This window comes from Polyangium sp. 15x6 (genome assembly GCF_029960785.1).
Taxonomy (GTDB): domain Bacteria; phylum Myxococcota_A; class Polyangia; order Polyangiales; family Polyangiaceae; genus Polyangium.
On record NZ_JASBQE010000001.1, the window covers coordinates 171,335 to 226,428 of the forward strand.

54 protein-coding genes (2 of these 54 running past the window's edge) are annotated in these 55,094 nt (G+C 68.3%); 29 read left to right on the plus strand and 25 right to left on the minus strand.

The genetic code is table 11. The features are described from left to right. Positions 1-593: the start of an adenylate/guanylate cyclase domain-containing protein gene (locus QHF83_RS00685; protein ID WP_282415767.1), read on the minus strand. The gene continues 613 nt to the left of window position 1, outside the view; the window shows 593 of its 1,206 coding nt (coding positions 1-593); its start codon is at positions 591-593; its stop codon lies off the left edge, out of view. Positions 594-727: 134 nt separating this feature from the next. Between QHF83_RS00685 and QHF83_RS00690 the strand changes: the two genes are divergently transcribed. Next, positions 728-1,228, plus strand: a complete 501-nt coding sequence (locus QHF83_RS00690) for a cupin domain-containing protein (RefSeq protein ID WP_282415768.1) — start codon at positions 728-730, stop codon at positions 1,226-1,228. A 9-nt stretch (positions 1,229-1,237) separates the two neighbouring features. Here the strand turns inward: QHF83_RS00690 and QHF83_RS00695 are convergent, their stop codons facing one another. From QHF83_RS00695 to QHF83_RS00710, 4 genes are all read right to left on the minus strand, one after another. Beyond that, a complete protein-coding gene (locus QHF83_RS00695; protein WP_282415769.1) occupies positions 1,238-1,789 on the minus strand; it encodes a GNAT family N-acetyltransferase in 552 nt (183 codons plus the stop codon). A gap of 147 nt (positions 1,790-1,936) precedes the next feature. Then, positions 1,937-2,605, minus strand: a complete 669-nt coding sequence (locus QHF83_RS00700; protein WP_282415770.1) for a hypothetical protein — start codon at positions 2,603-2,605, stop codon at positions 1,937-1,939. Positions 2,606-2,844: 239 nt separating this feature from the next. Continuing rightward, positions 2,845-4,032 (minus strand): sigma-70 family RNA polymerase sigma factor, encoded by a 1,188-nt coding sequence (locus QHF83_RS00705; protein ID WP_282415771.1) that lies wholly within the window; start codon positions 4,030-4,032, stop codon positions 2,845-2,847. Between the two features lie 1,179 nt (positions 4,033-5,211). Beyond that, positions 5,212-5,370, minus strand: coding sequence for a hypothetical protein (locus QHF83_RS00710; RefSeq protein ID WP_282415772.1), 159 nt, complete (start codon positions 5,368-5,370; stop codon positions 5,212-5,214). Between the two features lie 1,723 nt (positions 5,371-7,093). On the opposite strand from QHF83_RS00710, the gene QHF83_RS00715 reads away from it, so the two are divergent. Continuing rightward, on the plus strand, positions 7,094-7,309 hold the full coding sequence (locus QHF83_RS00715; RefSeq protein WP_282415773.1) for a hypothetical protein: 216 nt from the start codon (positions 7,094-7,096) through the stop codon (positions 7,307-7,309). Between the two features lie 29 nt (positions 7,310-7,338). Here QHF83_RS00715 and QHF83_RS00720 read toward each other — a convergent pair whose 3' ends face one another. Further along, positions 7,339-7,851, minus strand: a complete 513-nt coding sequence (locus QHF83_RS00720; protein ID WP_282415774.1) for a prolyl-tRNA synthetase associated domain-containing protein — start codon at positions 7,849-7,851, stop codon at positions 7,339-7,341. Positions 7,852-7,959: 108 nt separating this feature from the next. On the opposite strand from QHF83_RS00720, the gene QHF83_RS00725 reads away from it, so the two are divergent. Both QHF83_RS00725 and QHF83_RS00730 read left to right on the plus strand, forming a co-directional pair. Further along, entirely contained in the window at positions 7,960-8,808 is an 849-nt protein-coding gene (locus QHF83_RS00725) for an SDR family oxidoreductase (protein ID WP_282415775.1), read from the plus strand. A 19-nt stretch (positions 8,809-8,827) separates the two neighbouring features. Further along, a complete protein-coding gene (locus QHF83_RS00730; protein WP_282415776.1) occupies positions 8,828-9,373 on the plus strand; it encodes an HD domain-containing protein in 546 nt (181 codons plus the stop codon). 15 nt (positions 9,374-9,388) lie between these two features. On the opposite strand, the gene QHF83_RS00735 is transcribed toward QHF83_RS00730, so the two are convergent. Beyond that, positions 9,389-11,878: a serine/threonine-protein kinase gene (locus tag QHF83_RS00735; RefSeq protein WP_282415777.1), complete on the minus strand. Its 2,490-nt coding sequence runs from the start codon at positions 11,876-11,878 to the stop codon at positions 9,389-9,391. A gap of 102 nt (positions 11,879-11,980) precedes the next feature. Beyond that, positions 11,981-12,622, minus strand: coding sequence for an SMI1/KNR4 family protein (locus tag QHF83_RS00740; RefSeq protein ID WP_282415778.1), 642 nt, complete (start codon positions 12,620-12,622; stop codon positions 11,981-11,983). 438 nt (positions 12,623-13,060) lie between these two features. On the opposite strand from QHF83_RS00740, the gene QHF83_RS00745 reads away from it, so the two are divergent. Both QHF83_RS00745 and QHF83_RS00750 read left to right on the plus strand, forming a co-directional pair. After that, the gene (locus QHF83_RS00745; RefSeq protein WP_348980415.1) at positions 13,061-14,311 is read left to right on the plus strand and encodes a DEAD/DEAH box helicase; all 1,251 of its coding nucleotides are present in this window, start codon (positions 13,061-13,063) and stop codon (positions 14,309-14,311) included. 45 nt (positions 14,312-14,356) lie between these two features. Continuing rightward, positions 14,357-15,325, plus strand: coding sequence for a pirin family protein (locus tag QHF83_RS00750; protein WP_282415780.1), 969 nt, complete (start codon positions 14,357-14,359; stop codon positions 15,323-15,325). A gap of 15 nt (positions 15,326-15,340) precedes the next feature. Here the strand turns inward: QHF83_RS00750 and gspC are convergent, their stop codons facing one another. The 3 genes from gspC to QHF83_RS00765 all read right to left on the minus strand — a co-directional run bounded on the left by gspC (position 15,341) and on the right by QHF83_RS00765 (position 18,859). Then, on the minus strand, positions 15,341-16,264 hold the full coding sequence (gene gspC, locus QHF83_RS00755; RefSeq protein ID WP_282415781.1) for a type II secretion system protein GspC: 924 nt from the start codon (positions 16,262-16,264) through the stop codon (positions 15,341-15,343). A gap of 127 nt (positions 16,265-16,391) precedes the next feature. Continuing rightward, positions 16,392-17,552, minus strand: coding sequence for an alpha/beta fold hydrolase (locus QHF83_RS00760; protein ID WP_282415782.1), 1,161 nt, complete (start codon positions 17,550-17,552; stop codon positions 16,392-16,394). Positions 17,553-17,614: 62 nt separating this feature from the next. Continuing rightward, complete coding sequence (locus QHF83_RS00765) at positions 17,615-18,859, minus strand: S41 family peptidase (protein ID WP_282415783.1); 1,245 nt, start codon at positions 18,857-18,859, stop codon at positions 17,615-17,617. A gap of 77 nt (positions 18,860-18,936) precedes the next feature. On the opposite strand from QHF83_RS00765, the gene QHF83_RS00770 reads away from it, so the two are divergent. Further along, on the plus strand, positions 18,937-19,233 hold the full coding sequence (locus tag QHF83_RS00770) for a hypothetical protein (protein WP_282415784.1): 297 nt from the start codon (positions 18,937-18,939) through the stop codon (positions 19,231-19,233). Then, positions 19,230-19,619 (plus strand): 50S ribosomal protein L7/L12, encoded by a 390-nt coding sequence (locus QHF83_RS00775; protein WP_282415785.1) that lies wholly within the window; start codon positions 19,230-19,232, stop codon positions 19,617-19,619. Before QHF83_RS00770 ends, QHF83_RS00775 begins: the two co-directional genes overlap by 4 nt. Before the next feature lie 2 nt (positions 19,620-19,621). Here QHF83_RS00775 and QHF83_RS00780 read toward each other — a convergent pair whose 3' ends face one another. The 4 genes from QHF83_RS00780 to QHF83_RS00795 all read right to left on the minus strand — a co-directional run bounded on the left by QHF83_RS00780 (position 19,622) and on the right by QHF83_RS00795 (position 23,558). Next, complete coding sequence (locus tag QHF83_RS00780; protein ID WP_282415786.1) at positions 19,622-20,245, minus strand: TetR family transcriptional regulator; 624 nt, start codon at positions 20,243-20,245, stop codon at positions 19,622-19,624. 1 nt (position 20,246) lies between these two features. After that, entirely contained in the window at positions 20,247-21,251 is a 1,005-nt protein-coding gene (locus QHF83_RS00785; protein WP_282415787.1) for an aldo/keto reductase, read from the minus strand. A 121-nt stretch (positions 21,252-21,372) separates the two neighbouring features. Next, complete coding sequence (locus QHF83_RS00790; protein WP_282415788.1) at positions 21,373-22,287, minus strand: hypothetical protein; 915 nt, start codon at positions 22,285-22,287, stop codon at positions 21,373-21,375. A gap of 14 nt (positions 22,288-22,301) precedes the next feature. Further along, positions 22,302-23,558 carry a VCBS repeat-containing protein gene (locus tag QHF83_RS00795; RefSeq protein WP_282415789.1) on the minus strand — a complete coding sequence of 419 codons (1,257 nt, stop codon included), beginning with the start codon at positions 23,556-23,558 and terminating at the stop codon, positions 22,302-22,304. Positions 23,559-23,836: 278 nt separating this feature from the next. On the opposite strand from QHF83_RS00795, the gene QHF83_RS00800 reads away from it, so the two are divergent. Then, positions 23,837-26,014: a catalase gene (locus QHF83_RS00800; RefSeq protein WP_282415790.1), complete on the plus strand. Its 2,178-nt coding sequence runs from the start codon at positions 23,837-23,839 to the stop codon at positions 26,012-26,014. Positions 26,015-26,135: 121 nt separating this feature from the next. Beyond that, positions 26,136-26,468 (plus strand): hypothetical protein, encoded by a 333-nt coding sequence (locus QHF83_RS00805; protein ID WP_282415791.1) that lies wholly within the window; start codon positions 26,136-26,138, stop codon positions 26,466-26,468. A 54-nt stretch (positions 26,469-26,522) separates the two neighbouring features. Here the strand turns inward: QHF83_RS00805 and QHF83_RS00810 are convergent, their stop codons facing one another. Continuing rightward, positions 26,523-27,119 carry a TetR/AcrR family transcriptional regulator gene (locus QHF83_RS00810; RefSeq protein ID WP_282415792.1) on the minus strand — a complete coding sequence of 199 codons (597 nt, stop codon included), beginning with the start codon at positions 27,117-27,119 and terminating at the stop codon, positions 26,523-26,525. 105 nt (positions 27,120-27,224) lie between these two features. On the opposite strand from QHF83_RS00810, the gene QHF83_RS00815 reads away from it, so the two are divergent. After that, positions 27,225-28,634: an amidase gene (locus QHF83_RS00815; RefSeq protein WP_282415793.1), complete on the plus strand. Its 1,410-nt coding sequence runs from the start codon at positions 27,225-27,227 to the stop codon at positions 28,632-28,634. A gap of 12 nt (positions 28,635-28,646) precedes the next feature. Here the strand turns inward: QHF83_RS00815 and map are convergent, their stop codons facing one another. Continuing rightward, positions 28,647-29,429, minus strand: a complete 783-nt coding sequence (gene map / locus QHF83_RS00820; protein ID WP_282415794.1) for a type I methionyl aminopeptidase — start codon at positions 29,427-29,429, stop codon at positions 28,647-28,649. A gap of 106 nt (positions 29,430-29,535) precedes the next feature. Between map and QHF83_RS00825 the strand changes: the two genes are divergently transcribed. Beyond that, positions 29,536-29,835, plus strand: coding sequence for a LysR family transcriptional regulator (locus QHF83_RS00825; protein ID WP_282415795.1), 300 nt, complete (start codon positions 29,536-29,538; stop codon positions 29,833-29,835). 3 nt (positions 29,836-29,838) lie between these two features. Here the strand turns inward: QHF83_RS00825 and QHF83_RS00830 are convergent, their stop codons facing one another. Continuing rightward, a complete protein-coding gene (locus QHF83_RS00830) occupies positions 29,839-30,462 on the minus strand; it encodes a glutathione S-transferase family protein (protein WP_282415796.1) in 624 nt (207 codons plus the stop codon). Positions 30,463-30,703: 241 nt separating this feature from the next. Here QHF83_RS00830 and QHF83_RS00835 point away from each other — a divergent pair, with 241 nt between their 5' ends. Then, a complete protein-coding gene (locus tag QHF83_RS00835; protein WP_282415797.1) occupies positions 30,704-31,090 on the plus strand; it encodes a BlaI/MecI/CopY family transcriptional regulator in 387 nt (128 codons plus the stop codon). Next, positions 31,087-33,033 carry a M56 family metallopeptidase gene (locus QHF83_RS00840; protein WP_282415798.1) on the plus strand — a complete coding sequence of 649 codons (1,947 nt, stop codon included), beginning with the start codon at positions 31,087-31,089 and terminating at the stop codon, positions 33,031-33,033. The genes QHF83_RS00835 and QHF83_RS00840 overlap by 4 nt, the downstream gene beginning before the upstream one ends. On the opposite strand, the gene QHF83_RS00845 is transcribed toward QHF83_RS00840, so the two are convergent. Both QHF83_RS00845 and QHF83_RS00850 read right to left on the minus strand, forming a co-directional pair. Beyond that, positions 33,006-35,003, minus strand: a complete 1,998-nt coding sequence (locus QHF83_RS00845; RefSeq protein ID WP_282415799.1) for a WD40 repeat domain-containing protein — start codon at positions 35,001-35,003, stop codon at positions 33,006-33,008. The genes QHF83_RS00840 and QHF83_RS00845 overlap by 28 nt on opposite strands. 47 nt (positions 35,004-35,050) lie before the next feature. Further along, positions 35,051-36,136, minus strand: a complete 1,086-nt coding sequence (locus QHF83_RS00850) for a methyltransferase domain-containing protein (RefSeq protein WP_282415800.1) — start codon at positions 36,134-36,136, stop codon at positions 35,051-35,053. Positions 36,137-36,277: 141 nt separating this feature from the next. Here QHF83_RS00850 and QHF83_RS00855 point away from each other — a divergent pair, with 141 nt between their 5' ends. Further along, entirely contained in the window at positions 36,278-36,586 is a 309-nt protein-coding gene (locus tag QHF83_RS00855) for a c-type cytochrome (RefSeq protein WP_282415801.1), read from the plus strand. Between the two features lie 7 nt (positions 36,587-36,593). Here the strand turns inward: QHF83_RS00855 and QHF83_RS00860 are convergent, their stop codons facing one another. After that, positions 36,594-37,835, minus strand: coding sequence for a hypothetical protein (locus QHF83_RS00860; RefSeq protein WP_282415802.1), 1,242 nt, complete (start codon positions 37,833-37,835; stop codon positions 36,594-36,596). A gap of 71 nt (positions 37,836-37,906) precedes the next feature. On the opposite strand from QHF83_RS00860, the gene QHF83_RS00865 reads away from it, so the two are divergent. Then, the gene (locus tag QHF83_RS00865) at positions 37,907-39,103 is read left to right on the plus strand and encodes a sensor histidine kinase (RefSeq protein WP_282415803.1); all 1,197 of its coding nucleotides are present in this window, start codon (positions 37,907-37,909) and stop codon (positions 39,101-39,103) included. Continuing rightward, complete coding sequence (locus QHF83_RS00870) at positions 39,100-39,741, plus strand: response regulator transcription factor (protein ID WP_282415804.1); 642 nt, start codon at positions 39,100-39,102, stop codon at positions 39,739-39,741. Before QHF83_RS00865 ends, QHF83_RS00870 begins: the two co-directional genes overlap by 4 nt. Before the next feature lie 9 nt (positions 39,742-39,750). On the opposite strand, the gene QHF83_RS00875 is transcribed toward QHF83_RS00870, so the two are convergent. After that, positions 39,751-41,016, minus strand: a complete 1,266-nt coding sequence (locus tag QHF83_RS00875) for a hypothetical protein (RefSeq protein WP_282415805.1) — start codon at positions 41,014-41,016, stop codon at positions 39,751-39,753. 178 nt (positions 41,017-41,194) lie between these two features. Between QHF83_RS00875 and QHF83_RS00880 the strand changes: the two genes are divergently transcribed. The 6 genes from QHF83_RS00880 (at position 41,195) to QHF83_RS00905 (ending at position 47,368) form a co-directional block, all read left to right on the plus strand. After that, a complete protein-coding gene (locus QHF83_RS00880; RefSeq protein ID WP_282415806.1) occupies positions 41,195-41,860 on the plus strand; it encodes a TetR/AcrR family transcriptional regulator in 666 nt (221 codons plus the stop codon). Between the two features lie 72 nt (positions 41,861-41,932). After that, a complete protein-coding gene (locus tag QHF83_RS00885; protein ID WP_282415807.1) occupies positions 41,933-43,150 on the plus strand; it encodes a P1 family peptidase in 1,218 nt (405 codons plus the stop codon). 17 nt (positions 43,151-43,167) lie between these two features. Continuing rightward, positions 43,168-44,145 (plus strand): P1 family peptidase, encoded by a 978-nt coding sequence (locus QHF83_RS00890; protein WP_282415808.1) that lies wholly within the window; start codon positions 43,168-43,170, stop codon positions 44,143-44,145. Between the two features lie 26 nt (positions 44,146-44,171). Next, positions 44,172-44,621, plus strand: coding sequence for an MYXO-CTERM sorting domain-containing protein (locus QHF83_RS00895; RefSeq protein WP_282415809.1), 450 nt, complete (start codon positions 44,172-44,174; stop codon positions 44,619-44,621). Positions 44,622-44,730: 109 nt separating this feature from the next. Next, complete coding sequence (locus QHF83_RS00900) at positions 44,731-46,587, plus strand: IgGFc-binding protein (RefSeq protein ID WP_282415810.1); 1,857 nt, start codon at positions 44,731-44,733, stop codon at positions 46,585-46,587. 154 nt (positions 46,588-46,741) lie between these two features. Further along, on the plus strand, positions 46,742-47,368 hold the full coding sequence (locus QHF83_RS00905) for a hypothetical protein (RefSeq protein ID WP_282415811.1): 627 nt from the start codon (positions 46,742-46,744) through the stop codon (positions 47,366-47,368). 4 nt (positions 47,369-47,372) lie between these two features. Here the strand turns inward: QHF83_RS00905 and QHF83_RS00910 are convergent, their stop codons facing one another. Beyond that, positions 47,373-48,422 carry an AraC family transcriptional regulator gene (locus QHF83_RS00910; RefSeq protein ID WP_282415812.1) on the minus strand — a complete coding sequence of 350 codons (1,050 nt, stop codon included), beginning with the start codon at positions 48,420-48,422 and terminating at the stop codon, positions 47,373-47,375. Positions 48,423-48,512: 90 nt separating this feature from the next. Here QHF83_RS00910 and QHF83_RS00915 point away from each other — a divergent pair, with 90 nt between their 5' ends. From QHF83_RS00915 to QHF83_RS00925, 3 genes are all read left to right on the plus strand, one after another. Beyond that, positions 48,513-49,517: a Rieske 2Fe-2S domain-containing protein gene (locus QHF83_RS00915; RefSeq protein WP_282415813.1), complete on the plus strand. Its 1,005-nt coding sequence runs from the start codon at positions 48,513-48,515 to the stop codon at positions 49,515-49,517. A gap of 77 nt (positions 49,518-49,594) precedes the next feature. Beyond that, a complete protein-coding gene (locus QHF83_RS00920; RefSeq protein WP_282415814.1) occupies positions 49,595-50,059 on the plus strand; it encodes an SRPBCC family protein in 465 nt (154 codons plus the stop codon). 115 nt (positions 50,060-50,174) lie between these two features. After that, complete coding sequence (locus tag QHF83_RS00925; RefSeq protein ID WP_282415815.1) at positions 50,175-51,002, plus strand: hypothetical protein; 828 nt, start codon at positions 50,175-50,177, stop codon at positions 51,000-51,002. 19 nt (positions 51,003-51,021) lie between these two features. Here QHF83_RS00925 and QHF83_RS00930 read toward each other — a convergent pair whose 3' ends face one another. Both QHF83_RS00930 and QHF83_RS00935 read right to left on the minus strand, forming a co-directional pair. After that, positions 51,022-51,474: a YetF domain-containing protein gene (locus tag QHF83_RS00930; RefSeq protein ID WP_282415932.1), complete on the minus strand. Its 453-nt coding sequence runs from the start codon at positions 51,472-51,474 to the stop codon at positions 51,022-51,024. 10 nt (positions 51,475-51,484) lie between these two features. Further along, positions 51,485-51,985: a hypothetical protein gene (locus QHF83_RS00935; RefSeq protein WP_282415816.1), complete on the minus strand. Its 501-nt coding sequence runs from the start codon at positions 51,983-51,985 to the stop codon at positions 51,485-51,487. 126 nt (positions 51,986-52,111) lie between these two features. Here QHF83_RS00935 and bla point away from each other — a divergent pair, with 126 nt between their 5' ends. From bla to QHF83_RS00950, 3 genes are all read left to right on the plus strand, one after another. After that, positions 52,112-53,113: a class A beta-lactamase gene (gene bla, locus QHF83_RS00940; protein ID WP_282415817.1), complete on the plus strand. Its 1,002-nt coding sequence runs from the start codon at positions 52,112-52,114 to the stop codon at positions 53,111-53,113. A gap of 152 nt (positions 53,114-53,265) precedes the next feature. Next, positions 53,266-54,093: a calcium-binding protein gene (locus QHF83_RS00945; RefSeq protein WP_282415818.1), complete on the plus strand. Its 828-nt coding sequence runs from the start codon at positions 53,266-53,268 to the stop codon at positions 54,091-54,093. Between the two features lie 151 nt (positions 54,094-54,244). Beyond that, positions 54,245-55,094: the start of a chloride channel protein gene (locus tag QHF83_RS00950; protein WP_282415819.1), read on the plus strand. 1,064 nt of this gene lie beyond the right edge of the window; only the first 850 of its 1,914 coding nucleotides appear in the window; the start codon lies at positions 54,245-54,247; its stop codon lies beyond the right edge, outside the window.

Consider the following 55,094-nt stretch of genomic DNA (forward strand, 5'->3'; position numbering starts at 1 on the left):
AGGAGCAATTGCCCGCGCGTGGCCTCCATCGCGCGACGCACCTGATCGGCGAGCCAGACGTTGAGCATTCCGATCGCGACGATCGCCACGCCCGAGTAAAGCAGGTGCACGCGCGAGGCATGATCGCCGAGGAGGCGGACGAGCAGCACGACGGCGAGAAACGTGGTCCACGCGGCCGCGCGGCGATCGAAGCGGATGCCGCCCGTCGCGGCGAAGAGGCCGCAGGCGAGCGCGGTGACCGCGGCCATCGCGGTCGTGACGCCCTGGGCCGCGATACGCGTGTCGAGGATGCCGTCGATGAGGAAGAAGTCGACGACGGGTACGATGAACCAGTATACGCGGCCGTACGGGAGCCGCAGGGTCGCGAGGAGGAGCACGCCCGAGAGCAGCACCCAGAGCGCGCCGCCGCGGATGTTCGTCGCGGGCCTGAGGCCTCGGGCCCAAAGCGCGACGTCGAGCATGAGCACGAGCGAGTAGGCCGACATGCGGACGACCGCGACGCGCATCTCGTTCCGGCGCGCCTCGCGGTTCAACGCCTCCTTCATCGCGGCGGCGAGCTCGCTCCGGTTCGAGGCGTGGGCCACGGTTCCCATGTCGGCCCCACCAATGCAAATCGGATCCCGTGCGTCAAGCGTTATTCGCCCGGATCCCTCGCGTGCTTCGGCCTTGACCGGTGCGAGGCCCGGTGACAGACCCGCGAGGCAAACCATAACGAGAGGAGTCGCCCATGCCCCGCCCCATCTTGAACCTCGACGACCTGCAGTACTTCCCGATGGGCCACGGCGAGCGCTTCGCGTGTCGCGTGAGCCTCGTCGGACAGCAGATCGGCGCGCAGAAGCTCGGGTACAACGTGACGATCATCCCGCCCGGCAAGCGCGCGTTTCCGTTCCACGCCCACCGCGTGAACGAGGAGATGTTTTTCGTGCTCGAAGGCGAGGGCGAGATGCGTCTCGGCACGGAGCGACACCCGATCCGGCGCGGCGACATCATCGCGTGTCCGCCCTCCGGGCCGGAGTCGGCGCACCAGTTCATCAATACGTCCGAGACCAACGAGCTCAAAGTGCTGTCCGTGAGCACGCGGACGACGCCCGAGCTCGTGGAGTACCCCGACGCGGGCAACTTCGGCATCGTCGCCGAGCTCGAGCCGGGCGCGGACGGAAAACCGCGCATGTTCCGGTATGTCGGGCGTGACGGCGAGAGTCGCGATTACTGGGAGGGGAACGAGTAGGCGAGCAGGTCAGGACGAGGCCGAGGGTTCGTCCGGATCGGGGAGGAGGAGGCCCATGCCGATATCGTCGACGAAGTTGCCGTCGTCGCGACGAATGAGCCCGCGGCGGGAGCCTTCCTCCTGGAAGCCGAGAGATCGATAAAGGGCGACGGCGCGCGGGTTGTCCGCGCGGACGTGGAGCTCGACGCGGCGGATGCGGCCTCCGTCCGCGTCGCGGTGGTCGCGCACCCAGCCGAGGAGCGCTTCGAGCAGCGCGCGGCCGAGGCCGATTCCTTGGGCGTCGGGATGCACGCCGATGCCGAGGACGGCGACGTGGCGAACCATGCGGAGCGAGAGGCGAAGGATCGACGCCTCTGCCACGATTCCGCGTCCTTCCTCTTCGGCGACCATACAAAAGGCCGAGCCGTCCGTCGCCGCCATGCCCGCGCGAATTTGCAGATCGCCGTAGGCGATCGGGTCGTCGGGCAGCTCGTCGGGGTATTTGACGATTCCTTGCCGGGCTTTCACGATCGCGCGCTCGAGGTCGAGCAGGCCGGCGGAATCGGCGGGATAGGTGGCCATTCGGAGGAGGGCGCGGCGGCCTCCACGAAGCGGGACGTGCGAGGGCGTGAGAGGCGTGAAGGACATGGGCGTGCGGCCCGAGCAAGCGCCCGCGACCTTCGGATGTCAAGCATCCGTGCACGCAGACGCCCGGGTTTCACGCAAACGTCACGCGGCGTGACGGATGCCCCGGCCCTGGTGACGGTCGGGCACGAGGGCACAACGTTCGAGATTTCCTCGGGTTGGATGCTCGATCCCGGCGCCCGGTGATCCACCGGCTCCCGAGAGGCCCGCGCCCACCGGCGCGGACAGAAGCACGATTCTCCCGCTCGCCTCCAGGCGGAGGAGACCCTGATCCACGGATGAACGCGGGAGCCCGAGGAGTTTGTCCCGGAGCCGGGCGAGCGACACGATCTCGCCCGGCGTGGGCATGAGACGGGCGAGCACGTACAGGATTCGAGCGTCCACTGCGGCCTCCGCGCCCGCGTCGCGGGCTACGCGTACGTGCTCGGCGAGGCGCACGACCGCGTCGAGTTGCTCAGGAGAGAGCCGCCACAATTCCGAAAGAATTTCCTCGAATACAAACACGCCGGAGGACACGAGCGTGGGTGAGCTGCTCATGCGCTCGCGCACGGGCGGGAGAGGCGGCGGGGTGGGGGTGCGACGGAATCGGGCGCGGAGGCGATCGAGGAGATCACGAAGGCGAGACCGCCATCCATTCTGAGGTGCGCACGAAGGATCGACGATGGTCGGCCGCATGTCCTCGGGCCAGGTCGGCCGTTCGTGGATCCCGATCGGGACATCGTCGTCTTCCGATTCCGGCAAAGTCGTGGACATGGAATCCCTCCCGTTTTTTGATCACCGCTCGTAGGCGACCCGTCGAGACATGCTTCTCGGATTGGCCTTGGTTTCGTGCGCGCGAGCAGGGGTCCTCCGTTCCGTCTCTGCCACGGCGGGCCGCCTGCGAGCGGTGATCGTTTGTCGAAATCGTGGATCGTCGTCCCCAGGCGGCCGCGCCACCATGCTCGCCCAGAATGAGAGGCAACGCGGCCGGCTGCGAACGACGATCCTTCGTGTCAGGGGCTGGGTTTGTCCTCGGCTGAAGCCTGTTTCATTGCGGCTTCTTGCGCAACCATTCGAGCGAGATTTTTTTCAGCTATCCTTTTGAGCTCTGCGCACTCGTCCAGATGCGTGCTCTTGGGAAAAAGGCGCGCGTGCTCCTGGAGCACACCGAGGCACGCTTTCGGGTCGTTTTCTTTGAGAAAGCGCCGCGCCCTCGAGAGGAGCGGCACTTCGTGATCCACGGGGCGAGCAGGGACCGGTTCCTGCGATGGCGGTGTAGCCCGCGGCGCCCCGGAGTCGCCCTGCGGCGTATTCTTCACGAGAGCATCGGCGGCCACGGCGAGCGGCGTCGTCGCCGCGTGGAGCGACGGCGCCGCGGCGGTGTGCGCCGAAGCGATACCCGCGCCGAGATGCCCGAGGAGCATGCCCACGAGGGCGGACGGCAATGCCACGGCAAACGCGATCGTGACCTTGAAGGGGAGACCAAGCGCTCCGATCCCCGCTTCGACCGACGAAGGTGCGTCGCGCCTCGGCGCGCCCGCGGCGAGCTTCGCAGCATCGATCGCCCGCGACAAGCGTTCCCAGCCGTCGAGCTGGGCCTTGGCGAGGACCTCGGTCGACTCCCATACGTGCGGCAGGAGCCCGGCCAGAGAGAACGAGGCAAACAGGCTGGCGCGCGAGCTCTTCTCGGGATCCACCCCGAGGAGCGTCTTGACCCACCCTTCGAAGGCCGTCTCGGCGGTGGTGAGGCGGAGCTGCACGGTCGAACGCGCGATGCCGAGGCTCTTCGCGAGCGCGTGGAGCGGCTCTTCGCGAACGTGATACCGCAAGAGGAGCATGCGCTGGTCCACGGGCATCCGCTCGAGCGCTTCGAGGACGACCTCCGTCATCGTTTCATCGGAGGCGTGCTCGTCGACCGCGGCCTCGATCACCTGCGGGGCAAGCCGCTCGAGGCGCCGCGCGGCCTTGCGCCGGTAGTTCCGGACCATCTCGTAGCAGACGCGCGCGAGCCACCCGTGCGGATAGGCGGGGATCTCGTCGAAGTGGTTGTACGCGAAGACGAGGACGTCATGCGCGATGTCCGCCACGTCGGCCTCACGGACGCGTAGGCGACGCAACGTACGCCACACGGTGGGGAAGTTCTCCTGGTAGAACGTCCGGAACTCCTCCCGTGTGGGTGTGGTGTCGACCGCGGCAAGCATGATGGGCTGCGCCTCCGCTTGCTATATGTCGTCAGACCCCCCGGATGTACCGACGCCAGGAGAAAATTTTTGAGATTGTGGCGGGGGAGGGGGTTTGGCGGTGGGGTGGGTCACGTCGAAGGCGTAGACGAGACCAACCTGGAGGGCGGCCGAGGCGTAGGGGTAGGTCCAGGTTTCGCGGCCGTAGATCTGTACCTGGGGTGGTGCGGGTACGAGGAGAACATCGAGTCTGGGCTGGAGAGTCAAAGACTGTCCAAGTGGGAACGACAACCCGCCGCGGAAGCCGACGCCCCAGGTGAGAGTGGGCTTCTCCACCGGAACTTTCGTCACACTGCTATCGTAATCAATGCTGCGATCTAGCCATCCAATTGAGATGAGCGCGCACCTGTCCAATTGGAGCCAGGGCCGGAGGCGCATGTGGTGACAGGGTACGAGCATTCCAGAAAGCTGTGATCCGCGGATCCTGTACGACTCTTCCGATCGCACACCCCGCGAGTCCAATCGCGCTTCTAAACCTATCGATAGCTCGGCTTGTCGCAGTCCAACGCCTCCGGTCAGCGAGGGCGATAGTCCCGGCGTACTGCCAGCCGCAGCACCTCCTGCAACCGAAAATAGGAGGCGCGTGGGGAGGGGTGACATGGGCGAACGTACTACTTGTATGGTCGGTTTCGGGGTAGGCGGTGACGACGAGCTCAGCGGTGGAGGATGAGATTTCGGTGGAGGGAGTGGCGGGAGCGTTGGGGCAGCGATGGGATGCTCAGGCTCCAGCGGCTCAAGCGGATCAATGAGCATCCCTGCGCTGAAAGCCGCGTGATGCAACAGCCCAGCACATTCCCATGCGAGCTTTTCGTGCTCAGGCGCACTCTGTTCTAAGCCAGGGCCTTTCGCGACGATCTGGACTCGAATGGTCTTTTCGGAACGGCGGAAGAGGACCGTGAGGAGATTCGGCGCGTCAGGCCGGAACGGATCGCGTCCAACCTCCCGGGAGACAGCAGCACGGAAGGCGGCCTCACTCGGGCAAACCTCCGTGCCGGGCTCACGTACGTAGTCGAGGCGGTAGTTCTCCTGCGCGGCGGCAGGCGCTGCAAGGAGGCAGATCGTGGCTGCCAGTACCGTCCCCCCGCGGAGAGCCATGGTGCCCGACCCTACCAGCTAGGGGTGGGATCGAGCAAGGCGGCTTTACGTGAGGCAGCAGAACGTGATGGGTTTCTCCATCTCGACCGTCCCCGTGGGCTCACCACCCTGGGGCATGCAGGTGCCAGGCAACTCATCGATGACCTCTGCTCTCTTGCTGCCGAGAGAAATGCCTTCCATCAGATCGTAGCAGGGGGCAGGCATGTCCGAGGAGATATACGGAGACAGTTGCTCATTCGTGCAGCCGTTGTCCGTATACACGTGAATCTGCACGGTGCAAGAGCCTCCCGTGGGTGGAGAGCAAGTGCAAGGGCTGCAGTCGCGTTTGTCGGTGCCCTCCTCGAAGAACACGGAGCGTTTGGTCCAGTCTTGCGGACAATCAACGTTCTCTGCAACGTATATGCAGACGTCGAAGGGGAACGGCGGCTCCGGCGAACAGGGCGCGTGCTTGCACTGGGTTTTCCCATCGTTCGCACATGCGAGCGCTGCGACAGAGTCCATCGTCGGCCACTCGTTGATGCTCCCGCCGTAGATGATGGGGGCGTCCGTCGGTTCCTCTACTTCGGCCACGGCTGTGCAATCACCTTCCACGAAGACGGGCGGAGCCACGGAAAGGGAACGGACACAGGGCACACCACCGCAGAGCTTGCCCTCGGAGATGGCGCTGGCTGTCGTGCACGTACCATCCCAGTTCGCCGGGGCATCGAAGGATGCACTCGCTGGCGCAGGAGGCGTTTGGCACGCGGATGCGTGTGTATTCCAGGACGCTGGAAGCTCGCAGCTCCCCAGCGGTTCGCCGCACGTACAGGTGGGGCAGTCACGAGGCCCGAGTTGCGGCTCGGCCAAGGCCCAGACAACCTCTTCCGTACCTTTCGGACAAGCGGGCAAACCGATCGCCGGGCCGGTGGCTACGAGGACGGGACCTTCCCAACCTGCGGGCTTTTCCGGGACGCACACACCAGGACAGCCGAGCGTACCAGCGTCCGCGGGGCAGGTTTCAGGATCCGGAGGAAAACCTCGAGCTATACACTCGGCAAACTCTTCCGGTGTGCCTACGCCGCAGACACACACTGGTTTGAAATTGGCATCTTCACTCCAGCCTACATCACCGCAAGCCAGCGCGACGAAAGGCAGGATGACAGGCAGGGTGAGATATGGCCACAAACGCATGACGAACCCCCAGAATTAAATGGAAACGAGGTACAATAGGGGTTCCGGTGCACACGGCCCCAAGCATCCGACGGTATCGGCGTCGGTAGCCCCATCTGTGTCAGCGTCGATGTCGTCAGGGCAGGTCTCTGGATCGGGAGGCCAGCCTTCAGCGAGGCAGTCGGCGAATTTTTCCGGCGTGCCTACGCCGCATATACACACAGCTTCATAGTTGGCGTCCTCGCTCCACCCGATATCAGCACATGCCAGCGCGACGAATGGGAGAGCGATAGCCAGAAGCAGGAACGACCAAAGACGCATCACCGGATCCCGCGGTTGGAACAATCACCGTTCAAGGCAAATAAATACTTGCACCTTCCATTGGTGCGTCCCGGGATAGGTACCACGAGGTTTGTCGATGGGGAAAGAGACAAACACCGACCTCGTGCAAGTTTCTGAGCACGATCCCGACGGAGCCGACATGGTTTTTCCGCGACCGGACCCACACCTGGACACATGAACCGTCCGCGGACCAACCTTTCTCAGGTCACCCCCAAAAATCGACACGATCGTGTCGTTTCTGGTGGACGATCCGCCTTATCAATACACTTCCTCCACGGGAGGTTTTACATCCCCAACCCGTTCGTCCAGGGACCCCTCGCCGAACCTCCCCCCCCGGAAAAATCACCGACCCGTACGATCTTTTCGGACAAAACGCCCTCTCAACACATGTAACGGGACAGGAGGAAACCTACCCACCAGGGTAGGTGAATGTGTGATGAGCGTCTGGATTGAAGCTTCCGGTGAGCCGCTTTGCCTGCATTGGACCATCCTGCCCGGGCTCGAGCTCGTCGTGTCGCGCCTCTTCGGCACGATCACCGTCGGCTACATGCTCGGGACCGGCAGGGACCAAGTCCTGCTCCGCGCACGCCAGTACGACATGGAACGCAGCCGCGAGCTCTTTCACCTCGCATTCACCTGGGGCGAAGCGTGAAAAAGCCCTCCGAGCCGCAGGCCGCCTCCTTATAGAGAGGGCGCGGCCGCGTCGAGGTCGAGGACGACCGGCTCGTGACCCGTCGCCCGGAGAAACCGGACGAGGTCCGCTCCCCGGATCGCCGTCGTGTGGTCGTTCGTCAGCGGATGGCAGTGCACCGGATCCCGCGCGAGGACCTTCGCGTCGAGGACGACCTGCACGACGCCCTCCTTGTCCATCAACGCAGCGAGCGGCGTGACCGACCCAGGCTCGACGCCGAGGTGCTGCCGCAGGCGCTCGTGCGAGCAAAACGAGACGTGGCCCGCGCCGATGCGGCGGCCGAGGTCCTTGAGGTCCACCGCGCGATCCTCGTCGAGCACGACGAGCCACATCGCCCCCTTCTTGTTGCGCAAGAAGAGGTTTTTCACGTGGGTGCCGTCGTGCCGCACGCGATGCGCCTTCGCCTCCTCCACGGTGAAGACGGGCGGATGCGTGACGGTCTCGGTCTCGATGCCGAGGGCCACGAGCCGCTCGAAGAGCGCATCCCGGGGGGAGGTCGTCATGCGCGACTCGTTACCGCGCGCGGCGCCGTCGATCAACGTTTCGCGCCGGCATCTCCCCGGCAGCACGTGTGTGCGCTACAGATGCGGCTTCGATCAAGGAGCGACGCGATGGCGAAGGATCTCGAAGGCAAAGTCTTTCTGGTGACGGGAGCGACCGAAGGCATCGGCAAGGCCGCCGCCCGAGACTTCGCGCAGCGAGGCGCGACGCTCGTGCTCGTCGGTCGGAGCCGCGAGAAGAGCGAGCGCGTGGTGAAGGAGCTGAAGGAGGCGAGCGGCAGCGACAAGATCGAGCTCCTGCTCGGCGACCTCTCGAAGATCGCCGAGACCCGCGCCGTGGCCGACGCCTTCCGCGCGAAGTACGACCGGCTCGACGTGCTCGTGAACAACGCCGGCGCCATCTTCACCGACTACAAGCTCAGCGCCGACGGCATCGAGATGACGTTCGCGCTGAACCACATGGCCTACTTCGTCCTGACGACGAGCTTGCTCGATCTGATCAAGAAGACGCCGAAGGCCCGCGTGGTCAGCACGTCGAGCGACGCCCACAAGATGAGTAAGATGGATCTCGCGACGGTCGCCAAGCGGGGCGGCAAGGCCGGTTTTGGCGCCTACGGCGACTCGAAGCTCGCCAACATCCTCTTCACGCGCGAGCTCGCCCGGCGCCTCGCGGGGTCGAGCGCGACGGCGAACTGCATGCACCCCGGCTACGTACGCACGGGGTTCGCGCTGAACACCGGCCCGATCGCGGCGGTCTTCGTCAAGGCGGCCGCCGCGCTCTTCGCGCGTACGCCGGAGAAGGGCGCAGAGACGATCATCTGGCTCGCGACGAGCGACGAAGCCGCGTCGTACAACGGGGAGTACTTCTACGATCGCGCGCTCACGCGTACGACGAGCCACGCGCGGAACGACGAGCTGGCGAAGGGCCTGTGGGAGCTCTCGGAGAAGCTCTCGGCCTGAACGCGGGGTACGATCCCGCATGACGTTCTCTCCCGACACGTACGCGCGCGCGCTCGACTTCGCAGCCGAGGCCCACGGCGCGCAACGCGTGCCCGGCAAATCGCATCCGTACATCACCCACGTCGCGACCGTCGCCGCGGAGATCCTCGCGGTCGCGACGAAGGACTCGTTCGACGTGGAGCTCGCCGTCACGTGCGCGCTACTGCACGACACGCTGGAAGATACGAGCGCGTCCGAGGACGAGATCACGCGGCTCTTCGGCGTCGCCGTGGCGCGCGGGGTGCGCGCGCTGAGCAAGGACGCGCGCCTGCCGAAGGAAGACCGGATGGCCGACTCGCTCGCTCGCATCCAGCGCGAGCCGCGCGAGGTGTGGATGGTGAAGCTCGCCGACCGCATCACGAACCTCGCCGAGCCGCCCCCGTACTGGTCGCGCGAAAAGCGGATCGCGTATCGCGAGGAAGCACGGCGGATCCTCTCGGCGCTGGGCCCGGCGAGCGCGCCGCTCGCTTCGAGGCTGGAAGCGAAGATCGAGGCGTACGGCGACTACATCGCAGGCGCGCCCTGATCTTCGCAGCGCACCTCACCGCTCGCCGAGCCAGATCGCCGCGAACTCCATCACCCGCGCGTTGTCGGGCACCTGCTCGAGGAAGCTCTGCCGCCAGCGCGGATCGCTGATCCGATCCGCCCGCTTGAGCAGCCTTCGCCGCGCCTCCGTGATGCGGCAGAGCGCCTCCTCCTCGGCGCCGTTCACCCGGAGCGCGAGCGCGTACGTCCACTGGATCAGGCTCTCGCCCTCCTCGATCCCTTCGAGGCGGCTCAAGGTCTGCATCGCCTCCGACGCCTTCATGTACGCCTCCCGCACGTTGTTCCGCGCGATCGCGATCCCCGCGATGAGCGCGAGCGCGCAGGCCCGGGCCGCGGGCACGCCCTCGGAGACCTCCATCGCCTGCCGCGCCATCGTGAGCGCCTCGTCCGTGCGCCCCGCGAGCCGCAGGATGATCGAGAGGTACACCCGCACGAATCCCTCGCCGCGCCGGTTGCCCTGACGCACGAGGAGCTCGAGCGCCGCTGTCTCCACGGTGATCGCCTCCGTCAGGTTCTCCATGTGCGCGAGCGCGTAGCCGAGGTTCGCGAGGAGCGAGGAGACGAAGTCGAGCTGCATCGGCTCGGCGATCGCCTGCGCCTCGCGGAACGCCGCGACCGCGAGGGCATACGCGCCGAGCTGCAGGTACGCGTTGCCGATGTTGCAGCGCTGCAGGCAAGCGTTCCGCATGTCGCCCGCCGACGTGAAATTCTCCACGGCCGACTCGACCCGCCGCACGTAACCGATGAGATCCCCCTCGTGCAGCGCGATCTCGACGCGTGCCACGTCGAGCCACGCGAGCACGAACGGGCTCACCACGCTGTGCCGCTGCGCGAGCCGCTGCGCGCCCGCGAAGACCTCGTGCGCTCGATCCGGCAGGCCCGCGCGTACGAGCGCGATGACCAGGCGCGCCGCCGTCACGATGTGCGCTTCCGTGGTCACACCCTCGCGCGCGAGCGCTGCGAGCTCGTCGACGAACGCCTCGATCCGCGCGACGTCGCCCATGCTGCCCGACGCGATGACGAGGTGCCCGAGCGCGGCGTGATAGGCCGTGCTCCCCCTCGGCAAGCGCGTGATCGCCTCCTCCGCCGCGCGTCGCGCTTCGGCCATGTGCCCGAGCCAGCGATGCGCGATCGCCTGCACGAGCCGCATGCGCGCGATCGTCTCCGGCGTGCCCGACGCCTCGATCGCGCGCGCTGCGTGCGTCTCCGCGTCGCGCAGCGCGTTCACGCTGAGGGCGTCGAACGCGGCCGTCTCGTCGGTGGTCAGGGGTGAACCGGGGAACAGCGCGACCGCGTCGCGCCACTCGATCTCCGAGCGTGGGACCGTGGCGATCCTCGTGGTCGCGAGGCTCGCGATCGCCTCGTCGAGCTCGCTCACCGTGTCCTCGTCGAGCACGAGATCCGCCGGATCGAGCTCGAGCACCTCCGCGCCGCCAGCCTCGTGCGTCTCCGCCTCGCCCTGCGGCTCGGGCGCGACCTCGCCTTCGTCCTTCGGGCCTCGCGTCGGCGCGAGGACCACGCGGTGCGAGATGTTCTCGTATGCGAAGACGAGTTTGTCGCGAAATGCCTGCATCGACGGATAACGCCCCTCGCGCTGCTGCACGAGCGCGCCCTGGACGACGTCGAGGAAGGCCGAGGGGATGTCGTGGACGAGCATCGACAGGAGCGGCGGCGCCTCCGTGACGATCTTGATCAACACGGCCTGATGCGTGGGGCCGTCGAAGGGGCGCCGGCCCGCGAGCAGCTCGAAGAGGACCGCGCCGACGGACCAGATATCGGCGCGCGCGTCGATCCCGGGATCACCTTTCGCCTGCTCGGGCGCCATGTACTCGGGCGTGCCCATGACCACGCCGCTCAGCGTGAGCTTGCGGTTCGGGTCGAGCGTGTTGACGCGGGCGAGGCCGAAATCGATGAGCTTCGGGACGATCTCGCCGGACGCGGAGTCCGTGAGGACGATGTTCTCCGGCTTGATGTCGCGGTGCACGATGCCCCGGCGGTGCGCGGCGACGAGCGCGCCCATGATCGGGACCATGATCGTCATCGCCTCGTGCTCGGTGAGCCTTCCGCGCGGCGTCAGGTATTCGCGCAGGCTCTCGCCTTCGAGCAGCTCCTGCACCATGTAGAACGTGCCGTCGCGGCGCTGCCCGACCTCGTGCACGGTGACGACGTTCGGGTGCTGGATCGCGGCGGTCGTCTGCGCTTCGCGGCGGAAGCGGGCGATCATGCTGGGGTCGCGGTCGTAGTTCGGGTGCATCAGCTTGATGGCGACCCGCCGCTCCACGAACATGTCCCAGGCCTCGAAGACGGTGCCCATCGAGCCCGCGGCGATGAGGCGCTGCAGCGTGAACTTGCCGGCGATCTGCATCCCCGGCTTGAACGTCGCTTTTTCGAGCTCCGCCGCGCGCGCCACACCGTCGTCGGCACCCTCCAGGGACGGAGGGCCCGCGCGCGGGTCGTCTTTGCGGCGTTGCCAGAAGCGAAGCATGGGCGCGCTCCTCCTCAGCGAGCTGTCGTGAGGACAACGCGAGCCACGGTAGGTGTCAAGGTGCGCGGCCTTCGAGCATCACACCGCCGCATCCGCCGCGACCTATTCTTCATCCTCGCGCACCTGGGCCACGATTGCGTCGAGCGTCGGGCGCTCGCGAGGAGTCGCGAGGCGCGCGGGTCTATTCTCCGCGCGAACGGCGGCGAAGCGGTTCGAACCGAACACGGCGAGCGTGACGTCGAGGTACGTCTCGAAGGACATGAAATCGGAGCTGTCGAGATCGGCGCCGTGATCGGTGGACACGAGGACCACGGGGTCGGGGCCGATGATCATGTCGGCATGGTTGAACTTGCTGAAGTTGTCGATCGTGATGGCTTTCAGCGGGCGCTCGGGATCGAGCTCGCGGCCGAAGAAGAGCTCTTCTTGTCTGTACGAGAGCTCGTTCACGTGGAAATTCATCTGCCAGTCGGGCGCGAATGCGACGTTGATGGGGACCAGGTTGATGCACCCCGGAGGCGCGCCGTAATCGGGGGAATCGTACGGATCGGTCCGGGTATACGTGCCACCGCGGAGGCCCCATTCCAGAAAAACGCCGTCGTGCGCCGCGTAAAACTCCAGAATGGAGTCCGGCAGCTTCATGCCGGCGGCTCGCTCCGCGCGCGAGAGTGCGGCGCCTGCGGCCGGGGAGCCGAGACGGAAGTCGAGGACCTCGACGTCCGGATGCGCGCGCAGCGCTTCGACCATGGCTTCCAGTCGTTCACGAAATGAGGCGGCCATGGGGGCGGATCAAACGTCGCTGCGCGCCGCGCTGTCAAGCGCCGCGCGATGGACCTTGCGCGTGTGGCTGCCGTGCGCTACCACGCTCGGGCTCACGATCCTATCCGGCGAGCATGCGCGGGCAGAGCCCCGCGTGCTTGCGTCCGAACGAAGGCGACCGGGAAGGCGTGGCGGAGCGCACCGTGACGAGTGTCGCCCCGCGGTGGAGCGGCCAGACGGGTCGTTTCACGCTCTTCCCGAACCCTGGCGGCTCGGCGGGAAGGGGCCAGCGACAAGCACACCCTTCACGGGTTCGGGCCGCGAGAGAGCATTTTCATCGTGTCTTTTTCCGTTCCCGGGCGGCCCACGGCGGCCCCCGTCGAGGCGCCGCGTGCCGAGGGCAGCGCGCCGATCGCTTCCGTTTCCATGGTATCCGAGGCTCCCGGCGCCGCATTCGCCGCGCTCGGCCTCGCGGCGCCGCTCGTGCGCGCCCTCGTGAAAGAGGGCTACGAGCGCCCGACGCCCATTCAATCGCAATCCATCCCCGAGGCGCTCTCCGGCCGTGATTTGCTCGGCTGCGCGCAGACCGGCACCGGCAAGACGGCGGCGTTCGTCCTGCCAATCCTCCAGCGCCTCTCGAAGACCCCGCGCCACGGCGGCATTCGCGCGCTCGTCCTCACGCCGACGCGCGAGCTCGCCGCGCAGATCGGCGAGCGCGTCACGGCGTACGGGCGGCACCTCGGTCTCCGCCACACCGTCATTTACGGCGGCGTCGGGCAGCGGCCGCAGGAGGAGAACCTCGCGAAGGGCCCCGATTTGCTCGTCGCCACGCCGGGCCGGCTGCTCGACCTGATGCAGCAGGGGTTCGCGCGTCTCGATCGCGTGGAGGTGTTCGTCCTCGACGAGGCCGATCGGATGCTCGACATGGGCTTCATCCACGACGTGCGGCGCGTCGTCGCCGCGCTGCCCAAGCAAAGGCAGACGCTCTTCTTCTCGGCGACGATGCCGCGCGAGATCGCCGCGCTCGCCGATAACATCCTGGTCGATCCGGCGCGCGTCTCGGTCACGCCCGCGCGCGCGGCGGCCGACACGGTCGCGCAGTCGATCTTCTTCGTCGAGAAGGCCGATAAGCGCGCGCTGCTCGAGCGGCTCCTGCGTACGTCGAGCGTCGAGCGCGCGCTCGTCTTCACCCGCACGAAGCACGGGGCCAACCGTATCTCCGAGCAGCTCGTGCGCGCCGGCATCGACGCGCTCGCCATTCACGGCAACAAGTCGCAGGGCGCCCGCGAGCGCGCCCTCGATCGGTTCCGCCGCGGCGTAACGCCCGTGCTCGTCGCGACGGACATCGCCGCGCGCGGCATCGACGTCGAGGGCGTCTCGCACGTCATCAATTACGACCTGCCGAACGTGCCCGAGAGCTACGTGCACCGGATTGGCCGCACGGGGCGCGCGGGCGCGACGGGCAGCGCCATTTCGTTCTGCGACCGCGAAGAGCGCGCGCTGCTCTCGGACATCGAAAAGCTGCTCCGCCGCCGCATTCCCGTGGCCGAGGGACAGACGCCTCCCGCCGAGGAGACGCCCGCCCCGCGTCCCGAGCCGCGCCGCGCCTTCGCGCCCGAGCAGCAGCGCCCCCGGGGCCCGCGCCCGCCCCGTCCTCCGCGCGGCCGTCGGAGCTGAGTTCCGACGATTGAGCACGGGCCGCTCGCACGCTATGTTGCGGGCATGGCCCGTGCTCCGACCAGGCGCCACTTCCTCCTTGCCGCGGGGGCTGCCATCCCCGCGGCGACGTTTGCCTTGCTCTCGCGTGAATCCGACGCGCCTTCGCCGCTCGCCGCGGGGGGCGGGCTCGATCCCGACGCGCGCCCCGTGCGGCGAATCGTACAGGCGCAGCCCACGCGCGACGGCGCTGGCGTGCGCCTCTCGCGCGCGCTCGGGGGCCAGGCCCTCCCCGATCTCGACCCGTTCCTCCTCCTCGACGAGTTCCACACCGACCGCGCCGACGATTACATCGCGGGATTCCCCGATCATCCGCACCGTGGGTTCGAGACCGTCACGTACATGATCCACGGCGCCATGGAGCACCGGGACAGCGTGGGGAATCGGGGGCGGCTCAGCCCGGGCAGCGCGCAATGGATGACCGCGGGGCGCGGGATCGTGCATTCCGAGATGCCCAAGCAGGAGCAGGGGCTCATGTGGGGCTTCCAGCTCTGGGTGAACCTCCCGGCCGCGCGGAAGATGGTGAAGCCGCGGTATCAGGACATCGAGCCTTCGGCGATTCCGGAGATCGATATCGCGGACGCTCGGGTGCGGGTGGTCGCGGGGGAGGTGGGAGGGCGGCGCGGGCCCGTGGACGGCGTCGTCGTCGCGCCGAGCTTGCTCGACGTCACGCTGGCGGCGGGCGCGAGCTTTCGGCATGCGCTCGCTCCGGAGCACAATGCATTCATCTACGTCATCGACGGCGCTGCGCGGATCGGGCCCGAAGGCACGCCCGTCGCGCGGGGAGAGCTCGCCGTGCTCGGCGCGGGTCGATCGGCCGTCTCGACAAGCGCCACGGGGGCGCGCCTCCTGCTTCTCGCGGGGCAGCCCATCGGGGAGCCCATTGCGCGCCGCGGGCCTTTCGTGATGAATACGGCCGAGGAAATCCGACAGGCGTTCGAGGATTATCGCTCGGGGCGCCTCGTGGGCGGCTGACGCATCGCGCGCGTTTTACCGCATCTCGACCTCGATCGACATGGGTTTGCCCCCGCGTACGATCCGCACGTCGAGCCGATCGGCGGCGCGCAGGCGCGTGAACGCCTCCATCATCTTCGTGAGATCACCCGTCTCGAATCCATTGATGCTATCGAGCCGATCCCCATTTTGAAGCCCGAGCATGCTGGGCAACGAACCGGGCCGGACTCCGCTGACTCGCATGCCCACGACCCGGTCGCCCTCGCGCGCCGGCACCAGGCGCGCCGCGCCGAGGAGGTCCGGACGTTCGAGGATCGTGTCGATGACCGAGCGCTCGACGACGTAATGGTTGTCCGCGTCCTTGCGAATCCGATCGGCGATCTCGGGCGGTACACGCGAGGCGGGCTTCGCGGGCGCGTCGCCGCGCTCCTTCTGCGCCGCGGGGCTCTCGCGCCGCTCGTGCAAGGGGAGCTGACAGCGCGCCGCACCTTGCCGGAGCCATACCCGATCCCAGGTCATCGCGTGCACCGTCCGCCCGCCGATGTCGTCGCCGAGCCGCCGCAGCGCCGGCTTGCCGTCCGGCCCTGCAATGGCCGCGAACGACCAAAGCGCGTCGTCCGCCTCCGTGATGAGCAGGACCTTCGCGGCGTCGCAGATCGGATCGGTATAAGGATCGCCGAGCGGTCCGGCGGGCTCCGGGTCCCCATCGTCCGGCGGGCCATGGCGCGCGAGGGGGCCGGTGATCGAATCGAAGGGATTGCGCCCGAGAATGGCCTCGCCATCTTTCTCGTCCTGCACCGCGGCGAGCGCGTTCCGCATCTTCCTGGGCGGCTGCGGCGAGACCGGCTCGAATGGCGGACCCGAGAGGCTCGACGAGACGAGCCGTCCGAGCCCGGCCGCCTGGAAATAGGCGGCGAGACCCACGAGCAGAACCAGGACCGCGGGGAACCATCGTTTCAAGCGCGCGTCGAATCCCATGAAAACGGGAACAAGCGAGCGTCGTGCCAGCTTGAAGGCGCGGAAGATCCCCGCGAAAACTGCGCGGTACCCATCCGGACGGGCGACAAAATGGCCGGCGCGCTGCGGTTCAGCGCTGTACTTCTGTCAGCTTGGCACGGGCGGCGTGGGTATCGAGGAAACGCGAGACCTCGGCGAGCACCTCGGGCGAGATGTCGCGCCCGATGTCATCCGGCTTGATTCGCGTGGCGTCCGGCTGGGTGATGCAGTTCAGGGCGTGCGTGACACAATCGAGCACGCGCACCCGATGCGGGGCGCGCGACGAGCCGTCGAGCCACTTCGCCCAGCTCTCGATCTCCGAGGGCGCGACGTTGTAATCGTAGCTCCCGCCGAGCACGAGCAGCGGCCTGTCGAGCTTTCGGGCGAGGTCGGGCGCCCGCCGCGCGAGCTCGATCCACGATTCCCACAGGCCCGGCGGCTGCCCGAGGATCGGCGCGCCGAGGTGCGTGCCCCGCTCGATCTGCCGGAGCGCCTGCGCGGCGGCGAGCAATTCGCGACTTTCCGCGTCGGCGCGCTCCGGCTGCCCGGCCATGGTGAAAGACCAGCGCACGCGCTCGCTTTGCTGCTCCAGCACGACGGTCATCGTGTGAAAGGGCGGCGCGAGCATGACCCCTCCGCGCACGCGCGGCCTGTCCGAGAGCAGCACGGGCACGAGCTCTCCGCCCTCGCTGTGCCCCGCGAAAAAGAGGCGATCGGGATCGATCTCGGGGCGCTCCGCCACCGCGTCGAGCGCGGCCTCGGCGTCGAGCACGTATTCGGTCGTGGCGAACTCCACTTCGAGGAGGGTATACGGCACGGAAGAAAAGCCACCGTCGGCGCAGTCGTTGAACGCGCCGCACGTTCGTTTGTCGTACCGATACACAGCGTAACCACGGTCGGCGAGCGCGTCGGCGAGGCGCTGGTAGACGGGGATCTGGAAGCCGAAGCCGAGCCCGATCTGTCCACGCATCACGCCGTCGCGCGACATGGGCCCGCTTCCGTGCACGATGACCACGGCCGGCACGCGCTCGCCCTCCTCGCGCGCGGGCAGCGTGAGCGTCCCTTCGAGGCGCCAGAGGCCACGATCGAAGGAGACGGCGACTTCTTCTTTCGGCAGCCGCGGCCGGGCGGGCGCTGCGACGTCTTGCGCGGGCGCGGCCTTGGGGACGACGTTCGCGCGCGGGGCCGCGGGCGGCGCCGAGCCGCAGGCGCCGAGGAGGAACACGGCGAGCGGCAGCGAGGCGAGACGCATGGGTACCCGAAAGACAGCCGAGCCGCGCACGCCTTGGATGGTGACACCCTCGGGCGCGGGGTTCAATCCCGCATCGTGGCGAGCGCGGCCGTGAGGGCCTGGATCTTCTCCTCGTCGGACTTGTCGAGCGGCAGGGCGATATCCGGGGCGATGCCCTCGACCTCGTTCGTTCCGTCGGCGAGGAAGCGCGCGCAGTTCGGCATTCGCACCTCGAAGCCGATTTCGCGCAGCTCGAATCGTCCACCGTCATTCACGTATCCGCATCCCGCGCCTGCCGTGCGGGCGCCGAGGATCGTGGCGGCCTGGTTGTCCTTGAGCCAGGCGACGAAATCCTCGGAGGCCGAGGCCGTGCCGCGATCCGCGAGGACGAGCAGCGGCCCTTTCCACACACCCTTGCCTTCGAGCGTCGCCGTCCCGGGCGGGTCGCCGAAGATCGAGCAGACCTTTTCGCCCTTCCAGATCGGCGTGCGATCGCAGGTCGGCGCGATGATGCGGGCCTCGCTTCGCCGCAGGGTCTTTCCCGTGAACAGGGGGACGGCCTCCGAGACCCACTCGGTTCCGCCGCCATTGCCAGTGAGATCGACGAGGAGCCGTTGAGCGCCGCGATCCCGCAGCGCTCCGATCGCCGCCTGCAAGGCATCCTGGAGTTTTGCCCGGACCGCGAGGCGTAATGCCGTGTCATCCATTCCAGCGGCGAAGACTTGCTCACACATGGTGAGATACTTGTTTTCCCCGAACTGGGCGATACGAATCACACCGAGCTCGCCCGCCACGCCGGCGGGGAACGGCGCTTCGCGCACCGCCGTGAAGCCGGGCATTTTCTTGAATGGAAATCGGTAATCGACGGCGCGCGCCTCGTATCCCGCCGCCGCGCAGGTCGCGACGGGCGCGGAGGGCGCCTCGGGCGGCGGGGCGTTCGGCGAAGGGGGAGCGCTCGGGCGGGTGGCGCCTTTTGTCAGCTTGAAATGGGGATCCTGAAACGTGCGAACGAAGCGGCGGAGCGCGAGGAAGGCCTGCACCCGCGAGAACGCGCTGCCGAGCGAGGCGCGCGTATCGCGGTCGAGCATCGCGAGATCGACCCCGCGATGCTCGACCATCCAGTCGAGGTTCGCGTACTCCTTTGCCATCGCGGCCTCGAGCGCCTCGAAATCGCGTACCCACGCGCCGCGGTCGAAGGTGACCACATCCCAGCCGAGGAGCCCGAGCACGATCGACAGCAATCCGATCCCGATCCAGCGGAAGACCCTCCGCACCGTCTTTCGGCTCGCCTTCGGCGGCGAGGCGCTCCCGCTTTGCGTATCGCTCATGTGCGGGCGATGTTTACCGCATCCCGGCCGGGGATGCACCTTCCGAACACGCGCCGACGCGTGATATACCTCTTTCCATGAAGCTCAGCACGCTGCGTATCGCCGAGCCATGCCACGAGGACTGGCAAGCGATGACGGGCGACGAACGCGCGCGCCGGTGCGAGCGCTGCGATTTGCAGGTCACGAATCTCTCCGAGCTCACACGCGCCGACGCCGAGCGCCTCTTGTCCACGCGTACGCGCGAGGGCCGGCTTTGCGTGCGTTATACGCACGATGGGCAGGGAAACGTGGTCACGCGGACCGCCCAGCAGGAGAGAATGGTCTCGGTGCTCTGGATGCTCGCCCAGCGAAGGCAGGCGGCGGGGGAAACATGAGCCTCACGCGTGAAGAGGTCATCACGTACCTCGAAAGCCTCACGGCCGAGGAGCTCGGAGAGCTGGCGGACGAGCTCGTACGGCGCCTCGGGCTCCAGCCGTTCGCCGCGCCTCCGCGGTACGAGTTCACCATGGGCGCGCCGCCGCCGGATCCTTACGAGGAGATCACGGAGTTTTCCGTCGTCTTGAAGGACATCGGAAAGGACAAGGTCGCCGTCGTGAAGGCCGTGCGGGCGCTCTGGGAAATGCCCTTGAAAGAAGCGAAAGAGCTCGTGGAATCGGCACCGGTCGTGGTTCGCCGGTGGCTCACGCGCGACGAGGCGAGAGGTATCGTCGATGCCCTCACCGCCGCGGGCGCAAACGCCGAAGTGCGAAACAGATCCTGAGGTTATTTTTTCGCGGGTTTCTTGCGCGTCTTCGCGGGGGCTTCTCGCGCGCCGAGGCCGCCGAGGAGGAGGGACCAGACGCCCTCGAACGCAGCATCGATGCCCGGGTCGGACCATTCCGACGCATGGCTCGGTTTGTGGAACTTCGTCGTCGCGTGGAACACGGCCCAGCCCGCGGCGACCGGATCCTCGATCGTGAACGCGCCCTGCTCCACGCCGTCGGCGAGGATCTGTGCGATTTGTGAGGCGAGCGTCTCGACATGCACGCGGACCACGTCCCGCGCGTCGGCGACGAGCTCCCTGTACGTGGCGAAGAGCTCGGGATCGTCGCGCGCCTTTTTTCGCTTGAGCTCGATGAGCAGGTCGAGCCAGCGCCGCAGGCGCTCGGGAGCGGGGCCCTTCTCGGCCGCGACCTCCGCGAGCGGCTTCGACACGCGGGCGAGCCAGCGCTCCGCCACGGCGTCTCGTAATGCCGTCTTGCTCGGGAAATGCCGATACACGCTGCCATGACTGACGCCGAGCGCGCGGGCCACGTCGACGACCGTGGCCTTGGCGGGCCCGAAGCGGCGGAGGACCTCCTCGGCCGCTTCGAGGATACGTTCGGCGGTGAGCGCTTCTTCGACCACGTCAATGCGCCTTGCGTTCGCTGTCGAGGTGCGCCATCTGGGCCGCGGCATAACGCTCGCCCGCGGCCGCGCCCGCCGGTACGGCGCGCTCGATCCGCGCGAGGTCCTCGGGCCCGAGGTCGATCGAGAGCGCGCTGAGCGCCTCGGCGAGCCGGTCGCGTCGCCGCGCGCCGACGAGCGGGATGATGTCGCTGCCGCGCGAGAGCACCCACGCAATGGCGATCGGCGCGACGGTCGTGCCCTTTTCCTCGGCGATCGCGCGGAGCGCGTCGACGAGCGCGAGGTTCTTGTCGAGGTTCTCCGGCGCGAACCGCGGGCTGTATTGGCGGAAATCGGTGGGCGCCATCGCGCGCTCCTTCGACCAGTGCCCGCTGATGAGGCCGCGGGAGAGCACGCCGTACGCGGTGATCGCAATGCCGAGCTCGCGCGCCGTGGGGAGGATCGCGGCCTCGATGCTGCGCGTGATCAACGAATACTCGATCTGCAGGTCGCAGATGGGGTGCGTCGCGTGGGCGCGGCGCATCGTGTCCGCGCCCGCCTCGGAAAGCCCGATGTGGCGGACGTAGCCGGCCTTGACCATGTCGGCGATGGCGCCGACCGTGTCCTCGATCGGCACGTTCGGATCGACGCGGGCGAGGCGGTAGACGTCGACGTGATCGGTGCCGAGGCGGCGCAGCGTGTAGGCGAGGAAGGTCTTCACCGCGGCGGGGCGGCCGTCGACGCCGACCCAGTTGCCGCCCGGATCGCGCATCGCGCCGAATTTGACGCTGATCCGCACCTTGTCACGGGCCCGCCCCTCGAGCGCCTCGCGGATGAGCAGCTCGTTGTGGCCCATGCCGTAGAAATCGCCCGTATCGAGCAGGTCGATCCCTGCGTCGAGCGCGGCGTGAATGGTGGCAATGCTCTCGGCCCTGTCGGACGGGCCGTAGAGATCGGACATACCCATGCACCCGAGACCCAAGGCCGACACCTGGGGCCCCTTCGAGCCGAGCGAACGCGTGATCATGATGGACTCCTGTCGCGAGCCTGAACGAGCAGGAGTATCAGCGATGCGATGACAAAAGTCAACATCTGTCAGTCCACATTTATCTCAGTCTCGGGATAAAAGTATGCCAGGATACATGGTGCTACTTCGGAGATTCGAGCGGCGCGCAGGTGGAGACGCCCGCGCCGACGACCCGGAAGCCGATGTTCGACTTCTGGTTCACGGTGGTCCCGTCCTTGGGGCGATATCGGTCGACGCGCGAGGCCACCCCCGGACACGTGAACAAGTAGAAATCACCTCCCCAGAACGCGAAGGCCCAGGCCGTGCCGATGTCGAGCGTCGGCTGCGGCGACTGGGAAATGACGTGGGAGGTCTTCGGGTCGAGCTCCGCGACGATCGGCGGGGATGTCGTGAAAAACCCCCAGAGGCGCCCGTCGCCCGTGCCCGAGAGTTCGGCCGAGTCGAAAATCGCGTCGTAAAACCCGAGCGTCTCGAGCTCCATCGTGTCGAGATCGATTCGCCCGAGCCCGCTGCCGCCGAGATCCGCCACGTAGAGCGCCTCCTTCGTGACGTCCGGCCCGTCGGTCGAAAAACCCATTCCGAATCGCCCGAACGCCCCGGTCTTCGGCGCGAACGAAGTGCTCTCGCACGAAGCGTCCTCCGTGCTCACGCGAAACAGGTGACCGTCGTCGTAAAGCACGTACGCCGTCGCGTCGCGATCGATGGCCATCGAGAACGGCGACGCGCCTTGCGTGGCCGGGCACGAGAGCAAGCCGATCTTGTTGAACGTGAGCGTCGGCGGCGAGAAGCTGTAGAGCACGTTGTCCTGCCCGAGGAGATAGACGAGCTTCGCCCGCTCGTTACAATCCTTGCCTCCATCGATCCCCATTCCGCCGTCGAAGAGCGGGCCGCCGCCCGCGCCGCCGGCTCCCCCCGCGCCGCCCGCGCCGCCGCCGGCTCCATTCGGTGTGGTCCCGGAGGCCGAGCACCCCAGTGCGCAAGCGAGGAGCGCGGCTCCGGTCGTCGAGACGAACTTCTTTCCCAAGATCCTTTGCATGATTTGCTCCTCCCTCAAGGCGCCTGGTTGATGAGCACCTTCACGTCCCGATCCACCGCGCTCGTCGTGGCCAGGTCGGGCTTGCCATCCTGATTGAAATCACCCACCACGAGCCCGTGCGGCGCCATGCCCGGCTGGAGCTTCACGGGCGCTTCGAGCGACCCGTCGCCCTTGCCGAGGAAAAGCGCGATCTCGGAGAAATCCGTATTCGTCACGGCCACGTCGAGCTTGCCGTCGCCGTCGAAATCAGCGAGCCCGAGGCCCGTGGGATTCTTGCCCGAAACATGATGCGTGGGCGCGGCGAACGTCCCGTCGCCCTTGCCGAGGAGGACACTCACATCGAGGCTCTGGCGATTCGAGACCACGAGGTCCGGCTGACCATTGCCGTCGAGGTCCCCCACGGCCACGTCGACCGGCACTTCGCCGGCCGTCACCGCGGCCATGGCCCCGAACGTCCCGTCGCCCTTGCCGAGCATCACGCCGATCTCCACCTGATTCGCAATCGCGAGGTCGAGCGCGCCATCCCCATTGAAATCCGCCGCGGCCGCGGCGAGCGTCGTGCCCGTCCCGTATTCGACCGCATCTGCGAACGTCCCATCGCCCTTGTTCAGGAGGACGCGTATCCCGGTGCCCGCCTGGTTCGGCACGGCGAGGTCCATGTCCCCATCCGCATCGAAGTCCCGCGCGAGCGGGCGTTGCGGGCCGCCGGGCACCGAATGAAGCGGCGCTTGCTCCCAGGGCTCGAAGGTCCCGTCGCCGAGGCTCCGCATCACCATCACGTGCCCCATGCCATCGAGCCGCGCCGCCGCCACGTCGGCCTTCTCGTCGCCATCGAAATCCGCGAGCGTGAATGCATTGAGCTGAAACATCCCCGCGCCGCTCACCACGCGTGGCGTGAACGTCCCATCCCCCGCGCCGCGCAGCGCGCTCACCGTGAAACCGAGCGACATGAGGCCCATGCCGTCCAGCGTGACCAGATCCAGGTGGCCGTCGTCATCCACGTCGCCCCCGGCAATGGCCGAGGGCATATGATCCCCCTCGGTCGTCAAATACGACGCGGGAGGGGCAAACAAGCCTGGCGCGCCCCCTGCGCCCCCTGTGCCGCCCCCACCGCCGCTGCCCCCTGCGCCGCCCGCGCCGCCGTTGCCCCCTGCGCCGCCGCTGCCGTCCGTACCGCCGGTCCCGGTGGGCGTGTTCGAACCGCCGTCCGCGCAGCCCATCACCAGGGCCGCCGCCATGAATACAATCGGGGTCCAAGCCAATCGAAGCACGTGTCCTCCTCCGCCCGGCGACGACGAAGAAGGAAGGTCGCCCGCGTGTCGCCGCGCAGGCCGCCGCCGAGCGAGCACGGATTCTACAACATTCCCGCCGCATGGACATCCGTTGGGCACGAACTCGGTTGTGTGAACGTCCATACGAACGTGTCCGCGGCGCGCCCAGGTCGAACGTCATTCCTTTCATAATTTCGATGTGCTCACGATTTCGACGAAGCGAACATGCCCGGCGGCTGATTCCGTGTCATGTCGAGCCCGTAATCAGGGAGGACACGATGGCGCAGAGCAAGACCGCTCCGATCGACGAGCAAGCCAAAATTCGCGACCTGGAACCGGAACGGAAGGATTCGACCGGTACGTACCTGACGACCGACCAGGGGATCCGCGTCGACGACACCGACAATTCGCTCAAGGTCTCCGCCCGCGGGCCCACGCTCCTCGAGGACTTCCATTTCCGCGAGAAGATCACGCGATTCGATCACGAGCGAATCCCCGAGCGCGTGGTCCACGCCCGCGGCTCGGGCGCGCACGGATATTTTCAGGTCTACGCGTCCCTGAAAGACCTCACCCGCGCGCGCTTCCTCCAGGACCCTGCCGTGAAGACGCCGGTCTTCGTGCGTTTCTCCACGGTCGTCGGCTCGCGCGGCTCCGCGGATACGGTCCGCGACGTGCGCGGATTCGCGGTCAAGTTCTACACCGAAGAGGGTAATTTCGACCTGGTCGGCAACAACATCCCGGTCTTCTTCATCCAGGATGGAATCAAGTTCCCGGACGTGGTCCATGCCGTCAAACCCGAGCCGGATCGCGAGATCCCTCAGGCCGCGTCCGCGCACGACACGTTCTGGGATTTCGCTTCGCTCGTCCCCGAGACCACGCACATGCTGATGTGGATCCTCTCGGACCGCGCCATTCCGCGCAGCTTCCGCATGATGGAGGGCTTCGGCGTCCACACGTTCCGGCTCGTCAACGAGGAAGGCAAGTCGCGCTTCGTCAAATTCCACTGGAAGCCGCTCCTCGGCGTGCATTCGCTCGTCTGGGACGAGGCCCAGAAGATCGCCGGCAAAGAACCGGACTTCCACCGGCGTGACCTCTGGGAGGCCATCGAGAAGGGCGCCTATGCCGAGTACGAGCTCTGCCTGCAGGTCATCGAGGAGGACGAGGCAGACAGCTTCGATTTCGATCTGCTCGATCCGACGAAGATCGTCCCCGAGGAGCTCGTGCCCGTGCGGCGCGTGGGCAAGCTCGTCTTGAACAGGAACCCCGACAACTTCTTCGCCGAGACGGAGCAGGTCGCGTTTTGCGTGCAGAACGTCGTGCCCGGCATCGATTTCACGGACGATCCGCTCATGCACGCGCGTCTCTTCTCCTACCTCGACACGCAGCTCACGCGGCTCGGCGGACCGAATTTCGCGCAGATCCCGATCAACCGGCCCGTCGCGCGCGTCGACAACCACCAGACGGACGGCTTCCATCAGCACCGCATCCCGACGGGGCGCGCGCATTACACGCCGAACTCGCTCGGCGGCGGCTGCCCGATGGTCGCGGGCCCCGGTGCGCGCGCGTTCACGCATTACCCGGAAAAACTCACCGGCGTGAAGCTGCGCGCGCGGAGCGAGAGCTTCGGGGACCATTTCACCCAGGCGACGTTGTTCTGGAACAGCATGTCGACGCCCGAGAAGGAGCACCTCGTGAAGGCGGCGGTCTTCGAGCTCGGAAAATGCGAGAGCAAGGACATCCGAAAGCGGATGGTCGAGCGATTCACGCGCGTCGACGCCGGCTTCGGACAGGCCGTCGCCGCGGGGCTCGGGCTCGCGGCGCATGCGGGCGTGGGCGCGACCGTGAAGAAGGCCGCGCAGGCGGTGGCGCAGAAGCTCACGACGAAGCGCACGGTGGACGCGTCGCCCGCGCTCAGCATGGAGAACACCGTGAAGAATTCGATTCGCACGCGCCGGATCGCCATCCTCGCGGAGAAGGGGGTGAGCCTCGCGGAGCTCTCGGCGGTGCGCAATGCGCTCGTCGCCGAGGGCGCCGAGGTGCACGTCATCTCGTCGCGGCTCGGCACGATCGAGGCCGCGGAGGGCGGCGACGTCGAGGTGGATCAGGCGAGCATCCACGTCGGATCCATTCTGTACGACGCGGTCTTCGTGCCCGGGGGAGCGGCGAGCGTCGAGGCCATGAAGAAGCTCGGGGACCCGATCCATTTCGTCAACGAGGCGTTCCGGCACAACAAACCCATCGGCGCGACGAGCGAGGGCGTCGAGCTGCTCCTCGCCTCGAACATCAAGGGCGTGACCCTGGCGAGCGCGCAGGCGTCGGGACAAACCTTCCAGGCCGAGGGTGTGGTGACCGTGCGCGGCGCGAGCGACCTCACGGCCTTCCTCCAGGACTTCGTGAAGGCCATCGCGCAGCACAGGCACTGGAACCGCGCCGAGAAGGAGGCCGTGCCGGCCTGAAGTCCGGGCCGCCGAAACCGCGGCGTTTCGTGCGAACTCGTCCGGTTTTTCGGTTCTTGGCGCGCGCCTGTGGCAGGATGCCGCCTCCCGGCGCGCGCGCCGACAAAGGACGGAGACGGAGATGAAGAGAGTCGCGGTTGCCATCGTGATGATGGGTGGGATGCTGCTCGCCGCCGCTTGCAGCAAAGAGGAGAAGTCCGAGGCCAAGCCGACGGAGGCCTCGGGCGCGGCGGCGCCGGCGGCGGAATCGATTGGCGTCCCGGAGTGTGACGCGTACTTCAAGAAGGTCGCCGAATGCATGGGCAAGAAGCCCGAGCTCAAGCCCATGCTCGAGCCGGCGATGAAGCAGAGCGCCCAGGCCTGGAAGCCGCTCGCGGCGAACCCGGCCACGCGCGACGGGCTCATCAAGGGCTGCAACGCAGCCGTCGAGCAGCTCCAGAAGCAGTGTAACTGAAGGACGAACCCGGGCGCCGGCGTCCGCGCCGGCGCTCGGCTCACGCGGCCTGATTCAGCATTCGCCTGCCGCCGTGGGGCGAAAGCGCGAGAGATGTTTGTCGAGGACATCCATGGCTGCGCGTGTCGACAGGTGGCCGATGAGGACGTGGGTGGTCAACCCGTCCGCGAGGGCGAGCAGGGCGCGAGCCTCGATCCTGGGGTTCATGCCCTCGATACCCAGTTCGCCGAGGAGGCGCTCGAGCAGTCCGTGGAGATCGGCATAACTCTCCCGGATGACCTCGGCCAATCGTGGCGTGACCGCGGCTTGTGACACGAACACGAGCCAGACGCCCGCCTCGGCTCGGTGCTTTGCGTCGAGGAGCGCCACCTCGGTCACGAGCTGGATCAGCCTCGCCCGAGGCGTTCGCGCGCGCGATGAGGCGAGCCTCTCTTTGGCACGGGCCGTCACCCGTTCACCCACGTACTGCAGGGCGAAGACGAGCATCTCGTCCCGCGTGGGAAAACATCGCTGCACCGCGCCCATCGAGACCCCCGCCCGCTCCGCGACGTCGCGCAAGGTGACGCCCTCCAGGCCGCGCTCGTGAGCGAGCGCGCAGACCGCGTCGGCGAGCATTCGCCGCCGGCTCTCGTGATCGACTTGCTTCGGCATGGCCGCTGGTTCTCTCCCGAAATTTTTCCGATGCATGCGCATCGGATCCGCGCTAAGCATACGATGCAAGCGCATCGGATCCAAGAACCTATCGGCGAGGACATCGTGCAAGGAACGTTCTTCCGCTCGAGCGCGCTCGAGCTTTCGGCTGCCGTGAGGCGCGGCGAAGTCAGCGCCGCCGAGATCGTGGAGAGTCACCTGCTTCGGATCGCCGAGGTGAACCCGACGATCAATGCCATCACCCAGCTCCTCGGCGATCGGGCGCGTGAGCAAGCCGCAGAGCTCGACCGGCGGCGCGCGGCAGGCGAAGCATTGGGACCCCTCGCCGGTGTCCCGTTCACGGTGAAGGACAACATCGCCATCGGAGGCGTGGCGACGACCCACGGCATCGCTCGTTTCCGTGAGCTCGTGGCGGCCGTCGACGCGCCTCCCGTCGCGCGCCTGCGAGCTGCCGGCGCCATTCCCATTGCGCACACGAACCTGCCGGACCTGACGATCGGCGGCATGCATCCGCGCAGCGAGCTGTTCGGCGAGACGAGAAATCCGTGGGATCACGCCAGCACGCCGGGAGGAACGAGCGGCGGCGACGGGGCTGCCGTGGCCTCCGGCATGGCGCCGCTCGGGCTCGGGAACGATTCGGGCGGGTCGATCCGTATTCCGGCGGCTTTCTGCGGGGTGGCCGGCTTGAAGCCGACGTACGGACGATTCCCCACGGATCACCGCATCGGGCCGGACGACCCGACGCTGGCCTCGCAGCTCATTCCGGTCGACGGGCCCATTGCACGAACCATCCGGGATCTCCGCGCCGTGTACGAGGTCCTGGCGGGCCCCGATTCGCGTGATCCGCGCGCCGTCCCCGTGCCCCTCACCGGGCCTCCGCTCGCGGCTCTCCCGAGGGTCGCAATGGTGGCAGATCCCGGCGGAAAGGGGGTGCACAGCGACGTTCGCGCGGCGGTGGAGCGAGCGGCGGCCGCGCTGAAGGATGCGGGCTACCCCGTCGTCGAAGTGCAAGACGTGCCGCGGCTCGAGGACGCGCTCTCGGCCTATGGGCAGATGATCATGACGGAGTTCAGCCTGATCTGGCCGCGGTTGAAGACGATCCTTCCGGCGAGCAGCCTCCCCTACATCGAAATGTCCATGGAGAGGTCGAAGCCCGTCGATCTCGCCGGATACCTGCGACTCACCAGCGTGCGGCTCGGTATCCAGCGAGATTGGGCGCGGTTTTTCCTGGAATATCCCCTCGTGCTCGGACCGGTGTTCACCGAGCCGCCCGTCGCGCCCGGCCTCGAATCCAGCGGGCCGGAAGGACATGCGCGCGTGACGTCCGGCATGCGGCTCTGCACGGCCACGAGCTTCGTCGGGGTGCCTGCGGTCGCGGTCTCGGCGGGGCTCTTCGGTGGCATGCCCCAGGGCGTGCAGATCATCGGCGCGATGTATCGAGAGGACCTCTGTCTGGACGCGGCGCAGGCCATCGAGGAGCGGATCGGCCGACTCACCCCCATCGACCCTCGTTGAGCCCCGAGGACATCAAAGCGCGACGGCCATGGCCATCTCCGGCTCGCGCGTGAGGATCTCGCAGCCCTTCCGGGTCACCACCACCGTGTGCTCGAATTGCGCCGAGAGCGAGCCGTCCGCGGTGACCACGGTCCATTCGTCCTCGAGCAGCCGCACCTCCGCGCCCCCGAGGTTCACCATCGGCTCGATCGTGAAGACCATTCCCGCGCGCAGCCTGATCCCCGAGCCGCGCCGGCCGACGTGGCTCACGTGCGGCGCGGCGTGCATGGAGCGGCCGATCCCGTGCCCACCGTATTCGCGCACCACGGAGCATCCTTCTTTGCGCGCGAGCTCGTCGATTGCCGCGCCGATGTCGCCGAGCCGCGCGCCGTCGCGGACCTCTGCGATTCCCGCGTCGCGGCAGCGGCGCGCGACGTCGACGACGTGCCTCGCCTCCGGCGACGGGCGGCCAATGAAAAACGTCGCCGACGTGTCGCCGTGATATCCGCCGAGCTCCGTGGTCACGTCGACATTGACGATGTCCCCGTCGGCGAGGACCTCGCGGGCGGTGGGGATGCCGTGGCAAACCACGTTGTTGCGGCTCACGCATACCGAGGCGGGAAATCCGTGGTAGCCGAGCTGGCTCGGGCGTCCGCCGCGGCGCGCGGTGTCTTCGCGCACCCACTGATCGATCTGGTCGGCGCGCACGCCGGGGGCGAGGCGCGCGGCCACGGTCGCGAGGGTCGCGGCGGCCGCGCGGCCCGCGAGGCGCAGGGCTTCGACCGAACGGGGCGTATGAATCTCGATGGACGGCATGATGCGGGCGAGGATGCCGGCGTCCGCGGACGAGATCCAATACCGTTTGGATATGGCTCACGCGGGGCGCTTGGATCCCGGCGCGAGTCGTGGTAGCGATCTTTGCATGAGCCTGGCGCAGCTCAAGTACTTCGTGGCGGTGGCCGAGGAAGGGAACGTGACCCGCGCGGCGACGCGCCTCCGGATTGCGCAGCCGCCCTTGACCCGGCAGATCCGCAGCCTGGAGGACGAGCTCGGCGTCCCGCTCTTCGAGCGGACCGCGCGCGGCGTGCGCCTCTTGCCGTCGGGAGAGACGATGCTCGCGCACGCGCGCGCGATTCTGGCGCAGGTCGACGCGGCCGTGACGGCCGTGCAGGCGGGCGCTCCGGTGCAGAGCGGAGCGCCCGTCGTGGATCAGCCGCGCTGACGTTCAGCCGGTCGAGATCCGCTTGAACGCCGGCCGCTCCTTACAGCGGTCCGTCCACGCCTGGATGTTGGGCCAGCGCGCGAGCGAGGGCACGATCACCATCTGGTACCACCAGAGATCGGCCGCGAGGAGCGCGTCCGCGAGCGTGAACGTGTCCCCGGTCAGGTAGGGTTTGTCCTTGAGCTCCGCGTCGAGCAGGTCGAGCAGCCCTTCGAACTCCTTGCGCGCGCCCTCGCCCTGCGCCGCGTTCTTCAGCTCGGCCGGGACCTCCGGGGACGTATTGTACATGACGCGCGTCCCGGCATTGAGGAGCGAGGCGGCGGCCCATACCGTCCACGACATAGCGCGCCCGTGCGCGTGCGTGCCGGCCTTTGGCCAGAGGCCTTTTGCGACGCCGTATTTTTCTCCGAGGTAGATGTTGATGGCCGCGGACTCGAAATACGGCACTCCGTCGTCGACGAGCGTCGGAACTTTGCCGTTCGGGTTCAGCTTCAGGAAATCGGGCTTCTTCTGATCACCCGCCTTCAGATCCATCCGCACCCCGTCGTACGGGATGCCGAGTTCTTCCAGCGCCCAATGCGTGCGAACCGCGCTGGAGAACGGCGAGAAATAAAACGTGATGGCCATGTGATGGTTACCTCCCTGGGCATCGCTGTTTGGCATGACCGGACGGCGGGCACAAGAGGGTAGCAGCCTTGACGCCCGCATATTGTTATCCGTGTACCGGGACCTTTCCCCGGCACGAGAACGGGAGCCTCCACTGCGGCTGCACGTGGCGCGGGGAGACCGTGGCCTGAACCTGGACGTCCCGGAAAAAACGCCCCCGCGCGCTTGACATCTACGAAGAACTTCGTACATCATCCGGACCATGGTGAACAGGTCGCTCCCCACGGACGCGGAGCTCGCGATCCTGCGCGTCCTCTGGCGCCGCGGCCCCTCGACGGTGCGTGAGGTCCACGAGGATCTGAAGCCCGTTCAGGGCACGGGATACACGACGGTGCTCAAGCTCATGCAGATCATGGCCCAGAAAGGGCTCGTCGAGCGCGACGAGGCGGGCAAGAGCCACGTGTATCGAGCGACGATCCCCGAGGAACAGGCTCAAAAAGGGCTCGTGCACGACCTCGTGGAAAAGGCGTTCGGCGGCTCGGCGTCGCGGCTCGTCATGCGCGCGCTCTCGGCCGAGCGAGCTTCCCGCGAGGAGCTGGCCGAGATTCGCGCGCTGCTCGACGACATCGAGAAGAAGAGGTCGAAATGAGCCTCGCAAACCTCGCCACCTCGCCGTTCGTCGCGGCGCTCGGGCTCGCGCTGCTCCATTTCCTCTGGCAAGGCGCGGTGATCGCCCTCTTTCTCGCCGCGACCCTCGCGGGCCTGCCGCGCAGCCACGCCGCCGCGCGGTACACCGCCGCCTGCGCCGCGCTCGCCTTCATGGCGCTCGCGCCGCTGCTGACGTTCGCCTATTTCCACGCGTCCTTCGCAGCCGAATCGTTTGTCTCGCCAAGCGCCTGGTCCACGCTCGCCGCGCCCGCGGCGGGCAGCAATCCACCCCTGTGGCCCGCGATCGTCGTGATGGCGTGGGTCCTTGGCGCGCTCTTCATGTCGGCCCGCCTCGCCGTGGGGCTCGCGCGCCTTTCGTCCTTGATTCGCCATCACACGGTGCCCGTGTCCTCGGCGCTCGAGGTTCGCTTCGACAAACTCGCCCGGCGCGTCGGCGTCCGGAAGGGCGTGCGGCTCGTCGGCTCGGATCGCGTGGACGTGCCCATGGTCATCGGCTGGCTTCGGCCCGTCGTGCTCGTGCCGATCGCCGCGCTCACGGATCTTCCGCCGTCTTGCCTCACGGCCTTGCTCGCGCACGAGCTCTCGCACGTGCGCAGGTTCGACTTCCTGACGAACATCCTGCAATCGATCGTCGAGGCAGCGCTGTTCTATCACCCGGCCGTCCACTGGGTCTCGCGCGTCGCGCGGAGGGAGCGCGAGCACCTCTGCGACGATGACGCCGTGGCAGCCGTCGGAGACCCGGTTCGTTATGCCCGCGCTCTCGCCGCGCTGGAGGGGATGCGCGCACGTACGCCCGAGCTCGCGCTCGGATCGAATGGAGGTTCACTCGTCATGAGGATTCGACGTCTGATCGATGGCAAAACGCCCCACGCGCCCACGGGTCGCGCCCTCGCCGCGCCGGCGCTCGCGCTCGCGAGCACGCTCGGGCTCGCCCTCGCCACGCTCGCCGCTTGTGGCGGAGAGGCGCCTGCCGCCGTGGAGAAGCCCGGCCTCACCGAAACGAAGTTCGAGACGGCCGCGCTCGGCATTCCCTGGCTGCCGCCCGCGATCGCGCGCTGGGAATCGGCCATCGCCGCGTCTGCCCGCAAGGGCAACGTCGATCCCGAGGCCGTCGCGATCCTCACGCTCGTCGAATCGTGCGGCGATCCGAAGGCGAAGAGCCCGGCCGGCGCCCTCGGCCTGATGCAGCTCATGCCCGGCACCGCCGTCACGGTCGCCAAGGAGCTCGGCATCGCCGATCATACCGACGAACGCCTGCTCGATCCGGCCTACAACCTCGAGCTCGGCGCCTCGTATTTCGGCAAGCAGTTCGTCGAGTTTGGCAAGAAAGACCCATCGCGCGCGTTCGAGCTCTCGGCCGCGGCGTACAACGGCGGCGAGAACCGCGTGCGCGCGTGGCTCGACGGCAAGGCGGAGCTCTCCGAAGAAACCGAGAAATACCGCGCGCTCGCCACGGGGATGTGGAACGAGCGTCACGCGGCGCGCTCGACGACGTACGATACGTGGCGTGAGCGCGTGCGCGGAAAGGTGGCCTCGCGCTCCTCGCACCCGCTCCCCGGCGCGCGCGTGACCTTGCATTTCGGCGGTGCCACGCCCGGACAAACGGGCGCGCCGCACGAAGGCGTGGACCTCGCGGCTGCGGCCGGGACCACGGTGCTCGCGCCCCTCGATGGGAAGGTGGACCGCATCGAGAAGAACGCGAAAGGCGAGCCCGTGCTGGTCCTCGCGCACGGCCGCGGCATCGAGACGCGGTATCGCCATCTCGCGAACGTGAAAGCAGAGGTCGGCGCGGTCGTCACGCGCGGCGACGTCCTCGGCGAGGTCGGCGCGCCCGAGGGCGGTCCGCACGTCCACTTCGAGGTGCGCGACAATGGCGAGGCGATCGATCCGGCGCGTTATCTCGGCCAGAACGCCGCGCCCTGATCACGGGCCGCCCTGTCGAGCACGCGTCCGAGCAGCCCTGGCGCCGCGATGGCGTCGGGGCAATGGGCGAGCGGGTAGGTTTTTCCGTCTTCGCGACACGTGAAGAAATCGGCCGACGTGGTGCCCAGCGTATCGACGATCCCGTCGGCCATGACGAAGGCCGCGCCCGGCCGATCGAGCACACCGAAGCTCGCCACGGGCCGGATCGGATCCCCATCACGCGACGGATCCTCCACGTCGAGCCTGCAGACCGCGTCCCAGCACTCGAGCAGGAGCCGCCGCTTGGCCGACTCCCAGGGTTCGACGGGCGCATTGGGATCTCCGCCGAGCAGGCCGATGAGGCCCGCTTCTCCGAAGGACTTCAGCTTGCCCGTATCAAGGTCGAGCACGAGCACGTGATCCCGGTCGACCGCGATCTGCGCAGTCGTCTCGTCCTGCGCCAGGATGGCGGACACGGCCTTGCCGCCGGTGCGCACGACGCGACGGGTTTTTCCAGTCGAACCATCGACGATCACGACCTCGCCCCGCCGCGTCCCGACGAGGATCCGATCCCCCGAGGCGTCGAACCCCACCGCGCTCGCGGGCCCGTTCGTCCGCAGGGAATGGCGCGGCTTCAACGTGGTGCCCTGTCGCTCCCACACGATCGCCGCGCCGTCCTTGCCTACCGTGGCCACGGCGCCCTTTGCGTGGATCGCCAGCGAGGACAGGGGCGGGAGCGGACCGTTTTTCAGGACGATCGGTTGTCCCGTCCGCACATTCCACATCCGCGCCGTGCCATCGTCCCACACCGCGCCGAGCAGCACGGCTCCGTCCGCGAGCGGGCCCGCGCCGAGCGCCCCGCCTCGCAGGTGGAGGCCGAGCGTGAGCCCGTCGGCCGTCAGGTCCCCCGGGCGTCGCAGAAAGACGTGCGTGTCGTGCGCAACGACGACACGGTCCCCCTCCGGCGACAGCGCTGCGACGGTCTCGGCCCAAGGGCGGCGGGACGGCGGCACGGTGAAGGTCCGCGCGTCCTGTGTCACGGTCGTCACGTCCTCCTTTTGCAAGACGTCGACGATATGCCCATCCGAGGCAATTCCGACAAACCTTGCGTCTGGACGAACCTGCCCGAGGCGCACCGGCGGCGCCCCGGACACGGGGAGGCCCCAGATCTGCCCGCCTTCCACCTCGGAAATGAGGCGATCGCCCTGGAACCGCAGGCTTTTCGGTGCACCGGACAGGCTCGCGAGCTCGCGGACGACGTGTCCGTCGGGTAAACCTCGCAATCGAATCCGACCGTCCTTCGTGCCGAGCGCCAGCGTGCTCCCGTCCTCCGAGAGCGCCATTGCGGTGAAGGAAGGATCGCTGAACGTGGCCAGCGGATCGCCCGAGGGGAGCCGTCGCAGAAAGACCTTTCCATCGCGGAAAACGCCGACGGCCACGGCCGTGTTGGCGACCGAGAGCCGGAACCCGCCGAACCCGGAAGGTGGTTCGATATCGAACGCGTGGGACGCGCCCGTGCGCGGATCGAGGAACGCGAGTATCGCAGCGGGGCCACCCAAACCGCCGACGCCCCGCCGGGCCACGATCGCGAGGGTCTCGCCCGATGGCGTGAAGGCCATTTCGTCGAGGCTGAAGTCGTGCAAACGGAGCGAGGCGATCTCGTCGCCCTCCGCGGCCGTATGCACGGTGACCTCGACATTGGTGAACCCGAAGCACCCGGCCGCCGCGGATTCATGGTCCGCGACGGCCACGAGCGCGCCCCCGGCCGACACCGCCACACCGCCGATATCATCGAAGTCGTGCGTCAACTGCACGCTACGGCGCGAGGGCCAGGCGTTCCCGGCAGACGACGCGCTCTCCTTCGGCGCAGCCTGAGCCGACACCACCGGTCGAGCCGCGGGCTCCGCGACCTTTTGCGCTTCCCGCCCCGCACACCCGACGGCGAGCAAGACGGCGGCGAGCGCTGGAAACAAAAGCGAACGGGGGCGCATGGTCCTTTTAGTCCGATGCGCCCCCGTCCTTGGGTCGTGGCAGGAAGTTACTTCTTCGGCTTCACGAACTTGAGCGTCATGCGATCGCTCTCGCCGATGGCCATGTACTTGTCCTTGTCCTTGTCGCCGAGCTCCAGCGTGGGAGGCAGCGTCCAGACGCCTTCGGGGTAGTCCTTCGTGTCCTTCGGGTTCGCGTTGACCTCGGACTTGCTGTCGAGCTTGAAGCCCGCGGCCTCGGCCTGCTTGATCACGAACGCCTCGGGCAGGTAGCCCTGCTCCGCGCTCTTGTCCGGGTCCGCGTCGGCCTTGGCGCGGTGCTGCTCGATGCCGAGCACGCCGCCGGGCTTCAGCGCCTTGAACACCTCGCCGAGGAAGCCGGGCAGGAGTTTGTCGCGGTGCAGGCCGTGCAGCGACCGCATCACGATCACCAGGTCGACCTTGTTCTCGAGGCCGAACTTCGGGTTCTTGCCGTCGATCACGATGCGGTCGACCTTGCTGTAGAGCTCGGGCGCGCGATCGAGGAAGCGCGCGAGGCGCTGCCCGTAGAACGTGCTCCGCGCGTCGGCCGGGCCCTTCGGGTCGGTCGTCGTCACGAGCAGCTTGCCCTGCGTCGCCAGCGTGGGCGCGAGGAGCTCCGTCCACCAGCCCTCACCGGGGCCGTATTCGAGCACCGTCAGCTTCGGCGTGAGGCCGAAGAACTTCAGCGTCTCCTGGGGGTGGCGGTACTTGTCGCGCTCGACGTTCTTCGCCGGGCGGTGCTTGCCCGTGAGCAGGACCTTGAGCGCGGCGTCGAGCGACGCGTGCTTCGCCTCGGCGAGCTTCTTCGCCTCGGCGTGGATTTCCGGCGTGAAGCGCGTGTCCTCGGCCTTCGCCTCGGCCTCCCACTTCGCGCGGTCGGCGGCGAGCTCCTGGGCCGCCTTGGCCTTCTTGAGCTCCTCGGGCGAGGGCTCCTTCGCGGGCGCGGCCGTCGGCGTCGCCGTGGGCGCGGCTTCCGGCGTCGCCGTGGGCGTGGGGGTCGTCGTGGTGGTGGTCTCGGTGGCGCTCGTCTCGGGGTTTTCGGCCTCCGGCGTCGAGGAGCCACAAGCGAGCATCGGCGCGGCCAGGAGGGCCAGCGCAAGCAGTCGTCGTTTCATGGGGCGCATCCTTGCCCCAACGGAAACGGGAAGGCAATGGGGCCGCAGTTTCGTGTTGCTACACCGCGCCATCCCAGTAGAGTGGAAATTATGTCCACACTTACGGAAAACAAGTTGCTTGTGTGCTTACTCTCGTTTTCCATGGCCGCGTTTGGCGCGCTCGCGGGGTGCGGCAGCGACAGCGAGGCGCTCGGCGCGTGCCCGCCCGACTCGTCCGCGCAGCAGACGGCGGGCCTGAGCGTGATCACCAATTCCTGCACGGTTTGCCACAACCCGAATTACGCCAACGGAACGCCAGCGGGGGGATACGATTTCACGTCGGCGGACGAAATCAAGGCGGAGGCGGCGGAGATGTACAGCGAGGCCGCGGAAGGCGCGATGCCTCCGACCGGCAAGCTGAGCGAGACCGATCTCGAAGCGCTGCGGGTTTATCTGGCCTGCACGCAGTGAGCGTCGTTCAGTCGTTCGCCACGTCGAGCACGCCCGCCATGAACCGGACGAGCTCCCATTGCTGCGCGAACGACGGCTCTCCGCGGAGCTCGACGTGCTCGACGGCCGGCGTGACGAGCGCGGCGTGGAGGAGCGACGGCGGGACGTCGTGGGCGAGCCATTGGGTCTCCGAGGCCGGAATCACCGAATCCGTCGCGCCGTGAAGCAAGAACACCGGGGCGCGTAGCTCGCCGAGGTGCCCCGCGGGCGAGACCGAGAGCGCTTGCTCGGGGTGCTTCGCAATCTCGTCGATGAGCGCCGGCACGTCGGCCTTTCCTTCGAGCAGCGCCTCGACCTTGCCGCGCGCCTCGGTGGAGAGCGCCGCGAGCTTCGCCTTCGAGGCCTCGCGATCGTCCCAGAGCCAGAGCCGGATCGCTTCGCGCGCCGCGGCCACGTCGGTCGGCGGGACGAAGGCCTCGACGTGCGAATAAAGCAGGACCAGCGCGCCATACGGGTGCGCGGCGAGCGCCTCCTTGTGCCCGTCGGGCCACGAGGTCTCGTTCTTCTTGAAAAACTCGAGCACGCGCCGCATGTCGTGGTGCGCCCCGATCGCCACGACGAACCCGATGTCCTCGGCGAACGCCCCATCCGACGCGGCGCGGAGCGCGAGCCCGCCCGCGAAGCTCATGCCCATGAGGCCCACGGGCCGGCCGCCGAGGCGCTCGCGCAGCGAATGCGCGGCCGCGCCGAGCGTCTCGATCGAAGCAGGGTCGATACGATAATCGGCGATCTCCTTCACCTCGGGCGTGAGCACGACGACGCCCGACGCCGCGATCGCGCGGGCGAACCGCATGAGGCGCGGCTCGTCGATGGCGAGGCGGTGGACGCCGTGCACGATCACCACGCCCGGCGCATTCGTCACGCCCACGGGCGAATACACGCGCGCCCGCACGGGGCCACGCGTGGAGGACACCTCCGTCAGGCTCTCCTCGAGCGTGTGTTTTCCGTACTCCGGCAAGAACCCCTGCGCTCGTTCGTCCGCGAAACGAAGGAGCAGCGAGGCCGCGCGCAGGTGCCGATCCGCGGGCCGCGCGAGGAGCACGATCGCCGCGAGGATCACGAGGAGCACGGCTCGCCGGATGTTTCGTCGCTTTCGAGGCGCCTCCGCCGCCTTCGTCTCGGTCATCGCGGAGGGAGCGTAGCAGGGCGGCGCGCCGTCCGTGGTGCGGGGTTCGTTCGAGGTCGGGAGGAACGAGGTGAAGTTCGCCATGACCTCCATCGTGGGGCGCGAAAGAGGAGGGAGCCTGTGCCGCTGGTCATGGTCCGAGGTCGATTTCCACCATGACTTTCGGCACAGGCGAGCGTGAGAGGCGCTACGATGCCCCGCGCATGGATCGGCCGCCGCCCACCCGGATGCTGCTCTTCGTCGCGGGGACGCTGGCGTGGGCCGCGATCGCTCAGCCGTTCGTGCTGCCGCTCGTGCGGGATCCGGCGCGCCTTGTCGATTCGACCGCGGCGGCGAGCTTCGCGGCGCACGCGGCGTATCTGGGCGCGTTCGTCGCGAGCGCGTCGCGGCTCGACAGGCTCGGGCCGACGAGCCGGATCGTGCTGCTCGCGGTGCAATCGATCTCCGCGCTCGTGCTCGTGCACCTCCGGAACCTGTGGCTCGAAGCGGGGCTTTTGGCGATCGTCGCGGCGCAGGCGTCGCTCCTCCTCTCACGCGGCGCGGCGCTCGGCTGGGTCGCGGCGCAGACCGTGGCGATCTTTCCGTTTTACGTGGGGCGCGCCGACGTGGCGCAGGCGGCGTTCTGGACGGCCGGCGTGCTCGGCTTTCAGCTCTTCGCGACGACGATCGGGACGGTGGCGCGGCACGAGGCGGCCGCGCGCGCCGAGCTCTCGCGGGTCAACGCCGAGCTCCGCGCCGCGCAGGTGATGCTCGCCGAGAGCGCGCGCACGGCCGAGCGGCTGCACATCGCGCGCGAATTGCACGACGCCGTGGGCCATCACCTCACGGCGATGAGCATCCACCTCGAGCTCGCGCGCCGCACGTCGCCCGGCGAAGAGACCCTCGCGCGGGCGCACGAGCTCGCGAAGAGCACGCTCTCCGAGGTGCGCGGCGTCGTGCGCGCGATGCGCGAGGAGCGCACGCTCGACCTGCCGCGCGCGATCGAGGCGCTCGCCGCGGGTTTGCCGCGCCCCCGGGTGCACGTCGATCTCGCCGAGGGGCTCGTGATCGAGGACGACGCGCTCGCCCACGCGCTCTTTCGCGGCGTGCAGGAGGCCATCACGAATGCGGCGCGCCACGGCGGCGCGGAGAACCTGTGGATCCGGCTCACCGAAGAGCCGGAAGGCGTCGTGCTCGAAGCGCGCGACGACGGGCGAGGGGCGACGAGCGCCGCGGAGGGCAGCGGCCTCTCGGGCTTGCGTGAGCGGATCGAGGCGCTCGGCGGGGCCTTGACCGTGACGCCGGGTCCGGGCAAAGGTTTTGAATGGCGCGCGGTCGTCCCGCCGCGCCAGAGGACGATGGCTGCGCCGTGATTCACGTCTTGCTCGCGGACGATCAGACGCTCGTGCGGCAGGGCATCAAGAGCCTGCTCGCGCTCACGCCCGACATCCGCGTCGCCGCCGAGGCGAGTGATGGAGAGGAGGCGCTCGCGATCGTGGCCACGACCGCGCTCGACGTGCTCTTGCTCGACGTACGAATGCCGCGAAAAACCGGGCTCGACGTGCTCACGGCGCTGCGCGGAAAGCCGAAGGTTCCGCCCACGATCCTGCTCACGACGTTCGACGACGACGCCGTCGCGGCCGCGGGGATCCGGCTCGGGGCGCGGGGGTTTTTGTTGAAGGACATCGGCCTCGAGCAGCTCGCCGAGGCGATTCGCACGGTGGCCTCCGGCGGGACGCTCTGGAACCCGGCGATCACCGAGCGGGTCCTGCGCGGGCTCGACCGCCTGAAGCCCGACGTCCCCGTGATCGAGCCGCCCACCGCGCTCACGGCGCGCGAGGTCGAGGTGCTGCGCCTCATGGCCTCGGGGGCGAGCAACCGCGAGATCGCCGAAATGCTCGGGACGGCCGAGGGCACCGTGAAGAATCACGCGTCGAGCATCTTCTCGAAGCTCGGGGTGCGTGATCGGACGAAGGCCGTGCTGCGGGCGATCGAGCTCGGGTTCATCTAGCGAGACGCTTCAAGGCCGCGACAGGTACGCCACCATGAAGCACATCTCCTGATTCGTCCCCTCGCCCCAGGCGACGTCGAGCGGCGGGAAATGGGTTTGCCCTTTCCCGGTCGCCGAATTGTCCCAGGTGCATTCGGTGACGAACCGTTGCCCCGGCTGCCAGTGGATTGGCTCGTCGAACATGTAGAGCGCCTGGTGATGGAACTCGAAATCGCCTCGCCCGACGCATGCGTTCGCGCCCGCGTCGTCCTCGATCCACGCGTCGTAGGAGCGGCCGAGCAGGTGCATGTGCGGGAGGAGCCCGTAGATCGTCGTCGTCGGCCCCTCGTTCGTGACCACGCTTCGCTCGACGTGCTTCGATGCGCCCGCGGGGATCGTGAACGGCACCGGGCCGAAGACGTCCATGAAGACCTCCGCGGCGGGCGCCTCGGTCGCGAGGCGCATCCGGTAGGCCGATCGATCCTGCGCGCCCGGCTTCGTGGCGTAATAATGCATCTGGATCACGATCTGCTCGCCCGGATCGAGCCGGATGCCCGTGTCTTTCGGGAGCTCCATGACGCCGACGCCCGGCGCGAAGGCGTGCAGGAGTTGCCAATCGAGCTCCAGCACCGGATCCCGACACGAAAACGCCTTCGTGCCCGGCGGGACCCCGTACCCCGCGCCCGCGTCGTGCCCCGCGTCCCGGTAGAGCCCGATGTGATGCACGACGAGCGGATCGCCGGGCACCGCCTCGATCGCCTGGATCCACGCGGGCGCGTCGAGAGGATTGTCGAGCACCACGCACCAGTATTCATTGCCGTCGTCGTCCGGGGTGACCTCGTGGGCCTCGGGCATTTCGAGCACGAGATCCGGGGCGTCGATGTGCGTGACGCCGCCCGGCTTCGTCGTCGCCTCGCTCGGATCGCCGAGCGGCGCGCCCGCGTCGGCCCAGGCGCGAATGCGCGCGCGATCGTCCGGGCCGAGGTACATCCTCTCTGCGCCGGCATAGGACCGGCATGACGGATCGAGCGCGGGGGGCGGCATCTCGCCCGCCTCGACCCGCGCGGCCATCGTGGCCGCGAGCGCTTGCGCAGTCGCGGCGTCGCGCAGGTTCACCCGGCCCACGCCGCTTCCGTCGTGGCATGCGGCGCAGGATCGATCGACCAGCGGCTGGATGTCCCGATACCACGTCGGCGTGGGCTCCGGCTCGGCGCCGCATGCCGGCACCAAGGCGGCCACGCATCCCACGAAGACGAACCCGTATCCCCGCCTTTTCCAGGCGTTTTCTTCCCTCATGACGCACCTCTCCCGCCTGCGCGCGTTCTGGGACGCGGCAGTTCAAACGGTTGTTTCAAACAGTTGTTTGAGGCGGAGGATTCGTTCAACGAGTAGCAGGATTTCGACGCCGGCCATGGCGGGGAGCGCTCGGGGGGCTCGACCGCCTCGCGGGATCTGGGCTAAACCGAGGGCCGTGATGGACAGCGAGCAGGGCGGCGGCGCGCGCGAGCGGATCATCGAGGCCGCGATCGGGGTCGTCGAGCGGGAAGGCATCGAGGCCCTCACGGTGCGCGCGATCGCCCTGGAAGCGGGCGTGAACGTGGCCGCGATCAACTACTATTTCGGGAGCAAAGAGCGGCTCGTCGAGGTGGTGCTCGCGCGGACGCTGGAGAATGGGCTCGGCGGGCAGCTCGTCGAGCTCGACGCGCTCGTCGAGGCCGAGGGCGGGGACGTCCGCGCCGCGCTCGAGCGCTTCATGCCGGCGTTCTTGCCAGACGCCGTCCGATACCCGCGCCTCAGCGCGGCGCACCTGCACGACGCCATCACGCGTCAGGACTACACGGGCCCGGCGGCCCAGGGGTATCGCGACTTCCTCGAAGGGTTTTTCCGCCGCGTACGCCCCGCCTTGCCGGCGGGCTCGGAGGATGAGCAACGCCTCCGCGTCGCCGCATTCTGGTCCGCCATTCACATGGTCTGCCTCGCGCCGCGCCTTTGCGAGGGGTTCGTCTCCGCAAACCTCCACGAGCCCGCGGGGGCCGCGTCGTTCGCGTGCCTGCTCGTCCGGCAGCTCCTCGGCGATCGCCCCGAAGCAGAAGCGGAGAGCCGCCCCCGAGGTCGGAGGCGGCGGCGCGACCGTGTTTGAAGGCGAGGAGCGCCATCCGTGACCGCGTGAAGAGCTTCCCAACCGCGGTTCGAACCTGCATACTCGCGGGTGATGGCCGTGAAGAGCGACACCGGGAGAGTTTCGCGCCGCGCGCTCCTGGCCGGCGGCGCGCTCGCCGCCATCAGCGCGGCGGGTTGCAGCGTTTTACCGGCCGAGGCGCCCCGCGCGCCTTCGCCTCGCCGGAGGCTCCGGGATCTCGGCATCGCGATCGGCTCGCTCACGCCCGGCCGATGGAATGCGATCACCGACGTGCCCGGCGTGCGCGTGGGGCACTTGACGCGTATCGAGGGCGAAGGCCCGCTCGTGCCCGGCCGCGGGCCGATCCGCACCGGCGTGACCGTGATCCTGCCAGGCGACGATGTTTGGCGGGACAACGTCCCCGCGGCGCGCTTCACGCTGAACGGCAATGGCGAGCTCACGGGCGTTTCCATGCTCGACCGGCACGGCCTCCTGGAGACGCCGATTTTCCTGACCGACACCTCGAACATCGGTCGCGTGATGGACGGGGCGCTCGCGTGGATGCTCGAAAAATATACGGAGATCGGCGACAGCGCGCCCGTCCCCACGCCGATCGTGGGCGAGACCTGGGCGGCGTTTTTGCACGACGCCGAGGGTCGACACCTCACGGAGGAGCACGTGCGCGAGGCGATCTCGGCGGCGCGCAGCGGACCCGTCGAGGAGGGGGCCGTGGGCGGCGGCACGGGCATGTTGTGTTACGAGTTCAAGGGCGGTATCGGGACCGCATCGCGGCGGCTTCCCGCCGCGATGGGGAATTACACGCTCGGCGTGCTCGTGCAGACGAACCACGGCCGGAGGGCGCAGCTCCGCATCGACGGGGTGCCGGTGGGGCGCGAGATCACCGAGGGAATGCCCTACGAGGGCCGGAAGTCGAAATCCATTTTGATCATCGGCGCCACGGACGCGCCCATGACGCCAGTGCAGCTCGGCCGGCTCGCGAAGCGGATGGCGCTCGGGCTCGGGCGGACCGGCGCGGTGTCGATGCACGGATCGGGCGATCTCTTGCTCTTCTTTTCGACGGGCGTCCGCGTGCGGCGCGGCGCGGCGTCGACGGCGGTGCCCGTCTGGAACGACGAGCACATCAGCGTGGCGCACGAGGCGGCGGTCGAGGCCACGGAGGAGGCCGTGCTCAATGCTCTCGCGATGGCCCAGACGATGACCGGGATCCACGGGAACACGGCCTACGCATTGCCGCTCGATCGGCTGCCGGAGATCATGCGCAAGTACGGGCGCCCGATTCCAGGGCGCTAGGAGCCACGCGGAAAACCATGCCGGCCGATCGCACCCTGCGCAATTCGATCACCGACGTCCCCGGCGTCGAGGTCGCCCACGTGACCGTGGCCGAGGGCGACGTGCAAACGGGCGTGACCGTGGTCATGCCGTGCCCGCCGTCCGTGCGTCATCGGAAGTTTTCTTTCGGCGCATACGCGGCCGGCGGCGCGCTCGCGTGGACGGGCGTGGAGGTGGCGGAGGATTTCGGCACGTTCGCGTCGCCGATGGTGCTTTGTAATGCGACGAGCGTGGGCGCGGCCTACGACGCTTTGATCACGCGGGGGCACAAGCGGGACCCGGAATTGCCGGTCGACGATGGATGGCCGCCCGTCGTGGTGGGCATCGACGACGGGTATTTGAATGATCTCAGGCGTCGGCGGGTGAAACACGACGACGTGCTCGCGGCTTGTGATGCGGCGCGTGGAGACGTGCCGGCCTGCGGGAGCGTGGGCGTGGGCCGGGGGCTCGTGGCCCTCGGGTACAAGGGAGGCGTGGGGGATGCATCGGCCGCGGCGCGTATCGGCGCCGACGCATTCGTCGTGGGTGTGCTCCTCGCGGCGAATGGCGGGGCGCCGCGAGGCGCGAGCGCCGTGCGCGCGATTTCACCAGGATTCGTGGCGATCGTCGCGACGGACGCGCCGCTCTTCCCGGCGGAGCTTCGATGGCTGGGCGAGGCGACCCTGCGTGGGATCGACGCGGCCGTGACGGTTGGCGGCGAGGAGGGGCGGCTCGCGCTCGCGTTTTCGGTGGCGAATACAATCGACGGGTCCCTCACGGCGCCGCCGGGGCGGCTTTACGAGGCGCGCAGGCTCGGGGACGCCGGGCTCGGCCCGCTCTTCGACGCGGCGGTCCGCGCGGCGCGGGCAGCGCTCGGGAAGGCGCTCGGGGAAGCGACCGCGGTGACGGGGAGGAAGGGGCGCACGGTCGAAAAGGCGTCCGCGGAGATCGTGGCGTCCCTTGCATTCGGACGTTGACCGGAAGCCGAGTGTAAGTCCGAGAGGTGATCGACAGTTCCCACGCCATGGGCTACAAGGCGCGCGTGCGCATCTTCTTCTCGACACTGCTTGTCATCGCGATCTCGACCTTCACCGCCCTCGCCGCGGCCGACGTGGCGGGGCCCCGTAATGTTTGCGACGCCGACGGGCTCGACTGTCAGAAATGCTACTGGCACTATGGTCGGGAGCCCGGCGATCAGACGGAATTCGAACAGTGCGCCGGCCCCCTCCGCGAAAAAGGGCTCGCGGAGGCTTGTCGCCACAAGATGGGAGCCGGCGATGAGGTCTTCTTCTGCCCTGCGGGCGTGAAGCCCGAGACACGCGTGGTCGGTGGTGGCTGCGGCGGGTGCACGACGGCGGGAGCCGCGGAGGGCGCGGGGCTTTTCGTGTTCGCGGCGGGCCTCGGGATTGCGCTCGCGCGGCGTCGCCGGATGGCCCGGATCACGGGCTCTTGAGCTGACTGTCATTGCCGGCGACCTTGGCCTTGACGGGCCTCGGGAACTCGCGTCTCCTGTCCGTCCGGACCCGAGATACGCAATCGGGAGATTCGGGGCGGAGGCGGCGATGACGACGAGGTCGAAGTTTCGAGCGGCGAGCGTGGCGGCAGTCCAGTGCTCGCTCGCCCTGTGCGTCGCGTTCGCGACGTGGACGTGCGGGCAGGATTCGCAGGGCAGCGGGGCCGGGGGCGCCGGCGCGAGCGGCGGCGCGGGCGGCAATGGCGGCGCGGGCGGCGAAGGGGCCGTGTTCTTCGACGGCGGGCCCGACGCGAACGGGACGCTCGGCTGCAGCCCCGATCTGCGATCGATCGTCGACGATGCCGGGCAAGTCGTCTCGGTTTGTCCCGCCGATCAGGGCTGCCTCGACGGGGCGTGCGCGCCCGCGTGCGACGCCGCCGCCGATAGCAAGGGCAACGTCGGCTGCAATTTCCGCGTCACGACGCCCGGCTCCTATCCGCCGGCGCTCCCGCCCTGCTTTGCGGTTTTCCTGACGAACACCTGGCCCCGGCCCGCGAAGGTCTCGGTCACGCGCGGCGGGCAATCGTACGACGTCACGACGTTCGGCCGGATCCCCAAGAACGGGATGCCCGAGTCGTCGTGGCCCGCGGTGCCCGCGGAGGGCATTCCGGAGGGCGAGGTCGCGGTGCTCTTCCTCTCGCACGATCCGAATTCGATCATGCCGGAGACGGGCAAACCCCTGACCTGCCCGGTCCCGCCCGCGATCGCTGAGCCGACGCTCGTCCCGGGCACGGGGCGCGGCGAGGCGTTCCATATCGTCTCCGACACGCCCGTGAGCGCGTACGACATTCTGCCGTATGGCGGCGCCGAGTCGTTTTTCCCGAGCGCGGAGCTCCTCTTCCCGACCTCGGCCTGGGGCACGAACTACATCGTGATGGCGACGCCCCAGGGCACGGCCATGCCGCCGGGTCCGCTCTTCGCGCACGTCCTCGCGACCGAGGACGATACGAAGGTCGACCTGCTCCCGACCGTCGATCTGCCTGCCGGCTCCGATTTCCCGGCCTCGCCGAAGGGAATGCCGGCGAGCTTCACGCTCTCGGCCGGGGAGTACTTGCAATGGGAGCTGCCGACGAGCTCGCAGGATCCCTCGGGGAGCGTGGTGCTGAGCGACAAACCCGTCGCCGTCATCACCGGAAACCGCTTCTTCCGGCTGCAGCCCGTGCCAGGGCCCGGCGGCGAGGCCACGCATCAGCAGATCTTGCCGGTCTCGGCGCTCGCGAACGAATACGTCGCCGCGCCTTACGAGACCCGCAGGAAGGATCTCCAGCCCGAGAACATCCATTACCGCATGGTCGGCATCGCCGACGGGACGACGCTCACGTTCGACCCCTCCGTGCCGGGCGCGCCCCAGATGCTCGCGCAGGGCCAGATCGCCGATTTCCAGGCGACGGGGCCGTTCCGCGTGTCGAGCCAGGACGGGGCGCATCCTTTCTCGATCGCGCAGATCATGGATACCTGCAACATCCCGGGCGGCACCCGCGAGGGCGCGACAGCGCCGAATTTCGAGAAGAACCTCGGCGACGAGGAGTTCGTGATCATGCTGCCGCCCGAGCAGTTTCTCTCGAACTACGTCTTCTTCACGGACCCCGCCTATCCGACGACGAACCTATCGCTCACGCGCGTGAAGACGAGCAAGGGTTTTTCCGACGTCACCGTCGATTGTCTCGGCGTCATCTCCGGGTGGAAGCCGGTCGGATCGGACGGTCGTTTCGAGGTGACGACGGTCGATCTGATGCGCGCCGAGGTGGGTGTGAACGGCTGCCAGAATGGAAGGCACACCGCGAAGAGCGACGGGCCGTTCGGGCTCGTCGTCTGGGGCCTCGACAGTTACTCGTCGTATGCGTATCCGGCCGGCGGATACGCGGTCACCATCACCGACGTGGTGATCCCGCCCGTGCCCAAATGAACATCGGCTTCCGCTCTTGCGCGGACGCGTCATGAGCACGAAGCGTTCACCCGGCCCCGACAACCGCCGAGGGCGGGCCCGCCCGCGCCCCTCGCGTGCGCGCGTCGCGCATGGGCTGTGGCGCGCCGCATGCGTACGCGGGTATGCTCGTCGTATGAGCAAGGACGATCGTCGTCGAGACGAGGGAGGCGAGCTTGCGGCCGCAGCGCTGTCCCTCGAGCAAGAGCTGCGGCGCTTCGAGGATCTCGCCGCGGGGGTCGGGCGGGCGCCGCTGAACTCGCAGAAAGGGCTCGAGCAGGCGGCGCGGGCCACGAGCGACGCCGCGGCCTCGCAAGCGCGCTTCGCCGAGCATCTGAAGGCGCTCGTCGAGGCCGTGAACGCCGCGCGCGACCGTCAGGCCGCCGCGGCGGCGACGATCAACGCCCGCGTGGTGGAGATCGACGCGCGCGCCGCGCGGTTCCTGGAGCTGCGCGAGCGATTCGCGCAGCTCGGCGCGCGGGCCGCCGAGGTGAACGTGATCATGCAGCGCGCCGCGGCGGTCAAGCGCGAGCCCGGGGACGGCTCCGATCGCACGGAGCTCCGGGCCTCGATCGCGCAGGCGCTCGAAGGTCTCGGCGCCGTGGTCGAGGGCGCGCAGCAGCTCATGCAGGACGCGCGCGACGCCGAAGCGCAGGACCTCTCGCGCGAGGCGGAGTCGCTCCGGCAGCAGGTCCTCTCCGCGCGGAACAAGCTCGGGCTCCTGCAGAAGCATCTCGAGAACGAAGGCCCGCCGCCGAGCTGAATCCTCAGCGCGACGTCCGACGCGTGTTCGCCGCCCGCCACGCTTCGGGGGACATGCCGGTCCACCGCTTGAATGCGCGGTGAAACACGCTCGGCTCCGCATACCCCAGGAGATGGGCGACTTCTGCAATGGCGACGCGCGCGTCGAGGTACGCCATGGCGCGGCCGCGCCGCACGCCGTCGACGAGATCCTCGAACGACGTGCCCTCGGCGCGCAGCCGCCGCTGGAGCGTGCGGGCGCTCATGCCGAGCGCGGCCGCGGCCGAGGTGAGCGAGGCGGAGCCTTCGGGGAGGCGATCGGCGACGAACGCGCGCAATCGGGCGAGGAACGAGGCTTCGGGGCCGAGCCGCGCGAGCGCCGCGTCGGCGTGGCGCTGGAAATACGCGTGCATGGCCTCGTTGGCGAGCGGCATGGCCCGCTCGAGTATGTCGGCGGGGAGGACCACCTCGTCGATCGGGGAGGCGAAGGTCACGGGCGCGTCGAATACGGCCTCGTAGGCGGCGCGATCCGGCGGTGGTTCACCTCGAAATCGTATGGCCGTGGCGGATATGGGCTCGGCGACGAGCCTCGGCGCATTGACGCCCACATCGAACGCGAACATCTCGGCCATGTGGCGATGCGCCGGTCGTGGTGCGCCGAAAGGCTCGTAACGCAGGTGCGCGTGCCCCGCGTCGATGACGAGCGAATACCGTTCGCCGTCGTTCCAGAGGCGCTGATAACGCAGGATGCGCTCCATGGCCACGCCGAACGTGGGGCTCGTGAGGACGAGGAAGCCGAGCACGTCGAAGATTTCGGCCTCGACGCCGGACGCGACTTTCACGCCGAAGAGCGGCTCGGCGGCCGCGACCGCGGCTTTCTCCACGAGCGTGTAGATCGACGTGAGGGGCACGCGAAGGTCCGGCGACCCGAGGTCCAACCCCGACAAACCCGCCGCGTGGCAGAGGGCCGCCGTGTCGACCCCGCTCGCCGCCGCGACGTCGACGATGCGGCCCGCGAGGCGCGCGTTGTGCGTCGGTTGTCGCGTGAAGTCAGCGTTTCTGGCGTCCGATGTCACTGACGAAGGTCCTCGGGGGGCGCATCCTCGATCATCGAGGGTTCGATGAGCATGCCACAAAGGACGCGCAACGAAAGACACTCGCTCCCGATGCTCGAAGGCGCGGAGCCTCCGCTCCCGCGCGACGGTTGGTATCCCATCGCGTCCGCGCGCCACGTCCGCAAGCGCCCGCGGACCGTGCGGCGGCTCGGCCGCTCCCTCGTGCTCTGGCGCAACGGAGCCGGCGAGCTCGTCGTGCACGACGCGCGTTGCCCGCATCGTGGGGCGGACCTCGGCCTCGGCCGCGTGGTCGCGGGCGAGCTTTCGTGTCCCTATCACGGCTTTCGTTTCGGGACCGACGGCGAATGCACGGCGATGCCCTGCGAGCCCGAAGGAAAGCCGAGCCGCCGGGATCTTTCGATTCGTCGCTACGAGGTGCGCGAGCACCGCGGCCTCGTGTGGTTGTGGCACGGGGACGTCGCCGCGGATCGGCCTCCGCTGCCGTGGTTCGAGGAGCTGCCCGAAACGGATCGGCATGCATGGGATCACGAGACCGTGTGGCCGCTGCCGCAGCTCCGCGTGATGGAGGGGATGCTCGACATGCATCACGTGCCGTTCGCGCACGGCAGGTATTTGCGTGGCATCGGGACGTGGCTCGATCCCTACGAGGTGAAGGTCGAGGGGGACACGGTGCGCACGTTCGGCACGCTGCGGAGACCCGGAGACGGCCCGAAGCGTGGCTTCAGCGTTCGGATCGACGCGCGGCTGCCGGGGCTCTTGCTCCTCCGCTTCGGGGCGCGTTTTTGGGGCTTCGTCGCGTGCACACCGGTCGATCGGGAGGCGACGTGGATCTTCGCGCGGTATTTCGTGGAGGTGCCCGTCATGGGCAAGCTCCTCGCGGCGCTCTCCTTGTGGACCGAGTTCGCGTTGGTACAGCCCGACGATCGGCGCATGTTGCTATCGACGTCGCCGCGTACGCCGGATGTGCGTGATCACAAGCTCGTTCGCGCGGACCTCGGGATTGCGCAATGGCACAAGCTGTTCTCCCGCGCGGTGGGCGACAAACCACGCGGTAAAGCAGGGACATCACCAGCGTCATCAGGGACGGAAGCGTAAAGATCCCACCCGCATGGGTGAAATCCATACGGCATCAACCTCGTGCATTCCGGTACGAGATCGGGCAGTCTGTCCCCATGCACCGACTCACTTTCACCTCCGAGCACCGGATCGAGGCTCCACCCGAGCGTGTCTTCGACGCGATGACGAGGCCCGATGACGTCGGCGACTGGATGCAGGGGTTCGTGCGGGCCGAGCGTCTCACCTCCGGCGACTTCGGCGTGGGCACGCAGTTCCGCGAGACCCGCCGGATGTTCGGGAGAGAAGCGACCGAGCATTTCGAGGTCACATCGTTTGTCCCGGCGAAACGCCTCGGCCTCAAGGTCGACGGCACCAAGGGCACCACGGGCAAGGGTGAATACCGCTTCGACTACGAATTCGAGCCTGCCGGCGCGGGGACGCTGGTGCGGACCCACGCCGTCATCGACATGCCTGGCGGCCTGTTCACGAAGCTCATCGGCAAGCTCATGGGAGGCGCCTTCAAGAAGGCGTGTGACAAGGATCTGCTCGCGCTGAAGACATTCGTGGAGCGGGGGAGCTGAAGGGCGGCACGGCAAACCTCCTCGAGCCGGACCGTGCCGCGTTTCGCCGTAGACGCCTGTTCCCATCGGGTCCGCTTTCTGCGATAAGTTCCGCTCGACGAACGAGGAGCTGCGCATGGCGGAGTCGAAGACATCATCGGACGTGGGCATTGTCGGGATTTTGGGGATCCTCATCGGCGGAGCCTGCGTGCTCGTCGCCCTGGTCGGCGTGCTCAACACTGCGTTCGACCTCAATCTCGCGCTCTCGGTGTATGGCACGAGCACGCCGCTGCCGAAGCACTGGGACGAGGTCTTCGGCGTCGCGGCGGCCGGCGTGCTCATCATGGCGCTCACGGTCTTCGGCGGGTTCGTGCGCCGCAAGTTCACCGAGGCCAAAGGCAAGCCGCTCTTGCGGGCCGGTATCCTCCTCGGCGCGCTCGCGTTGCTCGTCATGGTCGGTCGTGGGCTCCAGATCGTCGCGCTCACCATGACCTACGGGAGCATGCTCGCCTATTACTCGACCGACGGCGATCTCGACGACGTCAAGGCGGAGCTCGCCGGCAAGCCCGACCGCGCCGCGCTCGACCAGGCCGTCGGCCGCGCCGCGCAATACAACAATGCGCCCGCCCTGGCCTTGCTGCTCGAAGCCGGCGCCGACATGCGCGAATCGACCCTGCCCGAGGCCCATCGACGCTGCCCGCTCGTCGGCAGGAGCTACGAATTCATCAAGACGGCGCTCGATCACGGGATCAAGCCCGACGCGTGCCCCCGAGGCGAGACCGCGGTCTGGGAAGCCGTGCGATTCGGCAAGAGCGACGACGAGGCGGCCAAGAACGTCACGCTCCTCCTCGGCGCAGGGTGGTCCGCGTCCGCGACGCCGGACGACGACAAGCGGTCGCCGAAGAAGCTCGCGGCCGAGAAGAAGTGGAGCAAGACCCTCCAGGCGCTCGGCGGCGCCGGATGAGCGCGTGGGGCGGGGGCATTCAGCCCCCTTCCTGCCAGGGGATGATGGCGATCGACCCGTTTCGCTCGACGATCGCATAACGGATTTGATCGAGGCGGAGGAGACCATGCTGCACGTGCGCGGCCTCCAGGATGTCCTCCTCGTCGACGCTCAGCCAGGCGAGCCGCTCGCGCAGGATGCGTCCCTCCTCGATGATGACGAGCGGCGTGCCGTCGAGCCACCGCTCGAACCTCGTGCTCCGGCACTTGAGCCATGACAAACCTAGCTCCAGACTCACGAGCGTCCCCACGAGGATGATGGCGCCCGTGACGGAGTAGTCCTGCCCGAGCAGCGCTTGTTGCGTGCATTCGCTGATGATGAGCAGGAGCAGGAAATCGAAGGTCGTCACCGTCACGAGCGCGCGTTTGCCCGCGATGCGGAAGACGACGAGGAGGGCCATGTAAACGCAGACGGCGCGCAAGACGAGGTTCATGGCCACGGCCTCACGGGTACACGAAGAGCGAGAGGTCGAGCGCGGGGCCGCCCTCCTCGCCGAGGGAAAAACGCAGAAGCCCGGGTTGCGAGGGGCGCATCACGAGCACGACGAGGCCCTCCGCATCGACGCGCGGGAACGTGATGACGGTTCGATCCGCGGCGACCTCGACCGACGAGGGCTCGGGCACGAAATGCTCCACGTGCCCGCGCTCGAAGAGCGACGCCGAGGCAAAGAGGCGGCGCGGGGCGGCGGAATGCTGGGGGTGGGGATGGATCTCGAATCGGGTCGTGCCGTCCACGCGGGCGAAACGCTCGTACCGGACGAAAAAACCGGATTCGTCGCCGGCGCGGGCGTGGCTCAACGGGCCATCCCCGAAGAGACCCGCCGCGGCGAGCAGCACGAACAGGATGAGGAGGGCCCTGCCCACGCCACGGACGCGCATGCTCGTGCGCTCGAATGCGAGGTCCTCGCTCGTCTCGAGATCGCCCGTCCGCTTGATTTCGACCACGGCTCCCCCTGCGGCCGAACCTTGGACCCGGCCGCGCGCGCGTCAATCATGCGGTTTGTCCGGGGGCGTCCTCGACGTACGCCGGCGCGGGAATACGGCTCGCGCCTCGTGCGTTCGTCGCGGATCATGCAACGATTGTCACTCCTCTCCGCCGCCGTCCTCCTCTGCGCTTGCGCCGCCCCGCCCCGCGCGCTCGACGTCACGCGCCTCGAACGGGACGTGACTGCGGCCGAAGCGCGGTCGGGGGGTCGGCTCGGCGTCGCCGTGGTCGAACCGACCTCGGGGCAGCGCTGGGTGCATCATGCGGGCGAGCATTTTCCTCTGCAAAGCACCTTCAAGGCGCCGCTCGCCGCGGCGGTGCTCGCACGCGTGGACGCGGGCGCGCTCGCGCTCGACACGAAGATCGAGGTACGTCGCGACGAACTGAGCGTATGCTGGAGCCCGCTCGCGGAGGCTTTCCAGGGCGAGGCGCAATCGTTCTCGCTGCTCGACCTCCTCACACAATCGGTCGCCGTGAGCGACAATACGGCGGCCGATGTCCTCATGCACGAGATCGGCGGTCCCGAGAGCGTCAATGCCCTGCTCTCTCGATCGGGCGTGACGGGGATGCACGTCGATCGATACGAGCGGGATTTGCAGCTCCAGTTCCACGGGCTCGCCGCGTACGAGCCCGCGATGTCCACCTGCCAGGGGATGGACGCCGCGATCGATCGATTGCCGAAGGACGAACAGGTGCGCGCCTTCGAGGCCTACCTGCGAGACCCTCGCGATACGACCACGCCCGAGGCGGCGGCGGATTTCCTCCTGAAGCTCGATCGCGGGGAGATGCTCACGCCTGCGTCGACGCGGGTCCTCCTCGACATCATGCATGGGGCGAAGACCGGTCCTCGCCGGCTCCGCGCAGGTCTCCCGCCGGACGCGCGTTTGGCGCATAAAACCGGAACGTCGGCGGACACCGAGGGGCGCAATGGCGCCACGAACGACATCGGAATCGCGACCCTGCCGGACGGGCGAAAGCTCGTGATCGTGGCCCTCTTGACGAATTCGAGCGCGCCGGAGGAGACGCGCGAGTCCGCGTTGGCCGACGTCGCGCGGGCGGCGGTGGGGGCAATGATGGGCCCGCAATGAGAAAGCCATTCGATGGCTCAAAACGTCACAATGTCCTGGCGCACTGTGGCGCACTGTTCCGGAGCCATTGTAATTCATAGCGAAAAGGCCATCTTTTCGTCCCGCGGACCGTGGCACGTGCGTTGCTGATGCGGGGCCCCGGAGGTTCGCTCATGGCTCATCTGTCCCGCATCGCCCGTCTCTTGCTGGTCCTCGTCCCCGTCTTTTCACTCGGAGCCATGGGATGCTCGACCGAGGTCACCTCCGGCGACGGGGAAGGAGACGGCGGTGAAGGCGGCGGCGGTGAAGGCGGCAGCGGCGAGGGCGGCCAGGGCGGCGAATGCACGACGTACGGGGGCGCCGGCTGCAAGCCCGGAGAGCTCTCGGCCTGCGATCTCCCGCCCGAGTTCGGCGAGATCAACATGACGTGCCAGCTCCTGGAGAATTGCGAGACCACGTGGGACTACACGGCTTGCAATACACCGCTCGTGCTCTCGTTCGATCAGGTGAGCGTCGAGTACACGACCGACGCGACGCACTCGTTCGACCTCCAGAATCGCGCGAGCCAGGTGACGGATTGGCCCACGGCGCGCACGCCGTGGCTCGCCCTGGACCGCGACGGCAGCGGCGCGATTGAAGATGGATCCGAGCTCTTCGGTTCGATGTCCCCGCTCGCGAGCGGCCGCGGCGCGCCGAACGGCTTCGTCGCCCTGCGCGAGCTCGACGAGAACCACGACGGGCGCATCGACGCGCTCGATCCGCACTTCTCGCGCCTGCTCGTCTGGGCCGACCGCGACGCCGATCGGCGCGCCACGCCGGCCGAGCTCGAGAGCGCCGCCGCGATCGAGATCGAGTCGATCTCCCTCGATTACGTGTCCGTGCCCCGCTGCGACGCGCGCGGCAATTGCGAGGTCGAGCGCGCGCCCTTCGTGTACCGCGACGCCGCGGGCGTGCAGCGCACGGGTGCCGTGATCGACGTGCGCCTCCCCCCGCAGCGCTGACCTCGCGCCCTCGTCGACGCGTCGTCCTCGGCTCATCGATCCCGTACGGTCTCGTACGATGTTCGTTTGAGTGCAAATATGTCTGGCACGAAGGCCCGCACACCCCGCGGCGCTCGTGCTAGACTCGGACGCACGCCAGACGACCTGCGAAATGGATCCATCTCCGGAAAAAACCGGCGTTTCCGTCACACGGACGCCTCTCCCCTCGCCGCGCGCGCAGGGGCTCCTCTCCGCGCTCTTCGTCGACGCCTCGCCCATCGATCTTCGCCTCGTGGGCCGCACCTTGCTCCACGCGGCGCTCGTCGGGGCCGGGGCGGGCGTCGTCGCGGTCGTGTTTTTCGCCGCGATCGAGGTTCTGGATCGCTTCTTTCTCTCGGGCCTCGCCGGATACCGCGCGCTTCGCGCCGCGGGCGAATCCTTCTTCGGCGAGCACGCCACGGGGTCGTTCCGGCCGTGGCTCCTCGTGCTCTTGCCCGCGTTCGGCGGCCTCGCAAGTGGCCTGATCACGCGCCTGGCCCCCGAATGCCGCGGCGGCGGCGGCGACGCGATGATCGAAGCCTTTCACCGAGACGGCGGGATCATCCGGCGGCGTGTCGTCTGGGTGAAGGCGCTCGCCTCCGCGCTCACGCTCGGAACGGGCGGCGCGGGCGGGCGCGAGGGGCCCACGATGCAGATCGGCGCGGCGTTCGGCTCGTTCGTCGCCGGGGTCTTGAAGGTCTCGGCGCGCGAGCGGCGCATCCTCATGATCGCCGGCGTCGCGGCCGGCATGAGCGCGATCTTCCGCACCCCGCTCGGCGCCGCCCTGCTCGCCACCGAGGTCCTTTATCGCGACGACGTCGAGAGCGACGCGCTCATCCCCGCGCTGCTCGCGAGCGTCATCTCGTATTCGGTTTTCATCTCCGTCTTCGGCGAGGCCACGCTCTTCGCGCACGCGCCGCGGTATCCGTTCGTCCCGGCGCACCTCCCCTTGTATGCGCTGCTCGCCATCTTCGTCGCGCTTT

What these genes read in the sequence shown, in the direction of transcription:
- QHF83_RS00850 (WP_282415800.1), bottom strand. Translation starts at nt 36,136, where the DNA reads ATGAAACGACGACTGCTTGCGCTGGCCCTCCTGGCCGCGCCGATGCTC.
- QHF83_RS00900 (WP_282415810.1), top strand. Translation starts at nt 44,731, where the DNA reads ATGACGACGAGGTCGAAGTTTCGAGCGGCGAGCGTGGCGGCAGTCCAG.
- QHF83_RS00835 (WP_282415797.1), top strand. Translation starts at nt 30,704, where the DNA reads ATGGTGAACAGGTCGCTCCCCACGGACGCGGAGCTCGCGATCCTGCGC.
- QHF83_RS00760 (WP_282415782.1), bottom strand. Translation starts at nt 17,552, where the DNA reads ATGCGTCTCGCCTCGCTGCCGCTCGCCGTGTTCCTCCTCGGCGCCTGC.
- QHF83_RS00720 (WP_282415774.1), bottom strand. Translation starts at nt 7,851, where the DNA reads ATGACGACCTCCCCCCGGGATGCGCTCTTCGAGCGGCTCGTGGCCCTC.
- QHF83_RS00740 (WP_282415778.1), bottom strand. Translation starts at nt 12,622, where the DNA reads ATGGTCGAAGCGCTGCGCGCGCATCCGGACGTCGAGGTCCTCGACTTC.
- QHF83_RS00825 (WP_282415795.1), top strand. Translation starts at nt 29,536, where the DNA reads ATGAGCCTGGCGCAGCTCAAGTACTTCGTGGCGGTGGCCGAGGAAGGG.
- QHF83_RS00750 (WP_282415780.1), top strand. Translation starts at nt 14,357, where the DNA reads ATGGCCCGTGCTCCGACCAGGCGCCACTTCCTCCTTGCCGCGGGGGCT.
- QHF83_RS00705 (WP_282415771.1), bottom strand. Translation starts at nt 4,032, where the DNA reads ATGCTTGCCGCGGTCGACACCACACCCACACGGGAGGAGTTCCGGACG.
- QHF83_RS00790 (WP_282415788.1), bottom strand. Translation starts at nt 22,287, where the DNA reads ATGCAAAGGATCTTGGGAAAGAAGTTCGTCTCGACGACCGGAGCCGCG.
- QHF83_RS00840 (WP_282415798.1), top strand. Translation starts at nt 31,087, where the DNA reads ATGAGCCTCGCAAACCTCGCCACCTCGCCGTTCGTCGCGGCGCTCGGG.
- QHF83_RS00875 (WP_282415805.1), bottom strand. Translation starts at nt 41,016, where the DNA reads ATGAGGGAAGAAAACGCCTGGAAAAGGCGGGGATACGGGTTCGTCTTC.
- QHF83_RS00890 (WP_282415808.1), top strand. Translation starts at nt 43,168, where the DNA reads ATGCCGGCCGATCGCACCCTGCGCAATTCGATCACCGACGTCCCCGGC.
- QHF83_RS00865 (WP_282415803.1), top strand. Translation starts at nt 37,907, where the DNA reads ATGACTTTCGGCACAGGCGAGCGTGAGAGGCGCTACGATGCCCCGCGC.
- QHF83_RS00885 (WP_282415807.1), top strand. Translation starts at nt 41,933, where the DNA reads ATGGCCGTGAAGAGCGACACCGGGAGAGTTTCGCGCCGCGCGCTCCTG.
- QHF83_RS00770 (WP_282415784.1), top strand. Translation starts at nt 18,937, where the DNA reads ATGAAGCTCAGCACGCTGCGTATCGCCGAGCCATGCCACGAGGACTGG.
- QHF83_RS00730 (WP_282415776.1), top strand. Translation starts at nt 8,828, where the DNA reads ATGACGTTCTCTCCCGACACGTACGCGCGCGCGCTCGACTTCGCAGCC.
- QHF83_RS00735 (WP_282415777.1), bottom strand. Translation starts at nt 11,878, where the DNA reads ATGCTTCGCTTCTGGCAACGCCGCAAAGACGACCCGCGCGCGGGCCCT.
- QHF83_RS00785 (WP_282415787.1), bottom strand. Translation starts at nt 21,251, where the DNA reads ATGATCACGCGTTCGCTCGGCTCGAAGGGGCCCCAGGTGTCGGCCTTG.
- QHF83_RS00925 (WP_282415815.1), top strand. Translation starts at nt 50,175, where the DNA reads ATGGCGGAGTCGAAGACATCATCGGACGTGGGCATTGTCGGGATTTTG.
- QHF83_RS00880 (WP_282415806.1), top strand. Translation starts at nt 41,195, where the DNA reads ATGGACAGCGAGCAGGGCGGCGGCGCGCGCGAGCGGATCATCGAGGCC.
- QHF83_RS00805 (WP_282415791.1), top strand. Translation starts at nt 26,136, where the DNA reads ATGAAGAGAGTCGCGGTTGCCATCGTGATGATGGGTGGGATGCTGCTC.
- QHF83_RS00715 (WP_282415773.1), top strand. Translation starts at nt 7,094, where the DNA reads ATGAGCGTCTGGATTGAAGCTTCCGGTGAGCCGCTTTGCCTGCATTGG.
- QHF83_RS00745 (WP_348980415.1), top strand. Translation starts at nt 13,061, where the DNA reads ATGGTATCCGAGGCTCCCGGCGCCGCATTCGCCGCGCTCGGCCTCGCG.
- QHF83_RS00905 (WP_282415811.1), top strand. Translation starts at nt 46,742, where the DNA reads ATGAGCAAGGACGATCGTCGTCGAGACGAGGGAGGCGAGCTTGCGGCC.
- QHF83_RS00855 (WP_282415801.1), top strand. Translation starts at nt 36,278, where the DNA reads ATGGCCGCGTTTGGCGCGCTCGCGGGGTGCGGCAGCGACAGCGAGGCG.
- QHF83_RS00920 (WP_282415814.1), top strand. Translation starts at nt 49,595, where the DNA reads ATGCACCGACTCACTTTCACCTCCGAGCACCGGATCGAGGCTCCACCC.
- bla (WP_282415817.1), top strand. Translation starts at nt 52,112, where the DNA reads ATGCAACGATTGTCACTCCTCTCCGCCGCCGTCCTCCTCTGCGCTTGC.
- QHF83_RS00915 (WP_282415813.1), top strand. Translation starts at nt 48,513, where the DNA reads ATGCTCGAAGGCGCGGAGCCTCCGCTCCCGCGCGACGGTTGGTATCCC.
- QHF83_RS00800 (WP_282415790.1), top strand. Translation starts at nt 23,837, where the DNA reads ATGGCGCAGAGCAAGACCGCTCCGATCGACGAGCAAGCCAAAATTCGC.
- QHF83_RS00845 (WP_282415799.1), bottom strand. Translation starts at nt 35,003, where the DNA reads ATGCGCCCCCGTTCGCTTTTGTTTCCAGCGCTCGCCGCCGTCTTGCTC.
- QHF83_RS00830 (WP_282415796.1), bottom strand. Translation starts at nt 30,462, where the DNA reads ATGGCCATCACGTTTTATTTCTCGCCGTTCTCCAGCGCGGTTCGCACG.
- QHF83_RS00945 (WP_282415818.1), top strand. Translation starts at nt 53,266, where the DNA reads ATGGCTCATCTGTCCCGCATCGCCCGTCTCTTGCTGGTCCTCGTCCCC.
- map (WP_282415794.1), bottom strand. Translation starts at nt 29,429, where the DNA reads ATGCCGTCCATCGAGATTCATACGCCCCGTTCGGTCGAAGCCCTGCGC.
- QHF83_RS00695 (WP_282415769.1), bottom strand. Translation starts at nt 1,789, where the DNA reads ATGGCCACCTATCCCGCCGATTCCGCCGGCCTGCTCGACCTCGAGCGC.
- QHF83_RS00775 (WP_282415785.1), top strand. Translation starts at nt 19,230, where the DNA reads ATGAGCCTCACGCGTGAAGAGGTCATCACGTACCTCGAAAGCCTCACG.
- QHF83_RS00710 (WP_282415772.1), bottom strand. Translation starts at nt 5,370, where the DNA reads ATGCCTGCCCCCTGCTACGATCTGATGGAAGGCATTTCTCTCGGCAGC.
- QHF83_RS00860 (WP_282415802.1), bottom strand. Translation starts at nt 37,835, where the DNA reads ATGGCGAACTTCACCTCGTTCCTCCCGACCTCGAACGAACCCCGCACC.
- QHF83_RS00810 (WP_282415792.1), bottom strand. Translation starts at nt 27,119, where the DNA reads ATGCCGAAGCAAGTCGATCACGAGAGCCGGCGGCGAATGCTCGCCGAC.
- QHF83_RS00725 (WP_282415775.1), top strand. Translation starts at nt 7,960, where the DNA reads ATGGCGAAGGATCTCGAAGGCAAAGTCTTTCTGGTGACGGGAGCGACC.
- QHF83_RS00765 (WP_282415783.1), bottom strand. Translation starts at nt 18,859, where the DNA reads ATGAGCGATACGCAAAGCGGGAGCGCCTCGCCGCCGAAGGCGAGCCGA.
- QHF83_RS00930 (WP_282415932.1), bottom strand. Translation starts at nt 51,474, where the DNA reads ATGAACCTCGTCTTGCGCGCCGTCTGCGTTTACATGGCCCTCCTCGTC.
- QHF83_RS00700 (WP_282415770.1), bottom strand. Translation starts at nt 2,605, where the DNA reads ATGTCCACGACTTTGCCGGAATCGGAAGACGACGATGTCCCGATCGGG.
- QHF83_RS00690 (WP_282415768.1), top strand. Translation starts at nt 728, where the DNA reads ATGCCCCGCCCCATCTTGAACCTCGACGACCTGCAGTACTTCCCGATG.